A 57671-nucleotide genomic window follows, 5' to 3' on the forward strand; every position below is an offset into this window, starting at 1 on the left:
ATTACCCTGTCTGCGCAGCACCTGGAACAGTTTCTTAAAACCGTACCGGGGATAACGTTCAGCCGCTTCTGTCAGCGCCAGGATCACGGGCTCATCCCGGCGGAGATCGGGCTGGTAAAAATACACCGTCCTGCTCAGCGATAATGTCCTGCATGCCTGGCGTAAGCTCATAGAAAATTGCACCGTCAGATAGCTGACAAGCTCACGCTTCATTGCTGGTTTTAAAGCTTTTTTTCGGTGACATCTTTTAACGCACGATTTTCCAGACTCAGAACGGCAAACATCTGCTTCAGACGACGATTTTCGTCCTCAAGATCTTTTATTTTTTTATATCAGCTGCTTCCATCCCGCCGTATTTCGCCTTCCAGTTGTAATGGCTGGCTTCAGAGATACCGGCTTCACGGCAGACATCCTTAACAGTTCGCCCGGCTTCGACGGACTTCAGAACAGCGATGATCTGGTGCTCAGTAAATCGGATCTTACGCATAGCGATCTCCTCAGGGGACATAATCAGTATGCCGGAGGATCTCTAAAAATGAATGGTTCGTTTAAGCGGAATACTTACACTACTAAAAAGCTGTAGCAGGGTGGCCGTCAGCAACGATGATCACTGAAAGCTGGTGACCATAAGCGCCTGGGTTTTAGGAGACCGGGTTGCACGGAGGCAATCTGGTAATGACAGTGGGCGATGCGCTGTAGATCCTCTTCAATCAGGTCTGTCATTGTTACTACTGTATTGCGGTCGATACCGTTCTGCAGTACGTGCGATCAACTTCGAGTTTGCCTTTCCCTATGCCACATTGCTCACCTGGCTGAATCCCCTTCTTGATACCTTCCTGTTCGAGCTGTTGAGCGATGGTCATCAGTTTGTCCTCATGTTACGGCACCCGCTGTACCAGTTCACGTACAAAGGCCTCTGCGGATGAAGTTTCGCCTGCCTGCGTAAGGTAGTTTATCAGTGAAACCAGTTACTGTCCTGTCATGTGTTTTGTCAGCAGCAAGGTGGCCAGGTTATTCAATAATTCTGTCAGATCCCGCCAGTGAATATGTTTCTGCAGCAGCGTGAGTTCTGCCATACTGCGGTGGTCCATGATCCCTTCGTCAGGTATGACCGTAACATCGACCAATGTGAAACCATCGCTGTAGAACCTTTTGGCCAGCTCAGGATCGTTAAACTCGTCCAGCTATTGGGTAGAATACGGATATGGGCTGCGTTTCCGTACCAGCAGGGTTTATTTGGTATCTGCAGTTTTTTTTACGGTTGAAGGCATGTGCGGATGACCGGGTAGGGACTTGATTTTATCAGTTGGACGTTACACATGCCAATGCTGGTTTTATGTGGTGGAGTATGGGGATTTGAACTAAAGGAGTGGCAGGTTTGTTTGCAGCGGCAAGCCCTTGTATTATCAACTGACAGAGATGCTGGTGATTGTAGCTTCAACGATAATTATTGGTCTTGATTGATCGTAAAAACTCAGAAGAAACCCCGTCAATCACGAAAGTATAAAGTTGTCCACCATAATTCCCTCTGCTTAACATCGACATAATCGCCTATTCAGGTACATCATGTGTCAGGATCACCTAGTTAATTACCTAAAATGCAGTCGACAACTCACTGGTAAAAGAGTTTTATTTCCATTTGCGGGTGGGCTGTATGCGATACTCAGATATTTAAAAAAACCATAAAACTTTAAAAACAAACAAAGAAACCGGATTTCCATATACAAAACCTATAAAAAGGCGATTCTGTTGGCAAAAGCAAAAAATCCGGAAAACAAACACACACACACCAAATTATCATGAACCGTTTATACTTAAAAAGAAAACTTGATGTAATGCCATATTGCCGAGTAACGAGTGTACGGTGTAGCCGGGCTGCATGGTGGGCGCAACAAAATTGACCTTATCTTCTGAAGTATAACGGAGGCGGATTTACTCACCAGTGACGGCTTAAATGTATTAGTCGCGATTTGATCTGACACATGGCCTTGAAAGGTTCAGAGTTACCGGTTTTGATGTGGGTGTCGAATCCTTATACAGAACACGAGGTAACTCCCATGCTTCATACTACCAATCCCGTCATCAAACACAAAGCCGGTTTGCTCAATCGGGCTGAAGAACTCAGCAATGTATCAAAAGCCTGTAAAATCATGGGCGTTTCGCGGGATACATTTTATCGTTATCGCGAACTGGCCGATGAAGGCGGCATGGACGCACTGATTAATCGTAGTCGCTGCGCCCCTAACCTGAAGAACCGTACCGATGAGGCAACTGAGCAGACTGTTATTGATTACGCCATCGCTTTCCCGGCGCACGGTCAGCACCGGACCAGTAATGAACTGCGTGAACAGGGTGTTTTTATCTCAGGAAGTGGCGTTCTGTCTGGCTGCGCCACAATCTTGAGAACTTCAAAAAACGGCTGAAAGCACTGGAAGAAAAAGTGGCCCGCGATGGCATTGAGCTGACCGATAGCCAAATCGCGGCGCTGGAGCGTAAAACCAGTGATGACGAGGCCTGTGGCGAGATCGAAACTGCTCATCCGGGGTATCCGGGTTCGCAGGACACGTTCTATATAGGCAATATGAAAGGCGTCGGGCGTATTTATCAGCAGACCTTCGTTGATACGTACTCGAAGGTGGCCCACTGCAGGCTCTATGTCACTAAAACACCAATTACTGCGGCTGATTTACTGAATGACCGTGTACTGCCATTTTATGCGTCTCAGGGCCTGCCGATGCTGAGGATACTGACCGACAGAGGCACGGAGTACTGCGGTAAAGTGGAGCAACATGATTATCAGCTTTATCTGGCGATAAATGACATCGAACACACGAAAACGAAGGCGATGTCCCCGCAGACCAACGGCATCTGCGAGCGGTTCCATAAAACGATACTGAACGAGTTTTATCAGGTAACGTTCCGCAAAAAGCTATATGGCGATCTTGGTACATTGCAATTGGACCTTGATGAATGGCTGGTTCACTATAATAATGAGCGAACCCATCGGGGAAAAATGTGCTGTGGCCGGACACCAATGGAAACATTACTTGATGGAAAGCGCATCTGGGCTGAGAAAAATTTAAGCCAGATGTAATCTGACAGATACCTGTATAAATAACCGGTAACTGTCAAATCAGGGCTGAGCTAATACAGCTTAAATTTCTTGCATATGGCACTCCTTAAACATACTTCAATGCCTCGTCTTGCCCTACTGGTGAGGAGTCCGGTTTAAACGAGGTTATTACATGTCCACCCTGAATTTTTACAAAATACAATTATCACATGGTATTTCAGGAGCTATATCAGCTTCTATTTTTTAAAGTTTCCCCCAAATATTTTTCCGGGGAATGCTTCACGTACAGATTCATTAAGGTTGTGGACGGCGCGTTGATAGGCCTCAAAAAAAATCTGTGGTGTTTTCTTATTGCGTTCAGTGGTGCTGTAAATATTGCTCATTACAGATATTTCTATAGCTGCTTTTTTAAGAGCTTCTAACGTTTTATCCGTCATTATTTTTTATCTCTTTATTGCCAACTATCTGTATTTATGTAAAATTAAATATAAAAATGATCTGTGTGTATGTTTTTCGGTACCCTAATATGACTTTTTGTTACTAGTTTGTATAGTCTATTTTTTGCACAACAACATTCGTGTTCATTAATTTTCACAGAAATTATTTATGATATCTCTACGAATGAAAAATATGATCTTTGTAAGCAATTGATGTGGTTATGTTTATTGGAGTAGATTGGTCCCTATATTTCCGTTCTCTTTCTATCATTTTAACACATTACTGATCCACCGCCGCAAATGTTCACGGTGCGAGAGATATCACAGCGCACTGGACGGATGCGTGTGTGCGCTTCGTCGTTTTGAGAGCTATCACTATTTTTGATTTACCCTATATATCCAGATGCCTTTTCTCTCCTACGATTGCAATAACTTCCTGCGGATATACTCGCACGGGGAGCGTATCCCAGCGAACTGTGCGGGTGGTGCGGGTGGTGCTCATTGTAATGGTTGAGCGCACGCAACATGTTCATCAATACTGCCCGACTGTCCGGTTTTGGCATGAGGCTATGTAATCCTGTTTTATCGTCTTCACAAAGCTCTCTGCTATGCCGTTGCTTTCCGGGCTACGCACTCAGACGTGACCCAAGGCCTAACATTCAGGTAAACGCCCTATCATGGGCTGCCCCGTATAGGCACCCGAAGCGTTTTTCTACCGCCCCAGCATCATAACTGTATGGTTCTTTAACATATGGCTGTTCAGTCGATTATCTATCTGTCGCAGCAGACCTAATAAAGGTCACTCGCAGCTTTTTGCCATTGTCGCAGCGGAGCTCAAAACCACCAGAGCACTCTACTTGTCCTTTATGGGAGCGCTTGTGGTGATTTTCAGCCAAACTAGGTTCACGCCAGATGCAATATTTTTATAAATAGTTTAGGTGAGTGCAACATATGACGATGCTCTCCGAAACTTGATCTGACTTACTAGCTGATGGCTCCTGTGAAGCTTTTGCAAATTGAGTCTTCCCGATGGGCTATCATGGTGAAGTCAAGCTCACCGAGCCCGCAGTCGATGCTGCACAACTTCCGGCGCAGACCGTCAAACCCAGGGATATCCTGGCAACTGTGGATGATGCATGAAACTTCGGCATTTGCGCTATTTTCTCGCAGCCGTCGATGAGCTGCACTTTGCCCGCACAGCAGAGGGGTTGCACATCAGGCAATGCCGCAGTTGCATGTCAGATTCTTGGTCGATGTCCGAAAAAAAGAGCCATCAGCCAAAAAATTTTGCGCTCGAACAGTCGATGAAAGCCCGCAGCTTGGGAGAGACACATCACGGCTGGCGGGCCAGACCACCCATATCTTGCCACTGTCGCTGATGCAGTTGTCCAGGATGGTTTGCAGCCGTCCAGTGCGCAGGTGATCCCCCACGATGAAGCCCGGCAGGCAAGCACTCCCTTATCCGTGCAACGCCAGATACATGCAAATTTCACACTGTTGCAGATCAGCACACCCGATCCATCGCGCGCAACGGACGAGAAACCAAGGCGCTCTGCCACGCACACGAAGTGCCAATGCTACCAAGACTGTCGATCATCACATCCACCTATTCAAGATATTTTTGTCCGAAGTATTAAAACCTTATCACATTTTTCTTTATCATTATTGCACTAGTCTGTGAGGATACCCAATTACATCGCATGTCGTTCGCCGCATGCCGGTGCCCTTGAAGCGCATCTCAAACACTGGACATAGGAGAACTATGCTTGCGACTTTTCCTTCCCCAGCCATGCGCTGGATTCAATTGTTGGCAGCGTGTCTGACTGGCCTGCTGATTCCGCTGTGTTTTACAGGCCCGGCCGTCGTATTGCCCGCGATCAACCTGGAACTGGGTAGCAGCCCAACTCAACTGAACTGGGTGATGAACGCCTACATCCTCAGCTATGGCGGTGCGATGATGGTGTCGGGCAGCCTGGATGACATTTATGGGCGCTGGCGCATCTGGCTGATCGGGCTGGCGTGATTTTGCGTGTTCACCTTCACCATTCCGTTCGCGCCTTCTGTGCTGTGGATCGACGGCCTTCGCTTGTTGCAAGGACTTGGCGTCGCAGCGGCGTTCGCGGCAGCCATATCCTCGCTGGCGCCGCTGTTCGAGGGAGCGGCGCTTGCCCGTGCTTTCAGCCTGCTGGGAACGACCTTCGGGCTGGGCCTGTCCTTCGAACCACTGGCTAGTGATGGATGGTCGAGGCTAGCAAATTGGCAGGGCGTGTTCCACTCCGCCGATGTCGTGAGCTTGTTGGTCCTGGGGCTGGTGGCGGTCAGCACCCGGCGCACCCGCGAAACTGTCAGCAGTGCGATGGACTGGCCAAGAGCGATTAGCTTCACACTGGTGCTGGGGCTTTTTAGCTACGGCTGTTGCTCGTGCAGGAGAACGGATGGCGTGACTCGCTGGTTATCGCTGCACTGCTGGCATCCGTGATTATGTTTGCCGGCTTTATCGGAATTGAGCAACACGTCGCTCGGCCGATGCTGGATCTGCGGTTCTTCCGCGATCCTGGATTTGTCGGTGTGCAGGCATTGGCGGCATCGCCGGCCTTCCTGTTCATCGTGCTGATCGTTGTACTGCCGGGACGTTTCATTGGCATCGACGGTTATTCGCTTCGCTGATTGCCGGGAGATCGCCCACCTCCAGGCTCTTCGTCCACTGGCTACGGGCTTCGGCATCCATCAAGGTCAACATTCCGGATTTCAACATCAAGTCACGCCAGATGCTGCGGTCGATATTGCGGGTGATGTATCGACAGGTTGCATCAACCAGCAGTCGAAAGAATGACCCTGCCGCATCGCCAGTGATTCGCTATGTCGCCGCCAATCCCAGAAGTAAGCCGGGAAACGTCATCAAGCTGACGAATCAGCGCCTCAATCTGTTTCAGCGCAGCATCACGTCCAGTCACGATACGTTCAATGCTGTCCGAGCAAATTAGCTCATTATGATCGGTTAAAACCTCAGCTTCTTTTTGCATGATATTTTGTCCGTGAAAAGCAAATACGCCCGCCGTAAATGGCAGGCGTATTGAGCAATGAGTAAAAGAGGAAGTAAGTTAGGGAATGTAAATCGGGAAGACGGCTCGCAAGATTCAGCGTGTCGAAGGATGATGGCTTCGCCGCAACAGGCCGGTTGCCTGCCGCGCCCGTAAATATATACTGCCCGAAGGTAAGGTGACTGTTCCTGAAAATTAAACCCTTTGCGATCGATACGAACCAGTTCATACTTTTCCACCAGAAAGTTAACGGCATCCGCCAGCGTGATACCGGCGTCGATATGTTCCTGAATGACAGATTCATCACTAAACAGCTTATCGTTCAGCGTCAGACCATAATGTTGATCCAGCAGGCGCGTTAGTAGCGTTTGCCAGACAAGTACTGGCGGCGGGCATGGCTTCGCCCCCTGCTGATTTGCAGAAAAAGTTTTCATAAGGTTTCTCGTTGGGAAATTGACTTAGCTTTGAGTGGGATAGATAACGATGCAAACGTAGCCGTGCGAGCCGAGCGTATCCGTCTCGCAGGTCAGTCCTTTTGCATACAGCGTGACGCCGTGCTGGTGCCGCGGGTTAAGCCCGCCGCTGATGAGCATCAGTTCCAGCTCTTTCATCAGTACAGGAAAGGCCTGGTCGAGATGACGTAAATCCGCATCACTGAACTGACCGTTAAGGCTGGCACAGTCAGCCAAGTAATGCAGTTGGTTATCCTCTTGTACCAGGCGTGCACCAAAACACGGTGAGAAATCGCGTCTGAGTCCCCACCACGGTTCAGCAGTATCCTGAGCTGCAGTCATGTTTTTACTCAGCATTTTTACATTCCTTAAAAAGGTTAATCCAGAATCATGCTACGCAGGCTGACTAAGGCCCGTTGCAGTCCTGACGACGTTCAGCAAAGACAGCCAGTACACCGCTGATATCTTTCACCTCGCAACCGGCATAGTGGCAGATGCTGCCGGACCATGTGTATTTGCCTGTACAGAAACGAAATAACCGGGACTCAGGATGCTGGCGGTATATCACCATTGCCTGACATTTACTGATAATTTTCATTAATACACCTCCCTTATAACCAGCCCCGTTCAGCACACGAGACGATATCGGCGCGGAATACCGCCGTGCGGCGGTGCTGGAAGTGGATGCCGCGACCGGGGCGAGCCGCATTTTCGCCAGCTGCCTGCGTAACCCGACTTGGTTGCAGTGGGAATCCGAAAGCGGCGCGCTGTGGGCTATCGTCAACGAACATGACGAGATTGGTTCCGATCTGGTGCCCGACTACATAACCTCGGTGCAGGATAAAGGCTTCTACGGCTGGCCTTACAGCTATTTTGGTCAGCATGTGGATGAGCGCGTCCAGCCGCCTCGCCCGAATCTGGTGAAGCAGGCAATTAAGCCTGACGATGCGCTCAGCTCTCACGTCGCCCCGCTCGGCCTGCTCTTCTACACCGGCGAGAATATGCCGCAATACCGCGGCGGCGCGTTCGTCAGCGAGCACGGCAGCTGGAACCGCAAGCCACTCAACGGTTACCAGGTGGTGTGGGTGAAGTTTGAAAACGGCAAACCGGTCGGGCAGCCGCAGCCGGTGGTGAGCGGTTTTCTTACCGACGATGAGAAGCAGGTGCGTGGCCTTCCTGTTGGCCTGGCGATGGATAAGCAGGGCGGCGTCCTGATTGCCGACGATGCGGGCAACACCATCTGGCGGGTCAGCGCGCGCTAACCTTGTGGCTGCCTGCCGCCTCGCTTATAACATAGCCTCAACATTTTTAAGGAGAGGCAAATGGAGAGCAGGTTGCAGGCAGCAATTGCGCTGCGAAAAGCGGGCGAGCATGAGCAGAGCCGCGGGGCGTTAAAGGCCCTTGCCGATGAACCGGCGCTGCGCGCGCAGGCGCTGCTCAATATCGCCTGGTCGTTTGATAACCAGGGCCATGAGCGGGATGCCGAAGGGTATTACCTGGCGGCGATTGAGGCTGGCCTTAGCGATGAAGATGAGTTTGAAGCGCGCTTTGGCCTCGCCTCAACCTGGCGCTGCCACGGGAAATACCCGCAGGCGAAAGCGCAGTTTGCGGAGATTATCGCCCGCTGGCCGCAGGCAACCGAAGTGCCGCCCTTCTATGCGCTCTGCCTGCATAATCTCGGCGAGCACGACGCCGCGCTTGCCGTGCTGCTGGCGCCCATTGTGCAAAACCCTGATGCCCGCACGGCACCCTAACGCTGAGGTGTTGCGCCACTACGCTCAGAATCCGCATCATCGCTGGTAACAAGTGCATGCTGGCAGCCTCTGGCTGTAAAAGAGGGGCGTGCGAACAGAAACCTGCCAGATTTGCAGACTTTCCACTTAAGGCAGCTATGTGTATATTACGCGCACTCTTATTTTTTCTGTTTCCGTTGCTTTCGTGGCAAGAGATCGTCTTATGCTTTATACCTATACCGCTTATATCCTTGAATATTTAATCTATTTCGGCATTCTCGTCGCGACGGTTACGGCTGTATCTTCTCTTATCGGGATTACGCCCCCCGAGCAAAAATACCTCGCCCTCGACGGCCTGCGCGGTGTCTGCGCGGCGCTGGTGGCGATATTTCATCTCTTCTGGCGAAATGGCGGCGCAGCAGACGATTATTGGTCGCTCGACTATATCTCCTTCAGCCAGATTAAAAGCGCGATTTTTATCACCGGGCAACTCCCCGTTGGTATTTTCTTTATGCTTTCCGGGTTTCTTTTTTTTAAGAAAGCCCTCGCCCCCAGCTTTAATTATCGCGGATTCGCGCTGTCACGACTGGCAAGGATCTACCCGCCTGTGATCGCCACACTGGCGCTTATCTATGCCGCGACGTTTATCATGCATCCAGGTAGCCATACCCCGCCGGGTGAGTGGTTTATCTCTTCGCTGCCCTTCCTTTTTGAGCCGCCTGCCGCCGTCATCAATGGCACCACGCTGCAAATCGCTACCTCGGGCATCTTCTGGACGCTGGTGTGGGAGCTTCGCTTGTACCTTGCGATCCCTTTCTTATACCTGCTCATGCGCCACATTAAGCACGCGGCGCTCTTTGTCATTTTTTTAATGGTGCTGGTAATGGGCGGAAAGTATCTGCTTGGCAGTGACGAACGGCTGGCGTATGTGATGTATTTTCTGGTGGGCTTTTTGGTTGCCACCATCAAGATGGATAAACGCCCGTCGGATCTGATTTGTCTGGCGCTGCTTATTGCCGCAATCGCCTTTACCCGCCATGCCTATAATCCGACTACCGCGCTTTACATGCTGGTGGTCTTCTATACCGTGAAATGCGGATGCGACTATTTTGGCCTGCTGACCTCCCTTCCGCTACGTATGCTGGGCACCTGTAGCTTTTCGCTCTATCTGGTGCATGGCATTACGCAAACTGTCGCGAAGCACTATCTCTACAGCGCCGGGCACTATCTCTGGCAGGTTTGCGCATTGGTGGCGGCAGGCGTGATTGCACCTGTGATGTATAAATGGGTTGAGAGCAAGTGCATGTGGAAATCTGCACCTGCTCCGCAACAGCATCTCTCAAACTAAACCGTCGATAATCACCTGTTTCATCCCCTGCGAGCAGGGCTCGACCCGCCCGCGCACGCCGTACACCTTCGCCAGCGTGTCTGGGGTGATCACCTCCCCCGGATCGCCGTCGGCTACCAGCTGACCCTTCTTCAGGATCAGCACATGGTCGCCGTGGCGCAGCGCGATATTGATATCGTGCACCACCACCACGGTGACGATATTGCGGCGCTGGGTTTCGCGCTTCACCAGATCCATCACGTGAAACTGATAATTAAGATCCAGCGCACTGTGCCACGATAATCGACTCCAGCACGTTCAGATGTACGCCTGCCGGCAGTGACTGCGGCAGGTAAACCACCTGTTCGGCGCGTCTGGCGAAGGGCTGCGTCAGCAGATCCTAGCCATCAAGGCGCAGTTCACCCTGGGCTCTGTTCAGCCCGGCCATGGCGCGCAGCAGCGTCGATTTGCCGCTGCCGTTCGGCCCGAGCAGGATCGTCACTTTGCCGCGCGGCAGATGGTCAATCGCCAAATCCTGAATAATCGGCTGTTTGTGGTAGCCTGCGCTGAAGCCGCACAGGGATAAACCGGACTGCGGGCTCATACACTCCCCCGGTGGCGCACAATAATGGTGATAAAGAACGGCACGCCGACCAGCGAGGTGACGATGCCGATCGGGATGATGACGCCATCAATCAGGTTTTTAGAGACAATCGACGCCAGTGACAGCATCAGCGCGCCGATCAGCGCACTGCCCGGAAGATAGAAACGGTGATCCTCGCCAAACAGCATGCGGGCAATGTGCGGTGCCACAAGGCCGATAAAGCCAATCGGCCCGACGAATGCCACGGACAGCGCCGACAAAATACTGATGCGCAGCAGCGTTGTCAGCCGCAGGCGGCGCACATTGATGCCAAAACTGATGGCGCGATCTTCGCCTAAACGCAGGGAAGTGAGCTTCCAGGAGCTGAGCATCGACAGCGGCATAATCACCGCCAGCGCCAGCAGCAGAATGCCGAGCTTCTCCCACGATGCGCGGGCAATGCTGCCCATCGTCCAGAAGACCAGCCCCTGCAAGGTGTCCTCATTGGCGATAAATTGCAGCATCGACACCAGTGCGTTAAAGGTGAAGACCAGCGCAATACCAAACAGCACCACGCCGGAGGTCGCCACCTGCGTCCAGCGGGTGATGCCATCGAGCAGCAGCGCCGCCAGCAGCGCGAAGATAAAGGCGTTAGCCGAGATAAACCACTGTGCGGGGATGCCGGGAATACCGATGCCAAGCACGATCGCCAGCGCCGCGCCAAAGGCCGCCGCAGACGAAACACCGAGGATAAACGGGCTGGCGAGCGGGTTATTGAGGATGGTCTGCATCTCAGCCCCCGCCAGCCCCAGCGTTAAGCCGACGACAATCGCCATCAGCGCGCAGGGCATGCGGATACCGCGATCCCCCGTTGGCCGAAGTCACCTCGAACTGTGACTGGCGCATCGCCGACCTGATTTCCGCCGAGCATCCGGTGTCGCTCTATCTGGTGGTGATGCCGTCCGACATTAGCCGTAGCCGCTGTCCGGCTCATCCTGAACCATATCGGCGGCGCTTAACGGAATCGTTCGACGGCATCGCACGCCGCCACAAGCTTCTGCTGATGCCGATGAATTTCCGGCGCTGGACCGCCTGGACTTCTTCGAGTCCTCGCTGGCCTTCATGGGCGGGAATGGTGATGCGTGGTTCGCATCGAGCGCACCGATGGCATTTCGGGCGTCACGCGGAGGAACTGACCATGAGTCAGGACGACACTCCCGACCACGCCGCGCCGGGCTTCGCCACCAATATGGCCTTCGACCCGATGGCCGCCAGTCCGGCCTCAACGGCGGCCCTGCCGGCTTCACCGTACAAGGTCATGGCCGGAATGGTGATCGCAGGCGCCCTGGTGACGGGCATCAAGTCAGACTTGCCGGGCGACGTGATCACCACAGTGATGGAGTCGGTCTATGACACGACTACCGGGCGCCTCCTACTGATCCGCATCCTGGGCAAATAACAGCCAAGTCAGCTAAGGGCAGAGCCGGGTGCAGATGGTGTGGAATCGGATCATCCTGCCCGATACGTCATCGCTCACGCTCGACAACCTGGACAGCACCGACCCGGCCGGTTATGCCGGGCTGGAAGACGATGTGGACTGGCATTGGGATCGCGTCTTTGCCGGCGGCTTACCAAGCTGCCGGGCATCGGTGCTGAACTGGCCACGCCAGAAAACCGGCAGAACGGCGATAGCATCATCATCGTCGGGCGTGACAGCGCGCAGGATAGCATCAATCAGGTCGGCCAGGGATGACCCGCCGAAATCCCAACTCCAGCTCACGCTGACCAGCCGGCCCGGCTTGCCGGTGCGGATCATCGTGGCGCGCGATTTGATATTGCGTGCCTACCAGCCGCTCTTTTTCAACGGAGGGACTTCACGATGAGCACGACCAAGAAATTGCGGCTTGGTCCTCTGCCTCTCGATGAAGCCATCAAACTGACTTTCTCGTGTCCGGCTAGCCTGAAAGCCGACCTCGACCGCTACGCAGCGCGCTCAAGTGTAGGCGAGACAGTCGATGCCGTAATGCTAATTCCGCACATGCTGGGAGCGTTCATCGTTGGCGACCGGGGATTCAGGAAAAGAAGTGTGGGCAAGATCGCGGTCCCGAAGCCTGGTTGACAATAGCAGACGTATCCACCATACGACCATAATGAAAGCGCAGCCATAGGGCTGCGCTTTCGCTTGGAGAGGTGGTTTGTGACAGGCCAGGGTTATGATGGCCGACCTTGCCCACTGTCCCGCCCTTGAACTTACCGCCGCGAAGCGCCTATGCGCACCTAACTCGAGAAGAGGCAAGAACATGCAACGACAGAAATATATCGTAACCTGTTGTTATATAACATTTTTATCACCGTTTCGTGTCTACATCAAACACTTGACTGCAGACATTTTTCATCACAATCTATCGCTGAACGAACACAAAGTTACGTCTGAGCGGATAATAAGAGCTGTTGTGTGTACCAGTGTTTGTCCCGCCCGAACGCTATCTGAAGACCCGAAGGGCGGGAATTTTCGCAGGCTGTTTTGACCAGTTAGTGCCCGCTACGCATCAGGCGCAAATAATCGGTGATAAGCTCTCATGTGGCTGTCAGCCAGAATACGGGTGGTATAGCAGGAAATCCGGGCTGTATATGGAAAGTCGGAACCCGTCTTAAGGAAGAAAATGCCCCTTTTGGCGCCCCCTTTGTAACAGACGGGACAGAAGAAACATGACATCGATCCCATGTTACCTGGTATACCGCGACTCGTCAAAAAACAGTGGAGAAGAACGACTCGCTATCAATAGTCTGACTGTTATTAGCCGTGAGAAAAGCTCCTACAACGGCTCCGGCGATAATTAATGGTTCGTAGGCTGTACCCAGTGCGTACAAAACAATAATGATAACAGCACCCCCTCCCAGAAGCATAATCTTCCCCCTGAGAAAATGACCTCATTTTCTGCCCGGGAACATATAAAGAGTATACGCCCACAGTATTCACCAATTTTACAGATGTCAGTATGTTAGTGTTAACGTTTGCGCAGTTCTGCCTGCACCCGGGCAGTCGTCTGCTGAAAAATTCGGGGGCCAGTTTCCAGATAAAGAAACTGCAGACGAACAAGTTGTGGCGGAAAGCTGACCGGACTGGTCAGCAGCCAGTCGCGGAGGGCATTAAGGGAACGGGCATAAACATCCAAGTCATGGGTAGATTCTGATTCACAGCCGGACGTGCGCAGTGCCTCCCGAAACCGATGATATTGGTCTTCCAGGAAAGCTAAGGCTTCCAGCGCTTCGGTAACAACGTTGCTGCCATTCTGAACGGCAAGTGCGCGGCGTATGGCGAGGAATGCATAGGTGAATTTTTCCGGCTCCCGGAGCACATCAGGCAGAAACAATTCATGTTCTCTGTGCAATGTGTCTGACGGCACACCCTGTGAGAGTCCAAAATCCACACGCACGACAGCCTGCGGGATTAGGGCATCATCAGCGGTAGAAAAAATCCGACTGACCAAAGCCTGTTTCACCTGCACGTCATCTTGCGGCAGGGAACCTTCCAGGATGGCAAACAAGTCAGCCCCGCTATTCCAGGCCAACCTCATCTCTTCCATGTCAAAAATTATTTCGCAGGGTTCAGCCCACGATGGGCAGGTTTTTTCAAAAAAATAGAGGTAGTCTTCTCCGGTGACCATCCCCAAATCAAATAGCCCACCTGCTCGCCTGGAAAGGGCATAACATAGCCTGTTCATGATATTTTCTGTCCCCACGTCGTTGCCGGAACAGTTTGTGTACCAGCAGTAAAGTATTTATCAGGCTTGAGCGGCACTGACAGTGAAGATGGAAGAGAGGCTGTGGCAAGGGAAACGTTATTATACATTTCTGCCAGACGCCCTTCAGTGTATGGTACTTATCGACCCGCTGTCAGAATACTTTAGCAGTTTTAGTCAGTGTGCTTTCGGGGGCCGGCTCGGCAGGTATTACAGGAGAAGATTATAAGATTTCCCGCCGTTGTGAGTGCTGAGTATGTCTATGGTCGTACACATCAGTTGTTATTCGATGTGTGTTGTTTCGCTTTCAGACGTAGCTTTTTCAAATACAGAGCAAATGTCTCTCTCGGATATGGTGTTATTCTCTGGATAAATATCACTTAAACGGTCGCAGGCACCGCATCCGGCCAAACCAAACGAAGCGTCGGTCTTCGCCATTCTGTCAAGTAAATCAGCAAGTAATGCTTTCTTGAGTTTCCCGTAATGTGCAGATCACAACAATTTTTCAGTCATTATTACAAAGTCATTGCTAGCTAATGTAACAACCAATTTATACGAAGGGTTAAATGTAATGAAGGCAGAATGAATAAGAAATGTACTTGTGTCTACCAACGAATTTTTCTCTTACTTTTTATTTATTTGTTACGCATCGACGTTGTTAAGCATCCCATCCTCAAAATCTGCCCAACTCGTTCATCATATACCGCTCTAAGCAAGTTCAGGCTGGCACCAGTGCGGTCAGAGGCTGAATAAGGCCGAGCTTTTGCTATTGCCATTCACGCAACTGACTTTATCCGCTCCGCTATGTAACGCGCCAGCCAGATAGTATTTTTTATTCTGTCCCGGTGTCACCACGCGTTTTTGCTGTCAATGTGACGCCAGTTCGCACCGGTTTCAGGCTTAAGGCGATATCCACTTCATCTTCACAAAATACCGGATGTTCCGTGCTGCATTCGCCCGGTACTTGTCAATTGCCGCCATTGTTTCATCTTTATACGGGTCACGGATACGCAGAGCTGGTGCAGCCCTGCACCACACAAACCCGGCTGACGACAACCCGCGGCGAATGGTTCCCACATGTAACTGACACCCTATTATCTCATTTATTTTTACTGCCAGCAGTTCTGTACTCCAGTGTGGACATTGGTAGTCAGAATCGCCGGGAGCGGTTTTATTAGCTTACGTAACAATCGGCCAGCGGCGGGAACACCCGGCGGGTAATGGCTTTCCTTCAACACCCGACAGCGTAAGTCAGTTAATCAGCGCCCAACGGGTGACTGGCGCGGCAGAGCGCTAGCAACGTCGCCCCGGTGCAGCATTGGCATAGTGGTCAGCATGCGGAGGCATGTTAGGTGGGGTCAGCCCGCACCGGGAGTTCATTATCTGCCCCGCCCGGACCGGAAGGAATTACCCGCATTCCTTTCCTGCTGCCTTTCCGTATGCACACGGACATCGGTGTGAGCCCTCCGACCTGATGTGGTATTATCTCCCACTGTTGTATTCAACTCTCTGAGGATTTCCATGACTGAACATCCCGGAAATATTTCCCCCTCCGCCCGTATGGCCTGGTGCGCCCTGGTAGCCCTGGCAATGGCCCGCCGCGACGGCATTGTCAGTCTTCCGGGCAGTGAGGCTCTGTTCTTGCAGCGCTGGCTTGTCACCGCGCAGAAACAGAAACGTTTCCCGAAAAGCACTGCGGATGATCTTGCCGCCCTGCTGGAATATGCCCGTACTCCCGGGACGTCCGCCCGCCTGCTGGCGCAACTGGAGCGTCTGTGGCTGACTGGCAACCGCTCCCCCCGGGGCGAAACCGGCCTGCACCGTTTCACTCGCGTCACGGAAATCCTGAAGGCAGCCGGATGGGACAACGCCGTGGTGAGTCCCCGCGACCTGAAAAGCGGCGCGGCGGATGACTATCGCTGCGCCAGCGGGTTTTACGTCACCCGGACGGCTCTGTCCACCGGATTTAACCAGGCCGGGGCGCTGGTGCATCCGGTGAATATCCGCGTGCGTGGGGAGGCAGAAGTGTTCATGCGCACGCTGGCACAACAGAGTCTGTCCGCCACCGCCTCATCACTCCCTGACGGACAGACCCGGGTGACCCTGATACCCCGAGCACAATAACCCTGGTATACGGAACAACAGAGACGGGCAGGATGGTGAAAAACAGGCTATAACATAAGAGGTTACTGAATCCCGTCGTCAGTGTCCCCGCAAGATCCAAGCTCACGCCGCGTGGTGCAGTGGAACCCGGTAACCGCGAAAGAATCATCGGAAACGGTGAGCCTGATATAACAGATAAAAAGGAATGACCATGAAAAAAATGCTTTTCGTCGTGCCTGCCACCGTAATGGCGCTCTCTGCCCTGATCGGCTGCACGCGGACCAGCTATGCCATTCACACGAATGACGGCAGAACGATAGTGAGTGACGGCCGGCCGTCTGAATCGGAGACCGGTCTGTTGAAGTATAGGGATGCGAGCGGGACGGAGCGTCAGCTGAATAAAGCCGATGTGAAGGACGTGGCAGAGATACCCCGCTAACTCGTGATAACGTGATACCCCGGCCCGGTGAACCGGCCCTGCTTTCCGGTATCCGGACCGTCCATAAACGGGGTCCGTCCCGTCAGACGGAGCGGATCTGTTTCTTCCTCCTGCCAGGAGACTCTTATGCGCTACACCCTGTTGTCCTTAGTTTTGATGTCGTTATTCTGCCCCGCCGTGGCCACGAATGCAGAGATGTCCGGTACCACTGAAAGCGATTATCTTCAGCACCGAGCGACTGAGTTAAATAAACGCATTGATACGGCACTCAGTAAGCACCGGCTCTCCGGCGATAAGGCGGCAGAACTGCATCTTTCTGTCGGTCAGGTTCAGACCCTCGCCGGTCATCTGCAGATACGCAACGGCAGGATTGAACGCCCGGATGCGGACAGAATGAACCAGCAACTGACGGATGTGGAAAGGGCGCTGACCCGTCAGCCTTGACCAGCAACCTGCTCCGGCACGACGTTCCGGAGCACAACTGTGGAATATGCATCATGCATACCTGTACCCGGCCGGTGCTGATCACCGGCAGACTGATGCTCGGTCCCTTGACTCCGGGCGCTGCACCGGCCATGCAGCGTCTCGCCAGTGCCCCCCGCGTGGCGGGCGGTCAGCTTCACCTCCCCGTTTATCTGCCGGCAGAGTGCGGATGGATTTCCCGTGCGCTTCGGAAGGTCCGGGCCGTCACGCTGAAAAATACGGCAGCGTTTGCAGATGTAATCATCGTGTCCCTGCCCCAGCAGGCACCGCCAGGGCTGGGGAACTGGCTGGAAGTGAAATTCAGGGCTGCGGCTACTGCACGGAGGCGGTGCGGGCGCCGCTATACCAACTTTTTTGCTTGCCCACCGCCTGTTGTCAGGAGGACAACGTGGCCGCCCGGGTCATGCAACGGTGCGGCATACGCCGGGTTTCCTGCGTGACCTTTCGCTCCCCGCCGGGGACAGGCCGGCGGAGATGGCGTAATTGTCTCCGGCGGGAGAATGCTCACGAGTGTCTACGTCCCCACAGGCATCTCTGCGGAGAGCCGGTATGAACGGGCGTATGCATAAACAGGTGAGCTGGGGGAGGGCCAGTTGCGCCTGCGGTCAGGAGGTGCTATTCCCGCTGGCTGCGCTTTTCCGGACAATGGCTCAATTGCTGGTGCCGGTAATAGGAGTCTGAGGTGAGTAGACCCGCCGGTTACCCGGATGCGCTCACCCTCAGAACCGGACTTGCGGAACCACCGCATCCGGCTCCCGACAGATCAGTGTCCCCACACATATTCAGCGGGAAGGGAACATTGACTGCGTTCTCCATCGCGATGGGTATCCCAGCATTTTGAGGATCAGATCCAGCTTTTCCATGTCGTTGGGTGTCGGCCACCTTTACGGTTGAACCACCTGTAGATGATCCGCCTGCTCTGATAAATAAACTGCCCCACGCGTCTTTTGTTATCTGAGATACCGTGGTAGTTAATACATCCACGCACTACCCGGATAGCCGTATTCAGGGTCTGCCTTCTGTTAGCGTTGGGGTTCTTCCACAGGAAGTCCCTCAGGCCTTTCAGCCTGGCCGCGAAGCGGTCCTCCGGCTGGTAAACTTAAGCCGCCAGTACCCTCTGCGCGTTCTTCCCCAGTAGCAGGCAAGCCCCAGAAAATTGAACGTTTGCAGACGTTCTCCTCTCTGATTTGCCCTCATCGCCGCCACGTGACCCGCAGCAAGGCGCTGCGATTTGTCTTCGTGAAGTCCGGGGCCAGACCGGTCCAGTCTTTTCGGCAGCGCGCTGTGGAAGCGTTTCGCCTCATGCCGGTACTCGAAGGTAAATACCATATCGTCTGCATATCTGACCATGTCTGCCTTTCCTCTGATATGCGAACGGCTGATTTCAGCAAACCATTCATCTGTCACATGGTGAAGGTAGATACTGGCAAGTATCGGGGACGATATGGAACCCTGAGAGCAGCCGATATCATTGCTGTGTGATTGGCCCTCTTCCAGGACTGGTGCGGTTATCCGCACTTCAATCAGTCTGAGAAAACGGCGATCTGATATTTTCTTCCGGAGTAACCCCAGCAGCGTACCGTGCGGTATCCGGTTGAAGTATTTCCGGATGTCGATCTCCACAACTGCGCCGTTCCAGTTGCGAAACGTCGGCTGTTGCAGGGCCTGTAATGCCATATGACAGTTTAAACCCGATCTGAATCTGTAAGAACAGGGCAGAAACACTGGCTCGTATATTCTGCTGAGGATGGTGCTGACAGCAGGCTGTACCACCCTGTATTCCACACAGGATATGGCAAGCGGCCTGCTGCTACCGTCTTCCTTTGGGATTTCTGTGATTCTGTCCGGGCCGGGGCAATACGTGCCCCGGCGTAAGCGCTGGAGTAAACCGCTGATATTCTCATCCGGTTGTTCACCCCGGTTAGCTTTTGTCACACGGTCAATGCCGGCAGCCTTATTCCCATCCAGATGTCGGAATTGTTACTTCAGCATGTCCTGGTCGATGAGGTGTCCAGGATTGCTGAACACGATCGACCTGTCACAGGCTGATTTTTCACTTATGCGCTCACGTTTCGTTAACCATAATTGTCCGTCGTCGCTGAGTACGGTCATTGTTTCTCTCTTACGCTCGATCTGTCTGCCAGCCCTTCGCTCCACGGTCATTACTCGTTTCATCACTACTATGGCTGACTCCGACTTCCGGAAATTCGTCTTTGCGGCCTTGTGTTTGGCACTTGTGCCGCAGATACCCTGTTTCTGCAGGAAATTTCCGGATCTCCTGTGTTCCGTCACTTATCTCTGTAAACTCGCTGACGACTGTGCCCCGGTGGTTGACTCCCTTTGGCATATCGCCCGTGTGGCCTCCGGGAGTCTGTTGCCTGCCAGTTGAGCAACCTGTCGGCTTCCACAATCTGTTCAATTTCGGGGGTATCACGTTCACTATTTGGTTCCGGCCCGGATACTTCGCTGTCCACGCTTCACCGTCCTGGTTACCCGGGAAAGCGCAGGACTCGCTATCCGGTGGCGCTGGCTGCGCCTTCCGGAGCAGGATCCTCACCTGCAAGATAGTGCAGCTTGTCACAGCGCACTGCTCAGTGAAACGAAACTCACGTTAAGCAATGTGTTCTTCCTCTGACGCCTCTTTTAATGGTCGCAGATGTCCTTTGGTCACCAATTCTGCCAGTATGAAGGAATAATGGCCGAGCAACGATATGCCCGTGGCACAGCAATATCCTCATCATTCAGCTTTTCGTCCTGACTCCGAAGATGAGCAAAAGCTGCCTGTATATAAATCGTGTTCCACTCCGGGAATGGAGTATTTTTGACAAGATTTTTTACCCAGATCGATATCAATGAGCGCAATATTTTCCATGATGGTTCTCCATTTTAAGCCCGTTCACAGCATACAGCTGTGAGGGAGGGAGTGACCATCTCATTAAATATCCTACGTTACCCCGGAGATTTCTCATGAATGACCATCATACCCGCCCCATGCCATCTGAGCACAATGCTTTGTTCACCACGCCGATCTCGCTCATGCTCGATGCTCGCCTCACGCCGCAGGGACAGCGTGCGGGATATGAAACGGCCTTATCGTCGTGCTCCGGCTGACCGGCTGGATCAGTCTGGTAGGACAACATCGTGTCCCCTATCCGGGCAATATCTTCGCTGGTCGGCAGGTCATCATCGCCTTATCAAGCTCCCATCTGTTTCAGTTTGTACCTCGTGTCACATCACACCCCACGTCATCAGACGACGACGGCAAACGTCCCTGAGCCAGCAGACGTAAATAGCTTTCGATCCCCGCCATGCTGGGCGGTACGACCTGTGCCAATAGGGGCCGGGTCATCGGTTCACCGCGTTCTCAGCGGTCCAGCCGATCGGCCCAGTCCTGCATCATCACCCGTCGCTGCTCCACATAGTCCGCATGGTTGTACGCCGCACGGATTTTGTCCGGGTCCGCATGCGACAACTGCACTTCGATCCATTCTTTCGGATAGCCCAGTTCGTTGAGCACCGTGGAAATCGTGGCCCGGATGCCGTGCCCCGTCGACGATCGGCATACCCCATGCGATGCAACGCGCCGTTGAGGGTGTTTTCGCTGATGCGCAGCTTAAGATTGGAGGAATGGGGCAGCAGGTAGTGCTGGGCCGGACGGCGCGCCTGTGCCTGCAACAGAAACTGCACAATCGCCAGAGCCTGCCGTGACAACGGCACGACGTAGGGTGGGATGCTTTTGCCTTCGCGGCGCAGCTTCAGTTGCAACTACTTGACGATGACCGGTGGAATCATCCACAACCCGCGCTTCATATCAAACTGCTCAGAGACGGCCAGACGCAGTTCTCCGGTGCGTACGCCCGCCAACAGCAACAGGCGCAGGCCCAGCCGGGTCGTTTCATCGCCGTTATAGTTACCCAGCTTTGTCAGGAAAGCGGGGAGTTCTTCCATGCGCAGGAAGGGATTATGCGAGACCGGTGGCTTGGGCGCAGCCACTATATCCAGATCGCTGGCCGGGTTGTAACACAGCCCTTTTTCAACCATGGCATAGCGGAACATCTGGTTCAGCCAGGTCGCACCTTCTCGGCGGTCGTGAACGCCCCGCTCAATGCGGCGCAGCACGTCCAGCAGGTGGGGATTGTCGATATCGAAGATGGGCAATGTGCCCAGCCAGCGCAGCACGTCCCTGACGAAAAAGCGGTCAATTTGTGACAGCGTGCTTTGGCAACCCGATTTCAGGCCCAGCGCCTTGAAGTCGCGCCACGCACTGAAGACCGTTTCAAAGGTGTTCAACGGGGCCGCCAGTGCCGCGGCTTTGCATTGCAGCCGGTAAACACGCGGATCGATGCCCCGCGCTATTTGCGCACGCAGATCGTCGCGGTGTTCTCGTGCTTCCTTAAGGGACAATTCCGGATAGTTGCCAATTGCAACACGCTGCGGCCTGCCCGCCCATGTGAAGCGGAAATGCCACTTTCTGGCACCCCGGGCGGTGATGAACAACACCAACCCGTCTGCATCATTGAGCGTGTAGTCTTTGTCGGTGGTCCTGGTCTGCCGGACGACTGCATCTGTTAACGCCATACGCACACCTCTTTCCAGTTAAAGAGGGTGTACTGCGCTCAGGGTTGGCGACTCATCTGACAATCCGCACCGGCAACCACCCCGATTTCACGTACTGATTCGTGTACTGAGCGGGCGTGGTTGACAGCGGATATCAGCAGCTTTCTCTGAACATTTAACAGGGATAAAACCATTTTTAATCAGGTAGATACAGGCGTTAAAAAACATCTATAGACAAGGAATTGGAGCGGGAAACGAGACTACTGTTTCTCGCGCATCTTACTGATTCAACAGAGTTTTTTAGAACACCCCTCTGTTTGACGGACTGCATTGTGTACTGACTAAACGAACTTGGCAAGGTTTTTTCAGCAAGTCGGTGCCGATCGCCGGTTTTTCCCTCAGGCGCATGCATTTTGCACACAAGGCAACCGCGTCAGACACCATGAGGCACCCTTCGGTCCGGTGATGAAGACCGGGCGGTCAACATCGGGATCAACACGGTTGTGATGCAGACCGCATTGTGGATGACGTGCGGCAGGGTGTGCGATGAGATGCAGGGAACCGGGCCGTTTCGGCCCCTACCCCGGAGATCTCTCATGAACAACCATCACATCCGCCTCACGCCGCTGGAACGTAACGGCTGGCAGGTCCTGCGCATGCTGCGCACGACTGAAGGCATCAGTCCGCTGGTGAACCTGGGACAGTTGCGCCGCTATCTCACTTCAACACCGCTGGGACAGCGTGCGGGTATGAAACGGCTTGGCGCGTTATCGTCGTGCTCCGGCTGACCGGCTGGATCAGTCTGGTGGGACAACATCGTGATCCCCTGACCGGCCATGTGCTCAGCGAGCTGTATCAGGTGCATGACACCGCGATGGATTTTCGTAAGGCCTGTGCCCTTGACGCGAGCCTTCCGGCGCTTCTCCAGGCCTCCATCAACCACGAAAACAATCTGGTTGTCGGGTCGCCTCCATATCCAGGCCACCCTTGCCGGGGCCCCTGCGACGGTGGCCAGCGCACCTGAACCGCGCCATGATGACAATGACCTGCCCCCGCCGGCATCACCCTCGCCGGCAAGTCCGTCGGCAACACAGGCGACACCCTCCGATCCGTCCACCAGCAACACGACTGTTCCGCCGCAGACCGCAAATGCACATCCGACGCCGATCGGGCAAGCCCCTACGTATAAGACGTATAAGACGTATAAGACGTATAAGTATAAACAAGAACGTACGTACCGCGCGTGCGCGAAGGCGGAGGATGCCCCGCCACCGGATTCAATGGTATTGCCGCCCTGCCTGATCCACGTCAAGGCAGATCAGCAACACGACGTGCTGACTGCCCTGGGGCGGCTGCCACCCGAGCATCGCCAGGACGTGCTGGATGAGCGACAGGCCCGCAGCCAGGGCGGCACGGTCCGCAACGTCGTCGCGTACTTCTTTGGCCTGGTGAAGCGCGTCTTCGCAGGTGAATTTCGCTTGTGGGCGGGCCGTAAGACCTTCCCTCCTGGGCCGCAGCCTGACGCGAAGCTGCCAGCACGTGGCGCCCATACTGGCGTGCCCCCAACGCCCCTGATGCAACCTGCCTCACGGGAAACGGCCCTGGCGCATATCGCCAACATCCGCACCATGCTGCGTGCTCCGGTGAGCGCAGGAGACATTGCCGCCAGAGTGATGACGGGCAGGAGATGGCTACCTGATCCAGCCTGATCCGATGCCAGGCCTCTCAGCCTGCGCACATCCGGAATACGGTCCGAAGAAATAGTGCCCGGCTCTTTTTTTCTGATGGAAGCCACAGGTCAAGAAAAACGTGACCTGACACGCCGTCAGTAAGGCAATTTCGTGAGCAGTCTCAGAAGGTCAGGCAGAGGACAGAATAAGCATGACCGGGCGGGTCACCGAATCTTTGCGGGATTTTCTATACCGGACGCGCTGTTCTTTTGCGATCAGTCCGTTGCCATGCTCAATGCAACGAACCGATATAGATATAGTTCATTCGTGTACTACCACAGGCTACCGGACAGCCCGACCTATTTCGTATCGGGAGTCAATCCCGCAAAACCCATGCTAAGCCAGTCGTTCAAAACGCTGCAACATCCACGGAATAACGTCCTTGTTCTGAGAAATAGTCTCCGGAGGGAATCCGCCTAAAATACCGCAGGTCCCCTTGCCAGGATCGCCGAACAGATACTCTTTGGTGATCGGCCCGGTAAGCTGGCCACTCTCCCGATCAAGAGCAATCGTAGCTGCCGTAATGACCGTGATGTTATCAAGATGACCCGGCCATCCGAGAATGGCTTTGTCCCTTTCCGTTAAAAGGTGTTCCATGTCAATCTTCCTCGCAACGCCAATCTTATCGACAGGCGCAGCGCTTTGCACCGCATCCGGTGCCTCGCTCCTGGTTGGCGGTTGGGCAGACATAGCCTGCGGTCCGGAGTTCTGGAGCGATGCGTTTAACATCGACTGAAACGGTGGGAAAGCATTTTCCTTTTTCCTTTTTCCGCTACCCGGCTCCGTCACGAGAGCGCTATCGACCTCTGAAATTCTCATGTGTCAAATCCCCTGTGATAAACAGCTTAAAAGATGCCGTAGTTATAGCATAAAAAAAACCGCCCCCCATGAAAACATGGAAGACGGTTCTTATCGCGCAGTGTAATCAATGGTACATCACCCGACAGTCATAGGACGAAATGGAAGGCGGCTGGAAAAGTCCGCCTGTGATATTGCCGACTTTCATTTGCAGGGTAAGCAGGCAGTTGGCCGGAATATTCGCCCCACTGGCATTCACCGTAGTCGAGGCACTATTGGGGTCAAGCGGCGCGGTCCATGACAAAGCGCTATTTGGCTTGCTGATAAACAGGCGTAAGGTAATTTGAGCCTGCCAGGCAGCCCATCTGACGCGATCGTAAGTACACAAGATGGTGTCCACCATCCCTGTGGGGATCTGTCCGCTCAATGGCAACAATGTCGCGCCAGACACAAAAATGCCGCCCTGGCTGGGGGCAGGCCCCGGGCCGGCTCGATACCAGCTCGGTCCGGCTAGTTGAGCAAGGTGGTCTTCCGCCTCAGCGTGCTGTGTCAGTAATGCCAGAAGCGCAGGATCTTCTTTGCTCAGGTCCACTGGAGTAGGAGTGACAGTGCTCCCTTTTTTCAACAAATCGTCAGGTGGAAGAATCAATGTATTCATCGTTATTCTCCTTTGATCACGTTAAAAAAATCTAAAACCTGTTCGTGACCGTTGTGAACTGAAATCATTTCAGCAAACAGATTGGAAGACAGTGACAACGGGCTCACAGGCGACATCGTTTGTACACCCTTCCTGTTGAAGCCATATTGACCTATGACAGCTTTTGACGCTGCTGAGAACTTGGTCTTTGACATGTACTGGCACAGTCGCTGCGTGTCGGCACCTGCGGCCTACTTCATCCGATTGGCATTGCCCCATTGGGTCCACGGATAGCCATGTATCTGTGCACTGTAACAACACTGGCTTTGTATGCGAGCTACCCGTGCGATGTTGGTATGTTCTCCTCATGCCAACATCGCACGGGTAGCCGACAAGGCGCACGCCGCGTCAGTGCCGCAGGCAAGACCGGGCGCTTCTGCCACAACGCTTTTGGATTACGTGCGACCGGAGGCCACCGCATGGGCCGTCACTGCACGCCGCAGTGACGGCCCCGCGCTCACCCGCCACAATACGGGCAAACACCGGATCCTATTACGTGCGGCAGACATGATGATGGCTACCGTACACTGATGCCGAAGTCGCCGAGACCGATAGGCTTCATACATCGGCACCCCCACAGCGCGGTTCCTGCAAGCGCTGGCCCGCAAGGGCGGAACCACCCCAGGTATGCCAGGCTTCTGCTGCATACCGGCCCTACCCATGAGCGGAGCCACCTTCATCATCTTGCACTCACTCCTTTTCGCGCCCCCGGCGCACCTTTCATCACGGCCTTCCCCTGTGCGCAAGGCACTGGAGCGTTGCCGCATGCCTTATCCCACTCACTTTACAGGAGGACTCATCGACACTGAAAACTCGTTCATCTCGCACGACCTCCGTCTGGTCTTCCCCCAGGAAGCAGGACGGACGCCTCATTTGAGGCTCGGGTGTTTCCTGAACACCCTGCCCTTGCTCTCACGGGATCTCGCACTGCGAGTTGGCACTAACACTTATCAACGAATTTCAGGACGACACAGTAACGACGATTTTCCTGGAGGACAGACAATGGACGATCTGACTTACACCCTGCGACAACTATGCCAGCGCAACCGTGGCGGCGGTCACGCCACACAGGCGGATCGCATGCGTTCGCTTAGCCTGATCGCGCGGCAACTGCGCGAGGCCGGGTTCCGGCAGATGAAAGCGTCCTCACTCAAGGGTAAGCATGTCCAGGCCCTGCTGGAACGCTGGCAAGGCGAAGGCTTGTCGTCCGGCACCCTCAAGAATCGGCTCGCTCACTTGCGCTGGTGGGCCGGGAAGATCGGTAAGGCCGGCATCCTGCCGTCGGACAATACCCAACTCGGCATCGCCGAGCGCCGCTACGTGACCAATATCAGTAAGGCGCGCGAACTTGGCCCCGGTCTTGAACACATCAACGATGCCTACGTGCGCATCAGCCTCCAGCTCCAGGCCGCCTTCGGATTGCGGCGGGAAGAAGCGATCAAGTTCCGGCCCCGCTATGCGGATCGCGGCGACCATATCGTTTTAAAAGCATCCTGGACGAAAGGCGGACGTGAGCGGACGGTACCTATCACGACGCCGGAGCAACGAGAGGTGCTTCAGGCGGCGCACCGGCGGGCAGGTGCCGGGGCATTGATCCCGCCACACAAGACCTATATCCAGCAGCGGCACGCCTACGATGGACAATGCAAAGCGGCAGGGCTGAGCCAAATGCACGGCCTTCGTCATCAGTATGCACAAAGCCGGTATGAAGCTCTCACTGGCTGAAAAGCTCCAGCTGCGGGAGGGCCTTCTACACGAACCTTCACTTCGGCGCAGCGGGTACGAAATACCAACGCACGCCAAAATATTAGCCGGGAGCTGGGACACGAAAGACTACAAATCATTGCCGTTTACCTTGGAGGGTAGTACAGCCTACCACTGGGAATGCCGCAATCCAGAACCATGATCTCACCGCGCACAAGCCTGACCAGCGAAAAGATAAGGGGTTATTAAATCGAGCAAATGAGGGTTAAACAGCGAAATTTTGAGTAACTTAGAATGAAAACGCTCATACCGATTCAGGAATTGCATTTTTGGAATGGCATGATTTTGTTTCGATGAAGCAAGGCACGTTCCTGAGAAAGCTGAGACAAAACGTCTGTTTTTAGGGACGTTTTGCCTAACGCAATCGATGGATATCAGATTAACGTCAGAGAGAAATCAGATACCCCAATCGGAGGTGAGTATGAAAAGCTTTACATCCATACCTCATATTGATTTGCTACCGATGTATGAACACGGCGATACTGGGGAGCGAAAAGTCGCCAACGAGATTCGCCGCATATATTCAACTGTTGGCTTCGCCTGTCTTGTCAATCACCAGACCGATCCCGAGTTGGTTGGGAATGCGTTTGAAGCGGCCCGCGCCTTTCATACCTTGCCATTAGCGGAGAAACTGAAGATCCGGCAAAATAAGTTCTTTCGCGGATACATGCTTCAGAATACATCGCAGTTCGAGCTAACGACCCTCGGTAAAGCCAGCAGACCCAATCAAAGCGAGGCATTTATCATTGCAAATGAAGTGCCTGCGGATCATCCGGACTACATAGCAGGACAGTACCTGGCGGGCCCGAATCAGTGGCCAGAGGGAATGACTCAGTTCAGGTTATCTGTACTGGCTTATTACGAAGCAATGAGATCACTGTCGGCAAAGCTGGCACAGATGTTTTCTCTTGCATTTGGCATGCCACGCAATGCGCTGGATGACATTTTCACTAATCCCACAATATTTATGCGGCTCCAGTATTATCCTGAACAGTCAACCGTAGACCAGGACGAGCAGTATGGTATTGCTCCTCACACCGATTATGGTTTTTTGACTTTACTTGCACAGGATGAGACAGGCGGGCTCCAGTTGAAGAATACCGATAACGAGTGGATTGATGCACCACCGGAACCCGGAACATTCATACTGAATAGCGGCGATATGGTGAAGTGGCTGACCAATGGCCATTTCATATCGACACCTCATCGGGTTATCAACCGTTCGGGAAAAAAACGTTTTTCAATCCCATTTTTCTACGAGCCAGATTGCATGCACGGCTTTCGCCGCTGCCACCTTTTTACAAGGACGAAGACGCCAACTCTGTTCCGGGCATTGAATATGCCGAACATCTGATGGCGCGGATAAGATCAAATTATCAACTGGGTGCCTGACTTTTCATTAATAATGACTTGCAGGAAAAGCGCTATGGACGACATTTATTTTTATCAAAAAGCGTCCTTTGAATGCGGGATCAACCCCGACGCATTGCGTGGAAAAAGAACAGTTTTACTTATCAGCGTAGGTCAGGATTATCACGAGAGTGATAAGCTGGTTGCCACCATCACGCTGATTAACGCCAGCGATTTCGCAGAATGTACCATTGCTGTGGCGGATACGCTGCAGCAGCATAATAGGGAAGACCCGAAACCTGAACAAAACAGAATGCTTACTTATCAGCCTGGTGAGGACTGGTTGCAGCGGAATGACGCCAGAATCAAAGCGTTGCGTATACCTCATAACATCCTGAGATGGGATGAAGCCAGGTTTAATTCCTCCTGTTCCAGTTTTTATCTGGCAGTTAAAAGAGCATATCAGGAGGAAACTGATTACCGATCAGCCGTCGATGAAACAATTGCCAGGTTCACTGAGCGGGCGCTGAAACGCAACCCGGGATTAGTCATTTCCGAGCTAAAAACAAAATGCCTCAATTATCTTCTTGAGGAATGCCCGATCATCATGCCGATGTGGGCGTCCCGGGGCTACGAGTTCATCATATACCCACAGCCGGTAACATCGGCAATGCTGGCCACCCGAACCCGTTTTGTTGCCGGCGCTTATCCGGGCAAAGCGCAATGGCTGTCATTACGTTTCAGACGGCGATCAATTCCCATTCGGCTATCTGTATTATCAGAGTCGGCTAATCAGAACCGCCATCCATATCAACAGGACGAAAAACATGAGGCGTGACTTCGACGCCGGTCGAAAATGGTGGATAATGACTGGCGTAGGCATTCTCAGCTTCCTCGGGTGCATCGATTTTACCATTGTCAACACCGCACTGCCCGCAATGCGGGCCGCATTACATGCGTCTGTCAACGAGCTGCAGTGGTTTATAAACGCGTTCCTGCTCGCGCTGTCTGCGTGCATGGTGGTGATGGGGCGAATAGCTGATTTGTATGGACGCCGCCGCGTTCTTTACGCTGGTGCTGTCGGTTTCGGTATGGCATCCCTGGCGGCAGGACTCGTTTCCCAGGCGGAATGGCTGATTGCTTTTCGGGGTATTCAGGGCGTGTGCTGTGCTGTGCTTTATACCGCGTCGGGGGCTATCATTTCTCATGCATTTCCAGAGGATCAGCGTGGCAAGGCAATCGGCTGGCTGTTTGGAATTAACGGACTGGGGCTTGCGGTTGGCCCTGTTCTCGGCGGCATAGTGGTCAGTACATTAGGATGGCGCTGGATATTCCTGCTCAACGTTCCTTTGATCGCCGTGAGTCTGATCATTTGCGCAATGAGCGTAAAGGAATCGCGGGACGATACCGCCTTGCGTACGCTCGACTGGAGAGGCCTGATACTTCTGATCACCGCGTTGAGTTGCGGACTGTGGGCCGTCACTCAGGGCAATGAGTATGGCTGGCTTTCCCTTAAAATCATGACAGCAGGCTGTTTCAGCCTGCTCATGCTCGCATTCTTTTACCGGACCGAAAGACGCGTTGAATCGCCCATACTGGACTTCTCATTATTTCTGAGACGATCATTTATTGGTGCTGTCCTCGCGCAGGCGGCCCTCGCCTTTTTCTATGTTCTCGGTTTTTTCCTGATGCCTCTCTACCTGAGCGAGGTTGTCGGTATGGCCGGGTATCAGGTCGGGCTCATGCTATTGCCGACCACGGCAACCGTTGCCATTCTTTCACCCATCGTCGGCAGGATCACAGATCAGTACGGCTATAAATCGATGTTGTTAGGGGGATTCGCGTTATTCGCAGCTTCGGCGGCACTGCAAGCGTCTTTTTCGGCGAGCAGCAGTATAAGCATAATCACTGTCGCTTTTTTGCTCATGGGTGCTGGCTGGGCGTGTATCCTCGGGCCTTCAACGGTGGCCGCACTCTCTTCAGTCCCCGAAAACAAGGGAGCCGTCGCTATGGGATCGTGCTGGACAATCCATAATATTGGCGGCGCGATTGGGCTGGCGTCAGGAATTTTTTGCTATCAGTTAGCTGCGGGGCATCAGCTTGCCTGTGACGTGGCAAATCTCGGCGTAGAACCAGGGAGCTGGATCAGAGTTGCGGTAAGCGACCTGGAAGGCGGTCTGAATGTTATGCAACACCATATTCCAGACCTTAATCTCACTGGCGCACACGCTCTTTTGAGACAAGCGTTTCTTATGGGATACCGGGTTGCAATGGGGCTGCTCGCAGGCGTGTCGGTAATGACATTTGTCGCGCTGCTTCTGATAACACACAGGTTCAGTAATTCAGGAAGGTAAGTGCCTTAAATCAGGTCAGCGAAAAAGCAGGAGAGCGACTTGAAAAAGCCCACGCAAAGTAACGACCATCCCAGAACGCTGACCCTGTTTATTCTGGCCGTGATGCTACCCTCCAGCGTTGTGGGTGCCGTCGTCGGTGTTCAGCTTATTACGACCATAGGTGTCGTCCCTGCGACATCGCTTCTCGGCGTGATGGCGACCATGGCTTTCGCACGGATCCCTTATTGCGCCTTTAAGACACTGCGCAATCCACACACTCAGAATCTGATCCAGACAGCAGTGTCTTCGGCCAGCTTCGGGGCTGCAATCAGTCTGATAGCACCTTTAGGGTTGCCGCATATCATGGGGCTCTCGCACTGGATCCCGGTTTTACTCATGTGCTCCAGTGCCGCCATGGTATGGGACGCGTTACTACTCTATCGGGTATTCGGCTCGTCAGCATTCCCGGCGTCGGCACCCTGGCCGCTCGGTGAAGCGACTGCCGAAATGATAGCCACAGGAACATCGGGCACACACAAATCAGGAGGACTGATGGCGGGGGCTGCTGTAGGTATGGCAGGTGCCCTGGCCGGTTTGCCTGTGACGGCTGTGGGTATCTCATTATTGTGCAGTGGCGGCACAATGCTGTTTTTTGCGGCGGGTCTTCTTGCTAAATCTGTTTTGCCGATGTTCTCTGTGTGGCAACCTCCAGGCCAGGGAACCGAGGGCGCTTTACTCGGAGCTGGTGCCATATCCGCGCTCCAGTTTGTGGGTGTAATGTGGCATTCTCATTTTCGGTGTGAACCCTCTGAGCACGCTGCGTCGTCGTCATCCGTCAGAAAATCAGGGCGAGCGTCATTGGCCCGCTCGATGATGTTTGGCGGCTGCGGATATATCTTACTGGCCGTAGCCCTGACAATGGGGACCGGGCTGGATCGACAGTTATCTCCAATGGAACTTACAGGATTCGTAATCTTTGCCGCGCTCGCCGCTCTATTTCACGAAATTATTGTTGGACTGGCCGCCATGCACAGTGGCTGGGCACCCGCCTTCGGCACTGCGATCATCGTGTTGTTGACAGGAGCATGGTTCCATTTCTCATCCGAATTGCTTGTCACACTGAGTGTATTCGTTTCTGCAACCGGTCCTGCATTCGCAAATATGGGGTACGACTTCAAAACGGGGTTTATACTTCGCGGAAACAGTGAGAATGCGTTCGAGGATGAGGGCCGTCGGCAGCAATTTATCGCCGCTGGTATAGGCTTTACGATTGCAATTGCCACTGTTGCAATGATGCAGCATTCACTTTTTCTGCATGGTCAGGTCGCACCCATCAGCAAAACCTTTGCTGCTGTCATCCGCACCCGTGATCATCATGAACCCGCGATCCTTGGCTGGGCGACTGCAGGTGGATTACTTCAACTCATCGGTGGGCCAAAACGTCAATGGGGCATTCTGTTTGCAACGGGGTTGCTCATCGCGAACCCCGTTGCAGGAAGCCTGGTTTTTCTGGGCCTGATCTGTCGTTCCTTCATGCTTCGGTACTCTGTGAAAGGATTCACGCTGGAAGGCCTGGCTGCCGGTATCATCGTCGGTGACGTTCTTGGCGAATTCCTGACCATCGCTGGCAACGCGATCTTCCGCAAGTCAATGGACGAACATGGTTCTCTGCGTTAGCGCGGCTGAAGCCATATTCCTGTAAATCGAGCGGAAGGTGAAACACCGGACGATAAGGCATCATTTGCCAAATCCCGGGGCGCGAAACCATAGCGCCGTTTAAATGCGCGGGCAAGTTGGTCAGGACTACTGAAACCAAACCGAAATGCCAGATCGGAAATCAAAGGCTTTGGCCCCACGTGTGCCTGTAATATCCTGTAGACCTTTGTTAACCGGCGCCTGCGTATGTAATTTGCAATGCCTCCCGCTGGCTCAAACAGACGATAAAGTCTGGAACGTGACAATCCGACATGGGCACAGATATCGTTAACGCTTAGTGCCTGATTGTCGAGATTGCAGTCTATATGACGGCGAACTTTGCTCAACAGGGTTTCGTCTATTTCGCGATGTACGGCTTCACGAATGTCGGAATCCCCGGACAGGCTCGCCGATAAGAAATTCAGAGTCGCCTCCGCAACCGACGGGTATTCCTCTGTTCTCCAGTCGCCAAGTCTGAAAAACAGGGCGCGAAGATAGTCTGCGAAAAGCTGACCCAATGCATGACTGAGTACCGTTCCGTGCAAATTAGCTGTCACGGCGGGAAGGTTGTCACGCGGAACCATCAGCATGAGGACATCACCCGAGGCGATACTGAGGTCATAAGGCTGCCCAAGATCGACCAGAGCCAGCTGCCCCGGTTCCACCAGCAAAGTTTCATCATTTACGCTCATGCACCATGCCTCAGTCAGACTGAGGCGTAAATAAAAATGATCCAGGCCATCACGCCGGATTTTTTGACGAGTGCGATAAGCCTGCCGGTCAATGCCGTGTGCGCACTGAGCGCAAAAGTGCCATTGTCCCAGCATGAGATCATCAAGATGAGTCCCCAGAAAACTGGCATCATGAATGATGACGTCACGCATGCCCCGGGAAATATCGTGATGCCTGTGCTCTGAACGCCAGGCATCAAAACGCGATTGTTGGTCGTAATCAAGCGCGGAAAACTGGTAAGGAAAAATACCGGTTGTGTGTTTCATAACGCTGACCTCAATAGTGCCATTGTTTATTCAAAACAGTCTGTTTTGACCGGGAAAAGTCCTTGAAGGGTGTTCCGGATTCCCGTTTCCAGGACGAGGAATGATATATATTTGTGACGGCATATGCTGCTTAGAGTTTAGGTCAATTTTCTGTTAACCATATAAGGCTGACGTGTCAATGCACCATATTTCTGTCGGATGCCACAGGTCAAAGTCCGTTAAAAATCTGGTTACGCCGGCGAACGTGTAATGAATGAAAATTAATTCTCATTTAACTTATCTCTTCACAATTATTTGTTCCATGCCTTATTAAAAAAGAAATGTAAGGGAATGGTGTCTAAGGGTTAATGGCCCCTACCTTGAAAAGGGAAAAGGTCATCCGATCAAGATTGAACCTACCTGCCCAGTAAAATTCGTTCGTAACGTGTCATCCTAGTAGGGACGAACTCAACCTGCATAACCCGGCATCGAAACGTACTTTTAGAGCCGGGTTGTTCCGGCCGTTTGCAATCTCTGCCTCAGCGAGGATCCCGGTCATTGAGCCGTCGCTCCAGTGCATTCACTGAACCATGCCCTCCTGCAACACACCTTCGCCATGACTGAACACCTCCACGTTTGGCGTTAACCGACAACGCATCTTTACAGGCGCGAACCCGTACGAACATCACAAAAAAGTGCAGCCTATTTTTTCCATTGTGAGGTTCGGGCGTCAAGTTGCGTCTTATTTAGCGCATACGTTTTATTTTGCAATCACTCATACGCAAATTACTGCGTATCCGGCGACAGGCACTTGTCGCCCTTATGCATATGCATTTAGCGTCCGCGTCAGCTGGCAGTGGAACCGTGCCAATCAGGAGAATCGCTGTCCACAGAGGGCGCAGCAAAAAAAGCTGCGAACGATAGTCGGATGACTGGAGACAGGTCATGACACGGTGGCGCTGGTTTGCGTTTGCGCTCGCGTTGGTGCCGGTAGTGGGACTTACTCAAACGGCCACCACCAATCCCGAAGACGAATACAAAAAGCTGGTGAGGGTCGATACGGAAATCCAGCCGCTGGGCGACACGCCCTTCGGGGAATCGGTAAACGTCTACGACGGAAGCCTGGCCTTCCACGTCACCGACATCTCCCTTCCCGGGAATGGACCGACGATTGAGATCGGGCGAACGTTTCAGGCCGACGGCGATACGACGGTCCGTTTCAACAACGCATCGTTCGGTGACTGGGATCTGGATCTGCCGCGCCTGGCCTGCACACTTACAACTACGATGCGAACAACCGGCTGTCGGCGATCGTCAAGGGCGGTCAAACCGCGCATGCGTTTCAGTATGATCCGCGCGGTAACACGGTCAGTCGGGACGGCCAGGCGCTCACCTACGATCTTGCCAACCGTTTATTGAGCGTGGCCGGCAAGGGCGCGTATCTGTATGACGCGACCGGCCGGCGCGTCAAAGCGGTGACGCCGGCGGGCACCACTTACTACGCCTATAACAGCACCGGCACCCTCGTGTGGCAGTATGATCAGGCGACGGCGGAGGGCACGGATTATATCCACCTGGGCAAGACGCTGGTGGCGAGCAAGAAGGCGTCGATGGCGACCATCCTCGGGCACATCGATGCCGTCTCTGGCGGCACGGACACGGCGATAACCGGTTGGGCATGTGCCTCGGGCCTGGTGCCACCGATCGATGTCCATGTGTATGTCGGTGGTCCCGGTGGGGCAGGCACGATGCTCGGCGGCTGGACTGCCAATGTGGCGAGTGAGGCGGCCGTCCAGACGGCCTGCCATTCCTCCGGAACGCGCCACCGTTTCAGCATCCCCCTGAGCGACGACAACCGGACCCGTTACAGCGGGCAGCCCATTTACGTCTACGGCATCTCATCCACCGGCGGCGACAATCTGCCGCTGAGCGGTTCGGGGACCTGGACGGTGCCGCCATCGACCCAGGCTCCGGCCGCGCCATCGGCCATCCATGGTAGCGTGGCCGCGGATGCCTCCAGCGTGTCCGTGGGCTGGTCAGCCAGTGCCACCGCCGTCACCTACACCGCGCAATACTCCACCGATCAAGGGGCCCACTGGACAACACTGTCGAACGGGGCGGCCACCACGGCCACCCTCTCCAATCCTCCCGACGGTCGCTATCTCCTGCGCGTCCAGGCGTGCAACAGCCGTGGGTGCAGTGTGTGGACCACCTCGGAGGCCGTCGTGGTGGCGCGCGTTCCTGCCACGCCGGGGAACCTTGAAGTGCCCACCAGCGCGACCGGTGCCGTGGGCGTGCGTTGGGCCAGCGCGGCGTGGACCACGTCCTACCAACTGGAGCACAGTGAGGGCCATGGATGGACGACGGTGTATACCGGCCAGGCCACACAGACCACCGTCAACGAAACCGATTCCGCCACGTGGTATTACCGCGTCAAGGCATGTAATGCCAACGGTTGCAGCAGGTATGCCACCAGCCCTGCCGTCGTTGTCACCTTGCCTCCCAAGGGGGCGCCGACCGTGACCGGCGGCGGCACCACGACCGTGGGCACGTTTACCATCGGCTGGTCGGCCGTCGCCGGGGCGACCCGCTACAACATCAAGGAAAACGCCAACGGCGCCGGGGAAACGATCGTCGATTCAGTGACCGACGCCAGCAGCGGCTGGCCGGTCACGGGAAAGGGCAACGGCACATATCGCTACAACGTGCAAGCGTGCAACAGCAGTGGCTGCGGACCGTGGGGCAATGAAGTCACCGTAGTGGTCACGCTGGGGCCCCCTGTGCCCGGCAATATCCAGATGAAAGCCGGCGTCCGACATAACGATGATATCTACACCATTTCGTGGACCGCGGTGCCCGGCGCAACGCGATACGAGATCCTCGGCGTTCACGCCAACCGCATGATCCGGGTGGAGGGCGGCCGAACCTCTCAGGTCGTGGAGAGTGGTCAACTGCCGGCGCCTGAAGATATTTACCGCCTTTGCGCCTGCAACGACCAAGCCTGCTCGCCCTGGTCCGGAGACATCAGCCCATAACACCCCTTATCGAACGCACTTTGAATGCCTGGCGTCGGCTGGGCGTGACCTTCAGGGCTGACAGGTCCAGGCGGCGACGCCGCTTTGGGGGAACGGTGTTACCGTTCGTTCTGGTGACGCTGCTTTGCCTGGTGGGTCGCGCCCACGCCGGCGAAACGATCACGTATTACTACACCGATCCGCACGGCACCGTGCTGGTGAAGGCTGACGCGCAGGGCAACATCATTTCGACAGCGGATTATCGTCCGTACGGTAGCCCGGCGATGGGCACACCCGAAGCCGGACCGGGCTATACCAGCCATGTGAACGATCCAGATACAGGCATGGTTTACATGCAGGCACGGTATTACGACGGGGAAACGGATACAGAACATCGTCGGGTTGGAAAATATTTCGATACAGCAAAGCTACGGTTTCAGTTCAGTACCGCTGTTCGTTCTACCCGATGCTATCTATGAAAAAACCCCCTTTTATGAAGGAACGCAATATCGATGTCAGGAGATCCAGAAACGATACGGCATGGTCGGCGATCTGGTGATTATCGGCGTAGTGCTCGGTCTGATTTTTGGCCTGGCAGTTGGCGAAGGTTTTAAAGATTGCGCCAGTTTAATGATTAATGTTGCGGTAATCATGGTAATGTTCCCGCGCATGATCCGCCTGATTATCGAGGGCTTAATGCCCATCTCCGACGGCGCAAGAAAGTTCTTCCAAAAGTATTTCAAAGGGCGTGAAGTCTATACAGGTCTGGATACCGCCGTGACGCTGGGGCATCCAACCACTATTGCTGTCGGTCTGCTACTGATACCCATTATGATGATTCTGTACAGCATTTTACCGAGCAACAAAGTGTGGATTTTCCCCTATAACTCCAGGCTCATCGACTCTCTTATTCAGGTCTGCCGGCGTCGCAGATATTCCCGCAGCGAACGGTAGTCTAACGCACTGCACTGTGCGGATGCCATTCGTTGTAATGCCCGAACGCCATCGCCAGATTCTGCACTGCCGTTCGGGCATCAGGACGTGGTATAACGCTGATGTAGTCGCGTTTCATCGTCTTCACGAAGCTTTCTGCCATGCCATTACTCTCCGGACTACGTACCGCTGTTCTTTTCGGTTCCAGCCCCAGCAACCGAGCGAACCGCGGGGTATCATGCGCCCTGTAGGCTGAGCCGTTATCTATCAGTCACTCGATTGAATCTGGCGGCAGGTGCTGTCCGAAGCGACGTTCCACCGTACCCAACACACGTCCTGAACAGTGTCACTGTCGAAGCCGCCGGTACCGGCAGCCCAGGGCGAAGATGACGCGGAGTTTTCCACCGTTATCACAGCGGAACTCGAAGCCGTCAGAACACTACCGTAGGTTACTTTCATTGACGACCACTTTACCGGTTTGCGTTCGACCTACCGGCTGCACTCTGGGCTTTCGTTCCAACAACAACGCTGCTGGCTCATAATCCGGTACACTCGTTTGGCATTGACGACCTCCACCACCAGTGTTTCCGATTGGCAGCGCAGCAATGCCCAGACACGGCGATAACCGTAAGTCGGCACCTCACCGATAACGCTATGGATCCTCTACAGCATGTCGGCATCATCGGTCTGGCCTTTTATTCTCCCGCCCAGCCAGTCTCCGTGTGCACACGAGACCTGAAGACAGTGACTGAAGAAGCGCGGTCGCCATCCTCGGGCAATAAGGGCGCGCGCTATCCACTTTTTTGGCGGCCATATTTTACGGCTTCCTTCAGCAACTCGTTCTCCATGGTCCTTTTACCCAGCAGGCGCTGTAGCTCTTTGATTTGTTTCACCGCCGCCGCGAGTTTGGAGGAGAAAACGACATCCTCAGTGGTCATCTGCCCTCCTTGATGCTGCTTGCGCCAGGCGAAGTCTGGTTGGCATTTACACCATGGAGCCGTGCGATATGAGATACCGTCATGCCAGGCTGGAGCGTCTCCCGAACAATGGCAATTTTTTCCTGTGGAGAACGGCGCCTGCGGCGCTCTGGTCCGAGCAACTCTTCGATCTATCTCCCAATTAGTCTAATGACTAGTTTCAAGACTAGTCATTAATTTAAGGTGGATCGAAGTGTCTGGAGATGCAGGAGGCCAATCTAGTGGCACAGGAGCTCCCCCTAATTTCCATTGAACGATATGCCCCGCAAAGGCCCTCAGACATCACTTGATTTGGGTAGAACCAGGTTGACTTTGGATAAGATCGCGACAGAAAAATTCAGTGATATCAGGGAGTATAAAGCAAAAAAAGAGAGTTCAGTAGAAGTGTGTTGGCTTGAAAGGGTACGCCGTGAGAAATCAGAATCTGCCTACCCTCCCCCTATGAGAGGACTGCTCATACCAGATGAGCTTTAAGTCTGGAATAAAAAAACCCACCCGAGTGAGTGGGCAAAGCGAATACCAAATCGGCACTACATTCCTGGTTTAACTTCGAGATTGTGGTGCCGGGTGCCTCCCGGTGGGTCTTTGGCAGGTTGCCGCACTGACCCGCGTACCTTTAACTGCATATCAACAAAACCAGTCACTGACCGCAACCTTTACACCCCTCCGCTCAGGGGGATTCACCACGCTGATTAATTTATACCTGCCTGCCAGTAAAGATCAATAGCAATTTATGAGCCGTGACGTAGATGGTTCGGGCTGCTATCTGATACAGTTAAGTCGCCAAAAGTATCTTACCAGAAACAGGGGGTTCATTATGTCTGAGTATCAAGATCTGCTTCAGGTTATCCGATCGCGAATATGCGAAAACAGAAATATATCTCATTCTTCTTATTATCATGGTAGCCAGCTAGATTATCAGATCAGAAACAGAACAGCTTTTATTTTCACTCTTGAAATAGTGCTTCATCAGCACAGAATAAAGTATGCAACGATTTTCGATGCGCTTGATGGGAGATCAGCACTTTATCATCTTATTTTTATGAAAACGCACTGGCAACCAACTGAAATCAGAAAAATCTCTTTTGAAGATACTCTGTTTGTCATGCAGGAAGATCTGAGAATTGATAACCTTAATATCGATGCACAAGAAGCGCTAAGTAACTTTAATCCGCCCTCTATTGTTTTTCGATTTGAAGATTTTCCAGAATCGGATTGGAACTATAAGGAAAACTCAATTTTCCTTCGAAGTCTTATGCTGAAGGCATCTCAATAGACTTATTAATTTTCTTAAGCCGTTTTCAAGAACGATTTTTTTTGATCGAGTATTGAAGTGAGCAACATGGAGCTTTAACTAGTTCGGTCAATCTTCAGGTTGCTCTGGATATATATCGAAATTAAATAAGTAGGGCTGTTGCTTTCCGTTTTTACATGGAAAATACCCGGAAGCCAGAAAAGCCGCTGGAATGAAGTTTTGATATTAAACGGCATTGCGTTGTTACGATTCTTAACACAATACACAGAAAAATATGTAACAAAAAAACATTCATGCAGATTTTTTCTAACAGTTTTCTGTGCCCAGTTATTCATTTGATCTGTTCCCCGTTGATTAATACAAATGTCTTCATCAGTTACATGAGATATCACAATGAAGCATTTATTCGACGGATAGATCATCAGTATCCTTCGCGAAGCTGAAGCCGGAGTTTCTACCCAGGAGCTTTGTCGCACTCCGGTGCGAACTTCTACATCTGGTGCAAAAAGTTTGGCGGCATAGAATTTTTGAAGTGAAGCAGCGGAGAACGCCCGCCTCAGAAGCTGTCCGCCGAAGCCATGCTGGATAAAGAGACACTTCAGGTGGCTCCGGGCGGAAAGTTCTGATGGCAGTCCAGAAGCGGGCCGTGAAAGCCATGTGTGAGGCAACGAATCTGTCTTTAGGTAATGAAGTGAGCTTGTCATAGTTTATTTATTTTATATTATTCAATAATCTGACATTTCAGATAGGATCTAACACTAATATTCATAGTGATAAAAAAAGTGAAAATCAAAGATCAATTTAATAATACCAACTTCCGTAAATATATATTTTTTTTACTTAAACTATTACCATTTATACACTTTATTTATATCCATGTATGCCGAATTTATTTATACTCCTGCAATCGCCGTCAGGCATACCTAAAAGATAATTATGAACTCGACAATGAAGTTTCCACTACTGCAGAACATCCGCACGTTTTTAACCCTGTCGCAATCAAACAAGATTGTTGATGTAATGAATTTGGAAAAAAGTTACCCAAACAATGAATTACAGCGTGAATTTCAACAAGAAGTGAAAACTTATCTTTTGCAATATCCCAAAACAAAGCATATCGACATTTATCTTAACGACATAAATGGGATCTTTAGAGGGAAACGAGTTAAAGTCACGGATCTCGAATCTATCTCGAAAGGGTGCTATTTTCCGCAGTCGGTCTATTCCATGGATTGGGAAGGAAAGGTGGTCTGCAAGGATTCTGACCGGGTTGTGATGGATGAGCCCGACAGGCTTTGCCTGCCAGTAAAGGGAACTTTACGTCCTTCGGCTTACGGGCCTCAGGAAAATGCTCAGCTTTTATTGTCAATGCGCGATGCCAACGGATTGCCCTATGCACTGGAGCCAAGAGTGATCTTGGAGAATGTACTTCACCGATTCCATCATCATGGTCTTTATCCGGTGATCGCGCCGGAAATTGAGTTCTACCTTATCGATCATCAGACCCAGATTATGCGTAGCCAGGGGTGTTTCCATATGACGGTCCCTTCCACTTACGCTCCGTTCATCGAAAAACTAGAAGAGATGGCTGCTGCACAAAATCTGTCCCTGACGGGCATTGTCAGTGAGGCTGAGCCAGGACAATTCGAACTCAATCTTCGCCATTCACATCAGGTAGTGGAAGTCTGCGAGAATGTTCTGGCATTGCGCAGGTTAACCAGCATCGTCGCAACTGAATTCGGATACAAGGCGAACTTTATGGCTAAGCCTTTCTCCCAGCTTGCGGGTAATGGTCTGCATTTTCATATCAGTTTAAATGATATTCATGGTAGCAATGTTTTTGCAGCTCCAGCTAATGAACTAAACGAAATGACACGCCTGTGTTTGGCTGGTTTACTGCATCTGATGTCTGCATCATTGGCAATTATGGCCCCCGGAGTAAACTCATTCCGGCGCATGCGGAAAAATCTTGATGAGCCTTTATTTAGCTCTTGGGGATTCAATAAACGTTCTGCTGCATTACGCATTCCTTGCTCGACAGAGGAAAACAGTCGAATCGAATATCGCATTGCCGGTGCTGATTCTAATCCCTATTTAGTGATGGCCACTATACTAACCGGCATGCTGTACGGTTTGGAAAATGTTGATGATGACTCGCTGGAACATGTTACACATGTTGCTCCTCCTTTGCCTCTGTTTCAACAACAAGCCATAAAGGCTTTCCAGAACTCGTCCTATTTGATTGAAAGTCTGGGCAAGCAATTTTCAGAACAGTGGATCCATAGCAAGCTCGCAGAACTTACTTTGTTCGAAAGTATTGTGACTCAGGAAGAATTAGCCATTTCTTTCTAATGAAAATGTATGCTTCTTTTCGCGATCAATAATAAAAACATTGAGGTAAATATGTCCAGTTTAATTATCATTTCAAATCGTAGCGAAACGTGTAACAATTACATTGATGATCCACTACTCGTTAGTTTTTCAAATATATTTAAAAAACTAGCAGGACTATGGTTTGGCTGGAATGGTGAAATATCTACAACCAAGAAAACCCGCACGATTCAGCATAAGCTTAAACCTGAGTGTCAGACCTTTTCTTGGAATCTCTCACCTAACGAATATGATAATTATTATCAAGGATATATTCATCAAGTCCTGTGGCCAGTTTTTCATAATCGCCCGGATCTCACATGTTATAGAAAAGAGTTCTTTACTACCTGGAGATCCTATAATAGCGAAGTGGTTAACACCGTAGCCTTACATATTAAGTCCGAAGATATCATTTGGGTACATGATTATCATTTATTGCCTGCTGGAAGAATGCTGAAAGTTGTAGGTTATCATAATAAAAGTGGTTTCTTTTTACATCAACCTTTTCCACCTGGAGAGGTACTGCGTTCAATACCGGAACATGACTACCTAATTAACTCGATGTTATGTTACGACCTGATAGGTTTTCAATCCAGCTCTGATATCAATAATTTTTCCTCATATGTTCTACGTTACTATCGCGCTGAACGAATCGCTACTGATATCATTCAGATGAATGGTCGTCTGATTAAAATTGGTATATTTCCATGTGGAATCGACAAAGAATCGATTGCAAAGTACAACTTTACTGCTACCGCAGTAAAGGATTATCAAAGAAACATTATTATTAGCAATGATATCATCAGTGATATCAGCGGTATTCATTATCGTCTGGAAGCAATGCGTACACTATTGGATAATTATCCTCAGTATATTCGAGATGTTAATCTGTTGCAGATATCAGATCCTTCGCTAGAATACCCTCATTCTTCACCCGATTTACAAGTGCGACTTGATCGATTTTGCGGAGAAATAAACGGGTGTTACGGTGATTTGGCTTGGTATCCAATTAATTATATTCACAATAGCCTCTGTAATCGTGAGCTCATTTATAAACTTTACAGAAAGGCTAACGTCGCATTATTTACTCCGCTTTCCGAAGGGATGAGTATGAGGGCCAAAGAATATATTCTTGCTCAGGATGAGGAGATCCGGGGGTGCTGATTTTGTCAGAGTTTACCGGAGCTGCTGAACAACTTACCGAGGCAATAATGACCAATTCTTATGATGTTTATAAAACCAGTGAGTTACTCCATTCAGCACTGACCATGCCATTGCATGAGCGCAAACGCAGACACAGTAAGCTTCTGACAAAAATAAAACGCTATGACAATCATTGGTGGGCAAAGGAATTTATTACATCCTTGCTTAATGTCTCTAAGGATCTTTCATCAATAATGAAATTGAGTAGATCTCATTACGGAATTTTCATTCCCAAAAAAATATATTAATATAAACCATACCACATGAAAGGTTAATCATTTATATCCTCGAAATAATCTTTTATAAACAACATTTTAATTATTATAATTCTGATGGTCATTTTCAAAGAAACTGCTGTGGGAATATGTAACAAAAATCATCATTTGCTTTTCATTGTAAACCCGATGAATAGATTCAATACTATCATTAAACTAAAGAGATTGTTATTTAAAAAAAAGAACGAACATCAACTATACGCCAAAACAAAACCGCTTATCTTGGATAGATATTAGCAAGGTAACTCTCTGTATGATATCGCCAGAATGTTTGAAATAAATCATTCTTATGCTTTTCACAATCTACCAGAATGGTGAGCATCGGTCCTCTGCTAAATAGCTGTGCGGAGTAGTAGATCACTTAGAGGGAACTCAGCCGGATTGTGCGATGCCGATCATAGCGCCAATACCCGGTACCGGACGACGCCTGATACAGAAAACTATCCATAAAACACGTGATAAAAACCATGCCCGCAGACCGACCGCCATGCTCATGCTGCACCGGGGCGACCGCGTCAGCGACGTTGCCAGAACACCCTGGTTCACCCGCCGGACACTGAATTACGGGTTCACGCTGTCGGGTGTTGAAGGACTGGAATCATTACCCGCAGGGCGTGCCCGTCGCTGGTCGTTCGGGCATATCTGTACACTGTTACGTGAGCGGGTAAACGCTTTCACGGCGATTCTGGCGACCAGCGTTCACGCTGGAGTACGGAACTGCCGGCAATAAAAATCAATGAGATAACCCAGAGCCAGTTGCATACCGGAACCGTTCGTCGCTGCCCTCTGCGGGACTTGTTGGCGCAGGGCTGCACCAACTCTGTGTATCCGTGACCCGCATAAAGATGAAAAGATGGCGGCGATACATAAAGCACTGAACGAATGCGGCGCAGAGAATCCGATCTTTTATGAAGATGAAGTGGATATCCATCTTAATCCCAAAATCGGTGCTGGCTGGCAACTACGCGGACAACAAAAACGCGTGGTAACACCAGGACAGAATGAAAAAGATTATCTGGCCGGGGCGCTAGTCAGTTACGTAGGTGGCAACAACAGAATCTCAGCCTTATTTATCAGTCTGTTGAAACACCTGAAGTCGGCATACCGGCGGGCGAAAACGATAACGCCCATCGTGGACAACTACATAATCCACAAAAACCGGGAAACGCAGCGCTGGCTGAATGAAAATACGGAGTTCAGGGTAATGTTTACTCGCCATGGGTGCATTATGTTGAGCGGGTTATGGCAGGCGCTTCATGACACGATAAAGCACAATCATCAGTGCCGTTCGGTGTGGCAACTGTTAAAAAAGTTCATCATTTTATGGAAACGGCAGGCCCGTTCCCCGGAGGCAAACATGGACTGGCAAAAGTGTAGCGGTATTTGGCGCAGCTATTTAGACTGATGCGGCCGTGAATGGTGTCTGGCTGTTTATAGAGCCTGTCTCCAGACTGACCTCATGGGTTTCATCGCCCCGCCCCGTACGAACGTAGGTGAGCTGTTCATATGGATGGCGATGCAGCGCGATTTCCACCGACATCATCTTCCCTCTGTGGACCAGCACCCAGCGGGGACGCCCTTTGCCACCTGCTCTTTTTCTCTTCGCTTTGTTTGTAAAAACAAACATTACTTCCCCCTTATCACGCGTATGGAAACGCCTTTTTCTCATGCAATTTATCGATAATTTGTCGGGCAAACTGCACCACCACGCCAAGACCGCGCGCGGCAAACAGATTGTCATCCGTCAGCAGATCCTGTGGTTGATAAACACCGTCCGTAATGCCGTACCAGAACAGTACCGAACAGCTAAATCGCCGCCCTCGCAGTAGCTGATCCACCGCCAGAATACGTACGCTGGAAGATGAAATAGCACAGAGGCACGTCGTACTGGCGGATGACGTGAATCGTCTGCGGTTTTTTCGCAATCCTCTCCTCGGTCCCTTTGCCACCACAGAGGATAGCGCATAAAGAGCTGGTCTGAGACGTCGCTAATCGATGGGGGGCTTCAATTATGCTGCCAAAATGGTGGTCACAGCCCACTACCGTGGTTTCGGAACAGGAAATGAGACAACTCAAATCCTCGCGTCTCGTAGCAGGCTATAAATGCCAACTGCTTCGTCATCTTCAATGCCATTATCAATCAGGATTGCGGCCGTGATCATCGCATCTTCCTCACAAAACAGAACACAGTAAAAAATCCAACGCTCCCTGTCGCCTTTCCATGCGGGTAATCAGAAGTGATAGGTCAAGCCAAAGCCAATAACATCATTATCGGTGATGCCAAATTGGGTATTACTGTCGAGCATATTTATTTTATAGTCGACATAGGTGACCATATTGTCATTGAAGTAATACATCATGGCCAAATCAATATAACGGATTAAATCCATGTTGCCGGTGCCTTCTACATCCAGCGCTCTGGACCAGAAATAACCAACCTGCGGTTTAATGCCGTTATTAAATTGATATCCGGCAACCGCTTCCCAGTTACGGGTTTTATTGGCATAGCCCAGTGATTTTATCGGCGTCAGGTTATGGGTTTCAGCATAAATGGTTGCCAGATACAGCTGCTTACCGGCGTATTTGATGCCACCTCACCACATGTCCGCATACTCACCTTTACCCTGCGGCAACGCCTGCTGGGCCTCTGTGCGCCGTGATGACGAACCCGCGCCGACAATACTGATGGCATCCGTGGCATGCCAGGTCAGCGACATCCCGTAGCCTTCACCTTTTTGTTTTGTCGCTGAACGACTACTGCCCGTTGCTTCGGAACTGTCGTTAGCGCCCTGGTATTGGACAGCAAAATAAAGGCCATTAATCAGGCCAAAGATATCGTGATTACGCCAGGTAAACAAACCCGTTCCCCTGCCGGTCATAAAATTATCGCCCGCACTAAAGGTCAGGTTGTTAAAAATAGGCGCATAGTCCGTATAGGAGGCCACGTCATAATCAATCCCCCAGTTACGTCCATAATCCAGAGAACCGTATGTGTCGACATTCAACCCGGCGTAAGCCAGACGGGTAGCGGTCCCGGTTTGTGCATCGCTGCCTGATTCCGTATGGTTAGCCTGAACGTTCACTTCCCATTGGCCGTAACCGCTAACCATTCATTGATGCGTGTTTTCCCTTTAAAGCCAAAACGAATAAACGTGTTATCTCCGTTCAACGATGTATCATCACTAAAATAATGTCGGGCATGCACCGCCCCGTGAGTTGCAGCTGATTACCGTCTTTATTGTATATTTCAGCGGCAAACAACGGAGATGAAATGCTGAATGCGACACCCGCCAGGACGATCTTTCTGATTATCATGTCTATTATTCCAGAATAACATTATGGGCTATTTTAAATTCATCCCGGGACGAGACAGGTATGCGACGATCAACACCAGATATCGCCCCGGAATTAATTTCACAGGGTGTGTTGCTATCATGTATTGCTAATGGGAAGTGATTTTATCGAAGCGCGAAATGAGGGAAAGACCTGCACGATATGACTGTGAAATATATCAATACCATTTGCACTATTATAACAAACGGCGGGTAAAAATGGCATCACCACGCAGTGTTATTAATCTTATACAAGAAGCGCCAGATCATGAAATAAAATAATGTTCCATTTCCGTGACGGGCATCAATTTATCATGGCGGCACCCCCCCTAGATTATAACCTGTAATTCTTGACTGTCAGGCCCGGCATTTTGGTACTAAAGAGGACTCGTTATGACGCTTGTTCTTCCAAGGGATACACATTTCCACCATCCTATGGAAAAGGTGGTATTTCATTTCTGGCAGCCGGAGAAAAGTATCAATCGTGAACATACCCATGAATATTGTGAGTTTTTTTTAGTCGAGAGCGGGAGCGGGGTACATGTTATCAATGAAAAACCGTATTTATTGACCGCCGGGACGCTGTGTTACCTTAACCGACAGGACTATCATCTCTTTGAAAATATGAATAATTTAAACCAGGTCAACCTCCTGTATCTGGGGCGTGACCAGTTTAATATCATCAAAGGGATAGACCATCTTCTCCCCTCAGCGGAAGAGACAAATATCTGGCAAATCGATATGCGGATAATGAAGCATGTCATTAGCCGTCTTTTGGCGCATCATGAAAATGCCTACACGGATAAATTTCTCGCTGAAAGTCATAAGGAGATGATTTTCCTCGAAGCGCTGCATATTCTCAGCGAATGGCGATACAAAACACATGATTTCAGCTCCAGCGATGATCGTATCAGTCAGATAATCATCTGGTTAAATAATCACTGGGATAGTCCGCTGAATATTGATGGATTATGTCAGATGTTTGCGATATCGCGCCGTACCCTGCAACGGGGCTTTACCGAATATACCGGAATATCACCCCAGCAATATCTTTCCCTGCTTAAACTGTTGCAGGCAAAATATTGCCTGCAATTTTCACAGATGACCGTCTCAGAAGTCTCAGCACATTGCGGCTTTACGGATATCAGCTATTTTTCACGCTTGTTTCGCAAGCAGTTCGGTATTTCGCCGAATCAATGCCAGTAACCCGTCGCAAGGACGGTTTTTTCTGTTTACTCCACACCGGTATCAATCAGTTCCAGCTGTGTTGCCCCCACCTCAGCAGTGTGGGGAACATCGCGGAAAAACTTTCAGGGCGCTGGAGACCAGTTCCAGCTGTTCCGCGCTGACTTCGCTGAGGTATGCCATATCGCTGCCGCAGTCCGGGCAGCAGGTTTCCGCTGGCTCCAGACGATGGATCTCGCGGGGAAGATGTTCAGGGAGAGGCCGACGGTGGCGGGACTGGCGCAACTGGCGGGGTACCTGCGGATCGTCTTCCCGTCCGTTGTAGCGATCGTTTTCCTGCTCCTGCTGTTTAAGCAGGGCTTCGGCCTCTTCAACCTGCCGGCGAAGTTTTTCGGAGCGGGTACCGAACAACATTCGACGCAGTTTTTCTGTCTGTGCCCGCAGATGCTCTATCTCGCGCTCTTCGTTCTCTATTTTCTCTTCTGCGCGTGCCAGTGCAGAACGCAGGAACGACTCAGTCTCTGCAACGAGACTGAGCTGGCTGTCTTTCTGGCGAAGCGCGTCTTCCAGCGCGGCGATACGGGCGAGACAGTCCTGACTCATGACCCCATTTATAATGCGGTCATGTTCTTTTTACAACATTGTCAGTGAGTTAAGGCGCATTGTTTTTGGCTGGCGCCAGTCCAGCTTATCAAGGAGCATGGCGAGTTGTGAGCGGGTGATGGCGATTTTACCATCGCGTACAGCAGGCCAGATGAACCGGCCTTCTTCCAGCCGTTTGGTGAACAGGCACAGGCCGTCAGCATCAGCCCAGAGTATCTTTACGGTATCGCCTTTGCGGCCACGGAAGATAAACAGGTGGCCGGAGAACGGATTTTCATCAAGTACATGCTGTACCAGCTCGCCCAGACCATTGAACGATTTACGCATATCCGTGACGCCAGCAACCAGCCAGATGCGGGTGCCTGACGGGAGGGATATCATTGTGTCCTCCCGGTCAATTCGCGGATCAGCACAGTCAGCAACTCTGACGACGGGTTTTCCAGCGTCATTTTGCCGTGACGGAACTCAACATGACATGAAGTGGCGCTGACGTGAGCGGAGGAGAACGTACACAGAGTGTCATTCCCTGCTGCGGGCAGCGGGTCGTTGATAACGTCGACGGACAACAGAGTCGGAGAAGCCGGAAGAGATTGAGGCACCACCGGCCCCTCGATAGTTGCAGGCATTCGACGAGAGATTCGCCCCTCCCTCTGCCAGAGGCGTAGCCACTTAAAAATGAGATTATTATCAACGCCATGTTCCCGAGCCAGTTGTGCGACGTTGGCATCTGGTCGTGAAGCCAGTTCGACCATCCGAAGTTTGAAGTCATTGGAATAGACGGTACGCGATTCAGTTCGCCAGTTGGCAGCATTTTCCATGAACAGAACTCCTTCTAAATTAGACGGAGCTCTAAGCTAGCGATCCCGGGACTGGAACACAGGCGACAGTAGCTTGACGCTTACGCTGAACGTCAGGTCCTTGCTGCAATGGTGGTTCGCAGACGCCAGCTGATTGCGATGTTGGTGGCTGAGCGTAACCGACTGCATTCATCCCATCCGCAGAACAAGAAAAGCATTAATACCATCTTAAAGTGCTGGAAGATGAGCTTGCCAGGCTCGAAAGAGACATGAACAGTCACATCCGGAACCACTTTAAAGAGTTTGCTGAGCGCCTGAGAGTATCAAAGGTGTGGGCACCATGACCGTTTCCGCATTGTTGGCGAAGATTCCAGAACCGGGAACGCTCTCCCGACGCGAAATCAGTGCGCTTACAGGTGTTGCTCCTGTCAATCGGGACTCAGGGACTATGCGTGGTCGACGAACCATTTTTGGCAGCAGGGCTGGCATAATATCTGAACTGTACATGGCTGCGCTTGTGGCAACCCGTTTTAATCCGGTGATAAAAACGTTTTATGTACGCCTGCCTGCAGCTGGAAAGGCAAAAAAAGTGGCGCTGGTAGCCTGTATGCGTAAGCTGCTTACCATCCTGAACGCAATGCTCAGAAAGAACGAAGAATAGGATGAGTCGTACCATCACGTTGCTCTATAATTTTTACCTTCAAGACAGTTGCCGATACTGCCTGCGCCAGAGGAGTAACTGGCTGGCTGCCACCCCATGCTGGCGGGCAACAACCGGGACGGTCATACCGGGTTCCATAGTCTGCTGAATAATGGCAATTTTTTCCTGCGGTGTACGACGCCGACGCCGCTCAGATCCTGATAACACTTCAACCATCTTATTATTCTGACTGGTGTTAAACATAGTTCCAAGACTACCTCTTATTTTAAGAGAGGCGAAGTGTCTGGTGATCTATGGGGCTAATCTACAGTCTAAAACTGGTATCAAGACTATCACTTATTTAAGTGATATCAGCTGTCAGGAGGTTCAGGGGACCAGTCTACATAGTTGCCAAAAAACCAGGATGTGTCCCTTAATATCCTGAGTTATAGTAACTACTTGTTCCCACAGCACATTGAACTATGGCCCAATACGATCTTCCCGATGAAGCATGGAGCATCATCCAGCCCTTGCTGCTTGCTGAACCCACATCCCTACATGCCGGACGCCCATGGGCTGAGCATCGTAAAATCATCAACGATATGTTCTGGCGCACCATGGCGCGATTTACCTGAGCGATATGGTTCGTGGAAAACGGTTTATAATTGCTTCAACATGTGGTCTAAATCGGTGTTATTAACATTATTTTCAACAGGTTACTTTCGTTACCTGATGCAAACGGTCTTGTTGACTGGTTTGCCACGGCGCTGGATGGCAGCAGTATCCGTGCGCTGAATATGCTGCCGGCGCTCAAAAAAAACATCCCAATATCACCGCAAATAATGGGCTGTGTCGCTATCGCTGTGGCTCTGGCACCAAAATCCATTCGGCGACAGACGCAGGCGATCTGCCGTTAACCACTGTACTAAGTCCCGGACAAGTTCACGAAAGCCAGTTCGCATTATGCCTGGCTGGATGGTATTGGTGTTCAACGTCAGAACGGCAGCATGAAACGTCGTGATCATGCGGTGCTGGCTGATAAGGCTTGCTCGGGGCATGCACCCCGCAATGAGCTGAAGCGAAAAATGAATAAAAGTGGTTATCCCCCGAAAATCTAATGAAAAAATGGCATCGGATGGGCGTTCACAACTCGACCTTGATGCCTACCGAAATCGCAACGTTGTTGAGCGGTATTTTGGCCGCCTGAAAGAATACCGTCGCATTGCTACTCGTTACGGCAAAACGGCGAGGAATTATCTGTCGATGGTGAAACTGGGATGCATTCGGCTCTTTTACAAGAGGTTATGCAATTAAGGGCACAGTCTAGCCTCCAGGATTCCCGGGGCGGTTCATACACTGAGATGACATCTGCCTGTCATAGGCGGGTCGTGTTATTATGGTAAGAGCAGGAAACATGAATATTCAGTTTCATCGCGATCACATTACCGGTATAGTTGCGGTGTTTTCTCATGACCCAATTTTGCCAACCGCAGGTTATGAAGCTTTATGATCCGGTATGTTAACCCATGCTAGCCAATATAATGCTCCATTCGCATGACGCTTGCAGATAATGAGGAGTGGCCTAATCGTTTTTCAAAGGGCTATATTGTCACGGAAGCTTCAGATCAGTACGTTGCTGGTGAAGACTATTCCAGTAGGTTAGCATGGTAATCATTTCGCTATTCAAATGAGGCCTGTGCTCAGCATGGTGACGCTACCGTTACCATACAGGATCCATTCTTACTTTACCGCCCATGCGCATAATACGCTCCGGGAGGCCAGAGCTACACAGGCGGGCTGAGGACACTTTAAAATTAATGCTGACAGGTTTTCTGTCCGGCTCTATACTCAGACTACAGGGTGATGGCGTTCCACCCTTCCCAACCGCTTCGTTATGCTACGGAGCTGATGACGTCTGATGTGACTCTTGATTTTCAGGAGGCGCGTCAGGCCGTCCCTGATTTCTTCCTAGCCTGCGTGCTTCCCTTTTTGGGGAGAGACCTGTGATACACATTTTTGGCCACATTAATCCTGACAGCGATGCTGTCTGTACTGCTGTTGTTACTGCGTACTGGCTCACTGAGCGCGGCATTAACGCCCGCGCATGGCGTCTTGGAGAATCTAACTGCGAAACCCGCTTTATCTTTGACGCCGCCGGACTCACGCCGCCGCCGCTGCTCTCATTTCCGCTTCATGATGAAAGGGTCTGGCTGGTTGATTTCACCGGACCGGCACAGGGTTCTGACGACCTGCATCGGAGCAACATCGTGGGCATTATTGATCACCACGGGCTGGGCGGGCTGGTGACGCAACTGCCACCGGAGGCACACATACGCCCCATTGGCAGTAGCGCTACGCTACTCTGGCTGCTGATGGATGCTGAAATGCGCGGCACCCTGCCCCCGACGCTCGCCATCCTGCTGCTGGGCGCACTCCTGAGCGATACTGTTAATTTACGGTCGCCCACCACGACCGAAGACGATATCCGCTCGGTTACCGAACTAGTCGTTCTGTCCGGCGTGAACCGCAAAACCTTTGCCCGTGACCTCCTTACCGCAAAAACTGACGTCAGCGGCCTCAGCGCACAGCGGCTGCTGGACAGGGACCTCAAAGCTTTAGTGATTGCTGGCACCGACGTGCTCATCGCCCAGATTGAGGTCAGCTCCCCGTCACAGGTTGCTCCCGTGATGGATGACCTGCTCGCTGCACTGACGTCTCTGGCAGACCAGTCCGGTGCCGGCCTGGCGGTACTGATGCTGACCGACATCCGCGCAGGTTTTACCTCGCTTTACTTCGCCGGGCGGGAGAGCGTTAACGCGGCCTCCTGCTCCGTACCGGGCATGCTCAGCCGCAAAAAACAGCTTCTGCCCTGGTTTGAGTCCCGCCTTAACCAGAACGGGAGTTCATTATGACCTGTTACACCCACGCACTGATACTTGTGAACGATAAAGACGACGGCACCCTCCTGCTGAAACGGGCGGTCGCGCTGGCGCAGCCGCTCGGCATGAAAATCACCCTGGCCCACATCAGCGACGACTACCGGGAGATGAACTACGTGTCCGACAGCCTGATGGACGACGGCGTGTCGGAGGAGGTGGTTAAGGCCAAGGCGTTTCTGAGCTGGCTGGCTGCTTCCGTGCCTGAGACGGTCGATACGCGGGAGCTGGTGACTATGCACCGCTTTGAGGACGTGGAGAGGTGTATCGGGGAGCTGGGCGTGGACCTCGTACTTGCCGGACACCGCAACCGCTTCATGGGAATGCTGACCTCCCGCTCGGCGGAATACATTAACCACCTCACGGTGGATGTGCTTATCACTCATCTGGCTGACTGACCGGGAGAAACTCTATGCGCTTTACACTGGATAACGTGGCCGCCCGTGAAATTCTTGACTCGCGCGGCAACCCCACCGTTGAAGTTGAAGCCCGAACCACGGACGGGATGATGGCGCGTGCCTCGGTGCCTTCCGGGGCCAGCACCGGATCGCGCGAGGCCGCTGAGCGCCGCGACGGCGATGACCGCCGCTTTGGCGGCAAAGGCGTACTGGATGCCGTCAGGGCGGTAAATACGGAAATCTGCGGGGCCGTGCGTGGCAGGGACGTGCGCGAGCAGCGGCAGCTGGACAACATCATGCTGGCGCTGGACGGTACGGAGAACAAGAGTCGCCTGGGTGCCAATGCCATTCTGGGCGTATCGCTGGCGGTGGCCCGGCTGGCGGCACAGGCCTCGCACGAACCGCTCTGGCGCTACCTGGGGGGCCTGCAGGCCAACCTGCTGCCCGTGCCGTGCATGAACATTATCAACGGCGGCGTGCACGCCCGCGGTCAGGGCGCGGACTTTCAGGAGTTCATGATAGCGCCACACGGCGCACCCACGCTGCGCGAGGCCGTACGTCAGGGCAGCGAGGTCTACTAGGCGCTACGCCAGATCCTGATCGACAAAAACCTCTCAGCGGCGGTCGGCGACGAAGGCGGCTTTGCGCCTGCCGTGTCATCGAACCGCGACCCGCTGGCATTTATCGTACAAGCTATTGAGAAGGCAGGATACCAGCCCGGAGAAGACATCAGCATCTGCATGGACCCCGCATCAAGTGAGTTTTTCGCTGACGGTAAGTATCATCTGCGCACCGAGGGCAGCGCGCTGAGCGCGGCGGAAATGACGGCGTACTACGTGATGGACCAGTTTCCCGTCATCCTGCTGGAAGACGGCTTGTCCGAGGACGACTGGACGGGCTGGAAGCATCTGCACCAGCAGCTTGCGGGACGGGCCGAGTTGGTTGGCGATGACCTGTTTGTCACCAATGTGAAATACATTCAGCGCGGCATTGACGAAAACATTGCCAGCGCTGCGCTAATTAAGCTCAATCAGATTGGCTCGCTCAGCGAAACGCTGGACGCCGTGGCGCTCTGTCAGCGGCACGGCTGGGGCGCGTTTATTTCACACCGCAGCGGTGAAACGACGGACACGTTCCTTGCCGACCTGACCGTGGCCCTGCGCGCGGGGCACCTGAAAACCGGTGCGTCGTGCCGCGGCGAACGCGTGGAAAAGTACAACCAGCTGATGCGCATCGAGCAGGCGCTGGGTGACGATGCACGCTACGCGGGCCTTCACGCGTTTGTGCGCCGCACGTAACACATTCACCGGACGGCCCGCGTCCGGCACAGGAGCACTGCATATGACATCTTCAACGCTGGTTCTTCTGCGCCATGGTGAAAGCCAGTGGAACCGGGAAAACTGTTCACCGGATGGACAGACGTGCCGCCGACAGGGCCGGAGACACGCTGCGGGCAGAGTCTTCACCTCGATTATGCGCGCTGTGTTCACACGGTCTGGCGGGTGCTTGACCGTCTTGACCGCAACTGCGCTGCAGGGGGTGAACAAGAATGCGGCTGCCCGGCTGATGGGCGCGGAGACCGTCCGGTACTGGCGCAAAAGCTTCACCAGTATTCCTCCCGCGGACGTGGAGGCGCCGGTACTGCTGCGTTTGGATCCGCAGTCTTGAAATGACGCTGCGTCGCGTCATACCGTACTGGCAGTTGTGGTGCCCGGAGGTTCTCTGAAGTATCGACCTATACCTTGACGGCCTTTCTGCACAACAGCACTTTCCGTCCAGTGTACCTGTACAAGTCATGTCCCGTTATGTTCTGAAGATGAAAAAATAAAAGGAGAGAATGTGAATCAGCTTTTTGCCGTCATCACCGGCGGTGCGCTGGGATGTGTTATCCGCTGGCAACTGAGTGAGCATCTGAACGCGATTTTTCCGGACCTGCCGCCCGGGACGCTGCTGGTCAATCTGATGGGTGGATTTATCATCGGAGCGACGCTGGCGTATTTTCTGCACCACCCCGGCCCCGATCCGACCTGGCGACTGCTCATTACCACTGGATTGTGTGGAGGTATGACGACCTTTTCCACTTTCTCTGCTGATGTTTTTGCCCTGTTGCAGTCCGGCAACTATGCCTGGGCAGCCGCCTCGGTGCTGATACACGTACTGGGCTCGCTGGCCATGACAGCGGCCGGTTTTTATATCATGACACTGTTTGGTTAACCCGAACAGCACGGCCTTTGAGCGTAGAAATCTATGGTCCCACCATTTTTGCAACACTGATTTTTGATTAATGATGGTAAGCGCACGGCGTGGGACGCAGAGTAAGGTTTAGTTTACAGGCAGCGCTACATTCCACGGCAGTAGTCATGGATCCTGTTTACCGGCCATTCTTGGATATGATCAATGACGTAACGCAACCAGGTTTCCGGCTCGACCTTGTTCAGTTTGCAGCTTCCTATAAGGCTGTACATGACCGCCGCGGCCTCACCACCACCATCTGCACCTAAGAGTCGAGTCAGCCGAAGGGAATTTCACCCCCCCGGCTGCTCACAGAACCTTACATGACAGCCTCCCGTCATACGGCTCTTGATCACACATTCGATGCACGTAGTAAATACCAATGCGCGAACAGCTCCGGATTCTCTCTTCGAACAAGACGAAGCGATGCTCCGCTTGACGTATAGAGATTCGGTACTTGCTCTTCATCCATTTGAGCAGGCGCGATTGCAACGCGCTCCACAATCGATAGCTGAAGTTTCTGTACCAGAATTTACCGTAGTATTCGATCCATCCTCGAATCACAGCGTTGTACCTGCGAGAAAAACCCCTCAGGTCATCCGTAGTGGATCGATGGATGCGCCAGTGTTTGATCGTGTCTACCATCCTGCGCATCGCCTTCATCGACGCTCCCGACATGCACTTACGAAAGAGTTCGCCCCGGGAGCCCCTCAGGGTTCGCACCTTGAAGTCATATCCAAGAAAGGTGAAGCTCGTCGCGACATTGTGCCGCCCGAATGTATCGATGTAGACAATCTTCGACTTTTCTTCGTTGATGGTCAGACCCACTTCACTCATCCGTCGTGTCAGGCTCTCCCTGATTCGAACAGCCTCGCTCATCCTTGTGCAGTGAATAACAATATCGTCGGCATACCGTTCAAACGACACGCCGCGATGCGTCCTGTCCATCCAACGATCAGAGGCGTAATGCAGGAACAAGTTGGCTAACAAGGGCGAGACACACCCCCTTATGAACAGTGCTGAATTATGCACAGAGCTCGCCTGTAATGGCGGATTTGCGGGATCCCGTACGCAATCACTGTGCATAATGATGATTACAAAGAGGTTAGCCAGGCGAGCAGTCCCGCGTCCTGACTCCACTCCGGCATGTCGTTGGAGACGACGTTGACATATGCGGCCTCCGGAGCCTTACGTTTGGCTTCGGTGGAAGCACGTGCGTAGATCTCTGTGGTCGACAGATCAACATGACCCAGAATATCCCGGATATAGGGCAGCAGGATACCAGCCTCATAAAGATGCATTGCCTTGCTGTGCCTCAGAATATGAGGGCTTATTCTGGCTCGGGAAAGTTCAAGTGTGTCCGTGAGTGCTCGGTACTTGTCGATGATCCAGGCAACTCCGCCACGACTGAGCTTCGCGTGTTGCTGGTTGAAGAATACAGGATAGCTATCGCGACCAGGCATATCGAGGCGAAACTCGGTCAGGTAGTTGGCCAGGAGCGCCGCTGTGTTGGCGCCAGGGGGGACATGACGAGTCTTGCGATCTTTGCCCGTCAACGTGATGACCGCAGGCTTTTGCAGACGGACGTCCGCAACGATCAGGTCAACCAGCTCCTGGACTCTGGCACCGGTGTCGTAAAGAGTGGCCAGCATTGTCGCATCGCGTCTGCTCAATTGTCAGATGGTGCACGCAGGCTCGAGCCCCCTTTTTTACCGGGATTGCCATGATGTCCTGGCAACGCGCCATCAGTGCGGGCTCCTGCGATTGCATCCAGGTGTAGAACGAGCTAATCGCCGCCAGGCGCTGGTTCCGTGTCGAGACACTGTTCTGGCGGCTGCTCTCAAGCCAGTTCAGGAACCCTGTAATCATCTCGACATCGATACGGTTGAGGGTGAGCTTCACAGTCGGTATCGCTTTCTGGTCGCGCAAATAGATGATCAGAAGCTTGAACGTGTCGCGATAGGAGGCGACTGTGTTGGGCGAAGCACCACGCAGCCCTGCCGGATGGTTTGTAAGGAACCGCTGCAATCGCTGAGCAAAATCAGTTGCCATGGGGCAGGCCTCCCTTCAGGGAGGGGACAACGTGACCGATCATCTCATCCAGTCGAGAGACAATGTGCGGATATGACTCGGCGGTCAGCCTCAGGTAGTAGGCGGTATCTGCGATGGAGTCATGCCCCATATAGGTCTGCAGGACCGGCAGCAT

General features: G+C 52.5%; 46 protein-coding genes, 25 pseudogenes and 1 riboswitch (1 of these 72 running past the window's edge). Of the genes and pseudogenes, 39 read left to right on the plus strand and 32 right to left on the minus strand.

Features of this window, described 5'->3' with window-relative positions:
* Both IAE50_RS19950 and IAE50_RS26060 read right to left on the minus strand, forming a co-directional pair.
* A pseudogene (locus IAE50_RS19950) lies at window positions 1-487 on the minus strand (transposase); the annotation flags it as partial.
* Between the two features lie 107 nt (window positions 488-594).
* Window positions 595-1217: pseudogene (locus IAE50_RS26060) on the minus strand (Rpn family recombination-promoting nuclease/putative transposase); the annotation flags it as partial.
* 84 nt (window positions 1218-1301) lie between these two features.
* Between IAE50_RS26060 and IAE50_RS26760 the strand changes: the two are divergent.
* Window positions 1302-1460 (plus strand): L-rhamnose/proton symporter RhaT, encoded by a 159-nt coding sequence (locus IAE50_RS26760; protein WP_375287754.1) that lies wholly within the window; start codon window positions 1302-1304, stop codon window positions 1458-1460.
* A gap of 597 nt (window positions 1461-2057) precedes the next feature.
* Window positions 2058-3094, plus strand: a pseudogene (locus IAE50_RS19965) (IS481 family transposase).
* 215 nt (window positions 3095-3309) lie between these two features.
* On the opposite strand, the gene IAE50_RS19970 reads toward IAE50_RS19965, so the two are convergent.
* The gene (locus IAE50_RS19970) at window positions 3310-3510 is read right to left on the minus strand and encodes a hypothetical protein (protein WP_200581044.1); all 201 of its coding nucleotides are present in this window, start codon (window positions 3508-3510) and stop codon (window positions 3310-3312) included.
* A 1789-nt stretch (window positions 3511-5299) separates the two neighbouring features.
* Between IAE50_RS19970 and IAE50_RS19975 the strand changes: the two are divergent.
* Window positions 5300-5989: pseudogene (locus IAE50_RS19975) on the plus strand (MFS transporter).
* A gap of 2 nt (window positions 5990-5991) precedes the next feature.
* Complete coding sequence (locus IAE50_RS26065; RefSeq protein WP_234467244.1) at window positions 5992-6177, plus strand: hypothetical protein; 186 nt, start codon at window positions 5992-5994, stop codon at window positions 6175-6177.
* On the opposite strand, the pseudogene IAE50_RS19980 reads toward IAE50_RS26065, so the two are convergent.
* From IAE50_RS19980 to IAE50_RS19995, 4 genes and pseudogenes are all read right to left on the minus strand, one after another.
* A pseudogene (locus IAE50_RS19980) lies at window positions 6164-6533 on the minus strand (DUF4942 domain-containing protein); the annotation flags it as partial. The gene IAE50_RS26065 and the pseudogene IAE50_RS19980 sit on opposite strands and share 14 nt — an antisense overlap.
* Window positions 6534-6647: 114 nt before the next feature.
* A pseudogene (locus tag IAE50_RS19985) lies at window positions 6648-6985 on the minus strand (TA system toxin CbtA family protein).
* 24 nt (window positions 6986-7009) lie between these two features.
* Window positions 7010-7360: a type IV toxin-antitoxin system YeeU family antitoxin gene (locus IAE50_RS19990; RefSeq protein WP_200581045.1), complete on the minus strand. Its 351-nt coding sequence runs from the start codon at window positions 7358-7360 to the stop codon at window positions 7010-7012.
* Window positions 7361-7409: 49 nt separating this feature from the next.
* Entirely contained in the window at window positions 7410-7601 is a 192-nt protein-coding gene (locus tag IAE50_RS19995; protein WP_200581046.1) for a DUF987 domain-containing protein, read from the minus strand.
* Window positions 7602-7635: 34 nt separating this feature from the next.
* Between IAE50_RS19995 and IAE50_RS20000 the strand changes: the two are divergent.
* The 3 genes and pseudogenes from IAE50_RS20000 to IAE50_RS20010 form a co-directional block, all read left to right on the plus strand.
* Window positions 7636-8265: pseudogene (locus IAE50_RS20000) on the plus strand (PQQ-dependent sugar dehydrogenase); the annotation flags it as partial.
* Between the two features lie 60 nt (window positions 8266-8325).
* On the plus strand, window positions 8326-8757 hold the full coding sequence (locus IAE50_RS20005; protein ID WP_234467245.1) for a tetratricopeptide repeat protein: 432 nt from the start codon (window positions 8326-8328) through the stop codon (window positions 8755-8757).
* Window positions 8758-8959: 202 nt separating this feature from the next.
* Window positions 8960-10084, plus strand: coding sequence for an acyltransferase (locus tag IAE50_RS20010; RefSeq protein WP_200581047.1), 1125 nt, complete (start codon window positions 8960-8962; stop codon window positions 10082-10084).
* On the opposite strand, the pseudogene IAE50_RS20015 reads toward IAE50_RS20010, so the two are convergent.
* Together IAE50_RS20015 and IAE50_RS20020 are read right to left on the minus strand one after the other, a co-directional pair.
* A pseudogene (locus IAE50_RS20015) lies at window positions 10076-10667 on the minus strand (ABC transporter ATP-binding protein). The gene IAE50_RS20010 and the pseudogene IAE50_RS20015 sit on opposite strands and share 9 nt — an antisense overlap.
* Window positions 10664-11503, minus strand: a pseudogene (locus IAE50_RS20020) (FecCD family ABC transporter permease); the annotation flags it as partial. The pseudogenes IAE50_RS20020 and IAE50_RS20015, both read right to left, overlap by 4 nt.
* On the opposite strand from IAE50_RS20020, the pseudogene IAE50_RS20025 reads away from it, so the two are divergent.
* From IAE50_RS20025 to IAE50_RS20040, 4 genes and pseudogenes are all read left to right on the plus strand, one after another.
* Window positions 11503-11783 (plus strand): annotated as a pseudogene (locus IAE50_RS20025) (type IV secretory system conjugative DNA transfer family protein); the annotation flags it as partial. The pseudogenes IAE50_RS20020 and IAE50_RS20025 overlap by 1 nt on opposite strands.
* Before the next feature lie 61 nt (window positions 11784-11844).
* Entirely contained in the window at window positions 11845-12105 is a 261-nt protein-coding gene (locus IAE50_RS20030) for a TrbI/VirB10 family protein (protein WP_200581048.1), read from the plus strand.
* A 34-nt stretch (window positions 12106-12139) separates the two neighbouring features.
* Window positions 12140-12529: a TrbI/VirB10 family protein gene (locus IAE50_RS20035; RefSeq protein WP_234467248.1), complete on the plus strand. Its 390-nt coding sequence runs from the start codon at window positions 12140-12142 to the stop codon at window positions 12527-12529.
* Window positions 12526-12765 carry a DUF2274 domain-containing protein gene (locus tag IAE50_RS20040; protein WP_200581050.1) on the plus strand — a complete coding sequence of 80 codons (240 nt, stop codon included), beginning with the start codon at window positions 12526-12528 and terminating at the stop codon, window positions 12763-12765. Before IAE50_RS20035 ends, IAE50_RS20040 begins: the two co-directional genes overlap by 4 nt.
* A gap of 889 nt (window positions 12766-13654) precedes the next feature.
* Here the strand turns inward: IAE50_RS20040 and IAE50_RS20045 are convergent.
* Both IAE50_RS20045 and IAE50_RS26070 read right to left on the minus strand, forming a co-directional pair.
* A complete protein-coding gene (locus IAE50_RS20045) occupies window positions 13655-14371 on the minus strand; it encodes a hypothetical protein (RefSeq protein ID WP_200581051.1) in 717 nt (238 codons plus the stop codon).
* 765 nt (window positions 14372-15136) lie between these two features.
* A pseudogene (locus tag IAE50_RS26070) lies at window positions 15137-15729 on the minus strand (IS630 family transposase); the annotation flags it as partial.
* A gap of 181 nt (window positions 15730-15910) precedes the next feature.
* On the opposite strand from IAE50_RS26070, the gene IAE50_RS20050 reads away from it, so the two are divergent.
* The 3 genes from IAE50_RS20050 to IAE50_RS20060 all read left to right on the plus strand — a co-directional run bounded on the left by IAE50_RS20050 (window position 15911) and on the right by IAE50_RS20060 (window position 17375).
* Entirely contained in the window at window positions 15911-16513 is a 603-nt protein-coding gene (locus IAE50_RS20050) for a DUF2913 family protein (RefSeq protein WP_200581052.1), read from the plus strand.
* A 190-nt stretch (window positions 16514-16703) separates the two neighbouring features.
* Entirely contained in the window at window positions 16704-16931 is a 228-nt protein-coding gene (locus IAE50_RS20055; RefSeq protein WP_200581053.1) for a YgdI/YgdR family lipoprotein, read from the plus strand.
* Between the two features lie 126 nt (window positions 16932-17057).
* A complete protein-coding gene (locus tag IAE50_RS20060; protein WP_200581054.1) occupies window positions 17058-17375 on the plus strand; it encodes a hypothetical protein in 318 nt (105 codons plus the stop codon).
* Window positions 17376-18196: 821 nt separating this feature from the next.
* Here IAE50_RS20060 and IAE50_RS20065 read toward each other — a convergent pair.
* The 4 genes and pseudogenes from IAE50_RS20065 to IAE50_RS20075 form a co-directional block, all read right to left on the minus strand.
* Window positions 18197-19382, minus strand: a pseudogene (locus tag IAE50_RS20065) (reverse transcriptase domain-containing protein).
* A 643-nt stretch (window positions 19383-20025) separates the two neighbouring features.
* A pseudogene (locus IAE50_RS20070) lies at window positions 20026-20216 on the minus strand (hypothetical protein); the annotation flags it as partial.
* Window positions 20152-20286: a hypothetical protein gene (locus IAE50_RS26485; protein ID WP_255563698.1), complete on the minus strand. Its 135-nt coding sequence runs from the start codon at window positions 20284-20286 to the stop codon at window positions 20152-20154. The gene IAE50_RS26485 and the pseudogene IAE50_RS20070, both read right to left, overlap by 65 nt.
* 492 nt (window positions 20287-20778) lie before the next feature.
* The gene (locus IAE50_RS20075; protein WP_200581055.1) at window positions 20779-20931 is read right to left on the minus strand and encodes a hypothetical protein; all 153 of its coding nucleotides are present in this window, start codon (window positions 20929-20931) and stop codon (window positions 20779-20781) included.
* Between the two features lie 56 nt (window positions 20932-20987).
* Here IAE50_RS20075 and IAE50_RS26490 point away from each other — a divergent pair, with 56 nt between their 5' ends.
* Window positions 20988-21122, plus strand: coding sequence for a hypothetical protein (locus tag IAE50_RS26490; RefSeq protein ID WP_255563693.1), 135 nt, complete (start codon window positions 20988-20990; stop codon window positions 21120-21122).
* Window positions 21123-21179: 57 nt separating this feature from the next.
* On the opposite strand, the gene IAE50_RS20080 is transcribed toward IAE50_RS26490, so the two are convergent.
* Complete coding sequence (locus IAE50_RS20080) at window positions 21180-21992, minus strand: integrase arm-type DNA-binding domain-containing protein (protein WP_200581056.1); 813 nt, start codon at window positions 21990-21992, stop codon at window positions 21180-21182.
* A gap of 575 nt (window positions 21993-22567) precedes the next feature.
* On the opposite strand from IAE50_RS20080, the gene IAE50_RS20085 reads away from it, so the two are divergent.
* On the plus strand, window positions 22568-22759 hold the full coding sequence (locus tag IAE50_RS20085) for a hypothetical protein (RefSeq protein ID WP_200581057.1): 192 nt from the start codon (window positions 22568-22570) through the stop codon (window positions 22757-22759).
* 492 nt (window positions 22760-23251) lie between these two features.
* Window positions 23252-23680, plus strand: coding sequence for a hypothetical protein (locus tag IAE50_RS20090; RefSeq protein WP_200581058.1), 429 nt, complete (start codon window positions 23252-23254; stop codon window positions 23678-23680).
* Window positions 23681-24037: 357 nt separating this feature from the next.
* Here IAE50_RS20090 and IAE50_RS20095 read toward each other — a convergent pair whose 3' ends face one another.
* Complete coding sequence (locus tag IAE50_RS20095; RefSeq protein WP_200581059.1) at window positions 24038-24520, minus strand: hypothetical protein; 483 nt, start codon at window positions 24518-24520, stop codon at window positions 24038-24040.
* 106 nt (window positions 24521-24626) lie between these two features.
* Window positions 24627-25157, minus strand: a complete 531-nt coding sequence (locus tag IAE50_RS20100; protein ID WP_200581060.1) for a hypothetical protein — start codon at window positions 25155-25157, stop codon at window positions 24627-24629.
* 1041 nt (window positions 25158-26198) lie between these two features.
* On the opposite strand from IAE50_RS20100, the gene IAE50_RS20105 reads away from it, so the two are divergent.
* The 5 genes from IAE50_RS20105 to IAE50_RS20125 all read left to right on the plus strand — a co-directional run bounded on the left by IAE50_RS20105 (window position 26199) and on the right by IAE50_RS20125 (window position 32320).
* Window positions 26199-26921, plus strand: coding sequence for a phage integrase N-terminal domain-containing protein (locus IAE50_RS20105; protein ID WP_234467246.1), 723 nt, complete (start codon window positions 26199-26201; stop codon window positions 26919-26921).
* A gap of 460 nt (window positions 26922-27381) precedes the next feature.
* On the plus strand, window positions 27382-28314 hold the full coding sequence (locus tag IAE50_RS20110) for an isopenicillin N synthase family oxygenase (RefSeq protein WP_200581061.1): 933 nt from the start codon (window positions 27382-27384) through the stop codon (window positions 28312-28314).
* Between the two features lie 72 nt (window positions 28315-28386).
* Window positions 28387-29148, plus strand: coding sequence for a hypothetical protein (locus IAE50_RS20115; protein ID WP_200581062.1), 762 nt, complete (start codon window positions 28387-28389; stop codon window positions 29146-29148).
* Window positions 29138-30664 (plus strand): MFS transporter, encoded by a 1527-nt coding sequence (locus IAE50_RS20120; RefSeq protein ID WP_200581063.1) that lies wholly within the window; start codon window positions 29138-29140, stop codon window positions 30662-30664. The genes IAE50_RS20115 and IAE50_RS20120 overlap by 11 nt, the downstream gene beginning before the upstream one ends.
* Before the next feature lie 39 nt (window positions 30665-30703).
* Complete coding sequence (locus IAE50_RS20125; RefSeq protein ID WP_200581064.1) at window positions 30704-32320, plus strand: OPT family oligopeptide transporter; 1617 nt, start codon at window positions 30704-30706, stop codon at window positions 32318-32320.
* On the opposite strand, the gene IAE50_RS20130 is transcribed toward IAE50_RS20125, so the two are convergent.
* Complete coding sequence (locus IAE50_RS20130) at window positions 32317-33336, minus strand: helix-turn-helix domain-containing protein (protein WP_200581065.1); 1020 nt, start codon at window positions 33334-33336, stop codon at window positions 32317-32319. The genes IAE50_RS20125 and IAE50_RS20130 overlap by 4 nt on opposite strands.
* A 924-nt stretch (window positions 33337-34260) precedes the next feature.
* Between IAE50_RS20130 and IAE50_RS20135 the strand changes: the two genes are divergently transcribed.
* The 4 genes and pseudogenes from IAE50_RS20135 to IAE50_RS20150 all read left to right on the plus strand — a co-directional run.
* Window positions 34261-34734, plus strand: a complete 474-nt coding sequence (locus IAE50_RS20135) for a hypothetical protein (protein ID WP_200581066.1) — start codon at window positions 34261-34263, stop codon at window positions 34732-34734.
* 2 nt (window positions 34735-34736) lie between these two features.
* Window positions 34737-36350 carry a chitinase N-terminal domain-containing protein gene (locus IAE50_RS20140; RefSeq protein WP_200581067.1) on the plus strand — a complete coding sequence of 538 codons (1614 nt, stop codon included), beginning with the start codon at window positions 34737-34739 and terminating at the stop codon, window positions 36348-36350.
* A 95-nt stretch (window positions 36351-36445) separates the two neighbouring features.
* The gene (locus IAE50_RS20145; protein ID WP_200581068.1) at window positions 36446-36808 is read left to right on the plus strand and encodes a hypothetical protein; all 363 of its coding nucleotides are present in this window, start codon (window positions 36446-36448) and stop codon (window positions 36806-36808) included.
* A pseudogene (locus tag IAE50_RS20150) lies at window positions 36702-37199 on the plus strand (PTS transporter subunit IIC); the annotation flags it as partial. The gene IAE50_RS20145 and the pseudogene IAE50_RS20150, both read left to right, overlap by 107 nt.
* Before the next feature lie 41 nt (window positions 37200-37240).
* Here IAE50_RS20150 and IAE50_RS20155 read toward each other — a convergent pair.
* Window positions 37241-38370, minus strand: a pseudogene (locus IAE50_RS20155) (IS3 family transposase).
* 686 nt (window positions 38371-39056) lie between these two features.
* On the opposite strand from IAE50_RS20155, the gene IAE50_RS20160 reads away from it, so the two are divergent.
* The 6 genes and pseudogenes from IAE50_RS20160 (at window position 39057) to IAE50_RS20175 (ending at window position 44719) form a co-directional block, all read left to right on the plus strand.
* Entirely contained in the window at window positions 39057-39515 is a 459-nt protein-coding gene (locus IAE50_RS20160) for a hypothetical protein (protein ID WP_200581069.1), read from the plus strand.
* A gap of 396 nt (window positions 39516-39911) precedes the next feature.
* Window positions 39912-40173: pseudogene (locus IAE50_RS26595) on the plus strand (IS3 family transposase); the annotation flags it as partial.
* Between the two features lie 269 nt (window positions 40174-40442).
* Window positions 40443-41846: a glutamine synthetase family protein gene (locus IAE50_RS20165; protein WP_234467247.1), complete on the plus strand. Its 1404-nt coding sequence runs from the start codon at window positions 40443-40445 to the stop codon at window positions 41844-41846.
* Between the two features lie 51 nt (window positions 41847-41897).
* Window positions 41898-43028: a trehalose-6-phosphate synthase gene (locus IAE50_RS26075; RefSeq protein WP_255563694.1), complete on the plus strand. Its 1131-nt coding sequence runs from the start codon at window positions 41898-41900 to the stop codon at window positions 43026-43028.
* A complete protein-coding gene (locus IAE50_RS26495; protein ID WP_309228093.1) occupies window positions 43022-43315 on the plus strand; it encodes a trehalose-6-phosphate synthase in 294 nt (97 codons plus the stop codon). The genes IAE50_RS26075 and IAE50_RS26495 overlap by 7 nt, the downstream gene beginning before the upstream one ends.
* A 415-nt stretch (window positions 43316-43730) precedes the next feature.
* Window positions 43731-44719: pseudogene (locus IAE50_RS20175) on the plus strand (IS630 family transposase).
* 19 nt (window positions 44720-44738) lie between these two features.
* Here the strand turns inward: IAE50_RS20175 and IAE50_RS20180 are convergent.
* The 3 genes and pseudogenes from IAE50_RS20180 to IAE50_RS20190 form a co-directional block, all read right to left on the minus strand.
* Entirely contained in the window at window positions 44739-44969 is a 231-nt protein-coding gene (locus IAE50_RS20180) for a hypothetical protein (RefSeq protein ID WP_200581071.1), read from the minus strand.
* Between the two features lie 13 nt (window positions 44970-44982).
* Window positions 44983-45180 (minus strand): hypothetical protein, encoded by a 198-nt coding sequence (locus IAE50_RS20185; protein ID WP_200581072.1) that lies wholly within the window; start codon window positions 45178-45180, stop codon window positions 44983-44985.
* Between the two features lie 393 nt (window positions 45181-45573).
* Window positions 45574-46547: pseudogene (locus IAE50_RS20190) on the minus strand (porin).
* Between the two features lie 520 nt (window positions 46548-47067).
* Here IAE50_RS20190 and IAE50_RS20195 point away from each other — a divergent pair.
* On the plus strand, window positions 47068-47880 hold the full coding sequence (locus IAE50_RS20195; protein ID WP_200581073.1) for a helix-turn-helix domain-containing protein: 813 nt from the start codon (window positions 47068-47070) through the stop codon (window positions 47878-47880).
* A gap of 99 nt (window positions 47881-47979) precedes the next feature.
* Here IAE50_RS20195 and IAE50_RS20200 read toward each other — a convergent pair.
* The 3 genes and pseudogenes from IAE50_RS20200 to IAE50_RS20210 all read right to left on the minus strand — a co-directional run.
* Window positions 47980-48462: pseudogene (locus tag IAE50_RS20200) on the minus strand (IS66 family transposase); the annotation flags it as partial.
* A 30-nt stretch (window positions 48463-48492) separates the two neighbouring features.
* Window positions 48493-48843, minus strand: coding sequence for an IS66 family insertion sequence element accessory protein TnpB (tnpB, locus tag IAE50_RS20205; protein ID WP_200581074.1), 351 nt, complete (start codon window positions 48841-48843; stop codon window positions 48493-48495).
* Entirely contained in the window at window positions 48840-49280 is a 441-nt protein-coding gene (locus IAE50_RS20210) for a transposase (protein ID WP_200581075.1), read from the minus strand. The genes tnpB and IAE50_RS20210 overlap by 4 nt, the downstream gene beginning before the upstream one ends.
* Window positions 49281-49370: 90 nt before the next feature.
* On the opposite strand from IAE50_RS20210, the pseudogene IAE50_RS20215 reads away from it, so the two are divergent.
* A pseudogene (locus IAE50_RS20215) lies at window positions 49371-49920 on the plus strand (transposase); the annotation flags it as partial.
* A 48-nt stretch (window positions 49921-49968) separates the two neighbouring features.
* Here IAE50_RS20215 and IAE50_RS20220 read toward each other — a convergent pair.
* Window positions 49969-50136 (minus strand): annotated as a pseudogene (locus IAE50_RS20220) (transposase); the annotation flags it as partial.
* Window positions 50137-50381: 245 nt separating this feature from the next.
* Here IAE50_RS20220 and IAE50_RS20225 point away from each other — a divergent pair.
* The 5 genes and pseudogenes from IAE50_RS20225 to crcB all read left to right on the plus strand — a co-directional run bounded on the left by IAE50_RS20225 (window position 50382) and on the right by crcB (window position 55447).
* A pseudogene (locus IAE50_RS20225) lies at window positions 50382-51213 on the plus strand (IS5 family transposase).
* Window positions 51214-51749: 536 nt separating this feature from the next.
* A riboswitch (Fluoride riboswitch) is annotated at window positions 51750-51824 on the plus strand.
* A gap of 78 nt (window positions 51825-51902) precedes the next feature.
* Window positions 51903-52811, plus strand: coding sequence for a DHHA2 domain-containing protein (locus IAE50_RS20230; protein WP_200581076.1), 909 nt, complete (start codon window positions 51903-51905; stop codon window positions 52809-52811).
* Window positions 52808-53233 (plus strand): universal stress protein, encoded by a 426-nt coding sequence (locus IAE50_RS20235; RefSeq protein WP_200581077.1) that lies wholly within the window; start codon window positions 52808-52810, stop codon window positions 53231-53233. The genes IAE50_RS20230 and IAE50_RS20235 overlap by 4 nt, the downstream gene beginning before the upstream one ends.
* 14 nt (window positions 53234-53247) lie before the next feature.
* Window positions 53248-54531, plus strand: a pseudogene (gene eno, locus IAE50_RS20240) (phosphopyruvate hydratase).
* Window positions 54532-55072: 541 nt separating this feature from the next.
* Complete coding sequence (crcB, locus tag IAE50_RS20245; RefSeq protein WP_200581078.1) at window positions 55073-55447, plus strand: fluoride efflux transporter CrcB; 375 nt, start codon at window positions 55073-55075, stop codon at window positions 55445-55447.
* Between the two features lie 108 nt (window positions 55448-55555).
* Here crcB and IAE50_RS20250 read toward each other — a convergent pair.
* The 5 genes and pseudogenes from IAE50_RS20250 to IAE50_RS20270 form a co-directional block, all read right to left on the minus strand.
* Window positions 55556-55731 (minus strand): annotated as a pseudogene (locus IAE50_RS20250) (transposase domain-containing protein); the annotation flags it as partial.
* Between the two features lie 43 nt (window positions 55732-55774).
* On the minus strand, window positions 55775-56497 hold the full coding sequence (locus tag IAE50_RS20255) for a reverse transcriptase domain-containing protein (protein ID WP_309228094.1): 723 nt from the start codon (window positions 56495-56497) through the stop codon (window positions 55775-55777).
* Window positions 56498-56559: 62 nt separating this feature from the next.
* Window positions 56560-57117, minus strand: coding sequence for a tyrosine-type recombinase/integrase (locus IAE50_RS20260; RefSeq protein WP_200581079.1), 558 nt, complete (start codon window positions 57115-57117; stop codon window positions 56560-56562).
* Window positions 57068-57517 (minus strand): site-specific integrase, encoded by a 450-nt coding sequence (locus tag IAE50_RS20265; protein ID WP_200581080.1) that lies wholly within the window; start codon window positions 57515-57517, stop codon window positions 57068-57070. The genes IAE50_RS20260 and IAE50_RS20265 overlap by 50 nt, the downstream gene beginning before the upstream one ends.
* A pseudogene (locus IAE50_RS20270) lies at window positions 57507-57671 on the minus strand (hypothetical protein); its annotated part runs 180 nt beyond the window's last position; the annotation flags it as partial. The gene IAE50_RS20265 and the pseudogene IAE50_RS20270, both read right to left, overlap by 11 nt.

The sequence above is a fragment of the Kosakonia sp. S42 genome, from assembly GCF_016624785.1.
Classification (GTDB): domain Bacteria; phylum Pseudomonadota; class Gammaproteobacteria; order Enterobacterales; family Enterobacteriaceae; genus Kosakonia; species Kosakonia cowanii.

Bases quoted from the DNA above. Each gene is read 5' to 3' on its own strand.
- IAE50_RS20040 (WP_200581050.1), top strand. From the start codon at position 12,526: ATGAGCACGACCAAGAAATTGCGGCTTGGTCCTCTGCCTCTCGATGAA.
- IAE50_RS26490 (WP_255563693.1), top strand. From the start codon at position 20,988: ATGCAACGCGCCGTTGAGGGTGTTTTCGCTGATGCGCAGCTTAAGATT.
- IAE50_RS20085 (WP_200581057.1), top strand. From the start codon at position 22,568: ATGAACAACCATCACATCCGCCTCACGCCGCTGGAACGTAACGGCTGG.
- IAE50_RS20165 (WP_234467247.1), top strand. From the start codon at position 40,443: ATGAAGTTTCCACTACTGCAGAACATCCGCACGTTTTTAACCCTGTCG.
- IAE50_RS20195 (WP_200581073.1), top strand. From the start codon at position 47,068: ATGACGCTTGTTCTTCCAAGGGATACACATTTCCACCATCCTATGGAA.
- IAE50_RS20080 (WP_200581056.1), bottom strand. From the start codon at position 21,992: ATGGCGTTAACAGATGCAGTCGTCCGGCAGACCAGGACCACCGACAAA.
- IAE50_RS20160 (WP_200581069.1), top strand. From the start codon at position 39,057: ATGTCTGAGTATCAAGATCTGCTTCAGGTTATCCGATCGCGAATATGC.
- IAE50_RS20050 (WP_200581052.1), top strand. From the start codon at position 15,911: ATGACTGAACATCCCGGAAATATTTCCCCCTCCGCCCGTATGGCCTGG.
- IAE50_RS20090 (WP_200581058.1), top strand. From the start codon at position 23,252: ATGGTATTGCCGCCCTGCCTGATCCACGTCAAGGCAGATCAGCAACAC.
- IAE50_RS20105 (WP_234467246.1), top strand. From the start codon at position 26,199: ATGGACGATCTGACTTACACCCTGCGACAACTATGCCAGCGCAACCGT.
- IAE50_RS20110 (WP_200581061.1), top strand. From the start codon at position 27,382: ATGAAAAGCTTTACATCCATACCTCATATTGATTTGCTACCGATGTAT.
- IAE50_RS26485 (WP_255563698.1), bottom strand. From the start codon at position 20,286: ATGGAAAATATTGCGCTCATTGATATCGATCTGGGTAAAAAATCTTGT.
- IAE50_RS26075 (WP_255563694.1), top strand. From the start codon at position 41,898: ATGTCCAGTTTAATTATCATTTCAAATCGTAGCGAAACGTGTAACAAT.
- IAE50_RS20120 (WP_200581063.1), top strand. From the start codon at position 29,138: ATGAGGCGTGACTTCGACGCCGGTCGAAAATGGTGGATAATGACTGGC.
- tnpB (WP_200581074.1), bottom strand. From the start codon at position 48,843: ATGATATCCCTCCCGTCAGGCACCCGCATCTGGCTGGTTGCTGGCGTC.
- IAE50_RS19970 (WP_200581044.1), bottom strand. From the start codon at position 3,510: ATGACGGATAAAACGTTAGAAGCTCTTAAAAAAGCAGCTATAGAAATA.
- IAE50_RS20010 (WP_200581047.1), top strand. From the start codon at position 8,960: ATGCTTTATACCTATACCGCTTATATCCTTGAATATTTAATCTATTTC.
- IAE50_RS20055 (WP_200581053.1), top strand. From the start codon at position 16,704: ATGAAAAAAATGCTTTTCGTCGTGCCTGCCACCGTAATGGCGCTCTCT.
- IAE50_RS20045 (WP_200581051.1), bottom strand. From the start codon at position 14,371: ATGAACAGGCTATGTTATGCCCTTTCCAGGCGAGCAGGTGGGCTATTT.
- IAE50_RS20115 (WP_200581062.1), top strand. From the start codon at position 28,387: ATGGACGACATTTATTTTTATCAAAAAGCGTCCTTTGAATGCGGGATC.
- IAE50_RS20095 (WP_200581059.1), bottom strand. From the start codon at position 24,520: ATGAGAATTTCAGAGGTCGATAGCGCTCTCGTGACGGAGCCGGGTAGC.
- IAE50_RS26065 (WP_234467244.1), top strand. From the start codon at position 5,992: ATGTTTGCCGGCTTTATCGGAATTGAGCAACACGTCGCTCGGCCGATG.
- IAE50_RS20135 (WP_200581066.1), top strand. From the start codon at position 34,261: ATGACACGGTGGCGCTGGTTTGCGTTTGCGCTCGCGTTGGTGCCGGTA.
- IAE50_RS20180 (WP_200581071.1), bottom strand. From the start codon at position 44,969: ATGTTTGTTTTTACAAACAAAGCGAAGAGAAAAAGAGCAGGTGGCAAA.
- IAE50_RS20210 (WP_200581075.1), bottom strand. From the start codon at position 49,280: ATGGAAAATGCTGCCAACTGGCGAACTGAATCGCGTACCGTCTATTCC.
- IAE50_RS19990 (WP_200581045.1), bottom strand. From the start codon at position 7,360: ATGCTGAGTAAAAACATGACTGCAGCTCAGGATACTGCTGAACCGTGG.
- IAE50_RS20235 (WP_200581077.1), top strand. From the start codon at position 52,808: ATGACCTGTTACACCCACGCACTGATACTTGTGAACGATAAAGACGAC.
- IAE50_RS20035 (WP_234467248.1), top strand. From the start codon at position 12,140: ATGGTGTGGAATCGGATCATCCTGCCCGATACGTCATCGCTCACGCTC.
- IAE50_RS20130 (WP_200581065.1), bottom strand. From the start codon at position 33,336: ATGAAACACACAACCGGTATTTTTCCTTACCAGTTTTCCGCGCTTGAT.
- IAE50_RS20005 (WP_234467245.1), top strand. From the start codon at position 8,326: ATGGAGAGCAGGTTGCAGGCAGCAATTGCGCTGCGAAAAGCGGGCGAG.
- IAE50_RS20265 (WP_200581080.1), bottom strand. From the start codon at position 57,517: ATGGCAACTGATTTTGCTCAGCGATTGCAGCGGTTCCTTACAAACCAT.
- IAE50_RS20030 (WP_200581048.1), top strand. From the start codon at position 11,845: ATGAGTCAGGACGACACTCCCGACCACGCCGCGCCGGGCTTCGCCACC.
- IAE50_RS20100 (WP_200581060.1), bottom strand. From the start codon at position 25,157: ATGAATACATTGATTCTTCCACCTGACGATTTGTTGAAAAAAGGGAGC.
- IAE50_RS20260 (WP_200581079.1), bottom strand. From the start codon at position 57,117: ATGCTGGCCACTCTTTACGACACCGGTGCCAGAGTCCAGGAGCTGGTT.
- IAE50_RS19995 (WP_200581046.1), bottom strand. From the start codon at position 7,601: ATGAAAATTATCAGTAAATGTCAGGCAATGGTGATATACCGCCAGCAT.
- IAE50_RS20060 (WP_200581054.1), top strand. From the start codon at position 17,058: ATGCGCTACACCCTGTTGTCCTTAGTTTTGATGTCGTTATTCTGCCCC.